Origin of the sequence: Massilia sp. TWP1-3-3, assembly GCF_049897805.1 — a bacterium.
GTDB lineage: Bacteria > Pseudomonadota > Gammaproteobacteria > Burkholderiales > Burkholderiaceae_D > Telluria_A.
The window spans coordinates 57672-114825 of the sequence record NZ_JAFCWX010000017.1 but is presented as its reverse complement, the minus strand read 5'-3'; the positions used below and the strand labels follow the sequence as shown (position 1 = coordinate 114825).

General features: G+C 62.9%; 49 protein-coding genes and 1 pseudogene (1 of these 50 running past the window's edge). 27 read left to right on the top strand and 23 right to left on the bottom strand.

Going from position 1 to position 57154, the window contains the following annotated elements; all coding sequences use genetic code 11:
- Nucleotides 1-108: 108 nt before the first annotated feature.
- Both ACP7D4_RS17410 and ACP7D4_RS17405 read right to left on the bottom strand, forming a co-directional pair.
- The gene (locus tag ACP7D4_RS17410; protein ID WP_426107050.1) at nucleotides 109-1119 is read right to left on the bottom strand and encodes a LacI family DNA-binding transcriptional regulator; all 1011 of its coding nucleotides are present in this window, start codon (nucleotides 1117-1119) and stop codon (nucleotides 109-111) included.
- Nucleotides 1120-1153: 34 nt separating this feature from the next.
- Nucleotides 1154-2707, bottom strand: coding sequence for a tryptophan halogenase family protein (locus tag ACP7D4_RS17405; RefSeq protein WP_426210363.1), 1554 nt, complete (start codon nucleotides 2705-2707; stop codon nucleotides 1154-1156).
- 157 nt (nucleotides 2708-2864) lie between these two features.
- On the opposite strand from ACP7D4_RS17405, the gene ACP7D4_RS17400 reads away from it, so the two are divergent.
- From ACP7D4_RS17400 to ACP7D4_RS17375, 6 genes are all read left to right on the top strand, one after another.
- The gene (locus ACP7D4_RS17400) at nucleotides 2865-5258 is read left to right on the top strand and encodes a TonB-dependent receptor (protein ID WP_426210361.1); all 2394 of its coding nucleotides are present in this window, start codon (nucleotides 2865-2867) and stop codon (nucleotides 5256-5258) included.
- A gap of 112 nt (nucleotides 5259-5370) precedes the next feature.
- Complete coding sequence (locus tag ACP7D4_RS17395) at nucleotides 5371-6687, top strand: GH1 family beta-glucosidase (RefSeq protein WP_426107045.1); 1317 nt, start codon at nucleotides 5371-5373, stop codon at nucleotides 6685-6687.
- 11 nt (nucleotides 6688-6698) lie between these two features.
- Nucleotides 6699-7742, top strand: a complete 1044-nt coding sequence (locus ACP7D4_RS17390; RefSeq protein WP_426107065.1) for a glucokinase — start codon at nucleotides 6699-6701, stop codon at nucleotides 7740-7742.
- Between the two features lie 94 nt (nucleotides 7743-7836).
- The gene (locus tag ACP7D4_RS17385; protein ID WP_426210376.1) at nucleotides 7837-9099 is read left to right on the top strand and encodes an MFS transporter; all 1263 of its coding nucleotides are present in this window, start codon (nucleotides 7837-7839) and stop codon (nucleotides 9097-9099) included.
- Entirely contained in the window at nucleotides 9096-11270 is a 2175-nt protein-coding gene (locus ACP7D4_RS17380) for a heme-degrading domain-containing protein (RefSeq protein ID WP_426107044.1), read from the top strand. Before ACP7D4_RS17385 ends, ACP7D4_RS17380 begins: the two co-directional genes overlap by 4 nt.
- Nucleotides 11267-12250: a Gfo/Idh/MocA family protein gene (locus tag ACP7D4_RS17375; RefSeq protein ID WP_426107042.1), complete on the top strand. Its 984-nt coding sequence runs from the start codon at nucleotides 11267-11269 to the stop codon at nucleotides 12248-12250. The genes ACP7D4_RS17380 and ACP7D4_RS17375 overlap by 4 nt, the downstream gene beginning before the upstream one ends.
- Nucleotides 12251-12325: 75 nt before the next feature.
- Here the strand turns inward: ACP7D4_RS17375 and ACP7D4_RS17370 are convergent, their stop codons facing one another.
- The 16 genes from ACP7D4_RS17370 to flhD all read right to left on the bottom strand — a co-directional run bounded on the left by ACP7D4_RS17370 (nucleotide 12326) and on the right by flhD (nucleotide 26691).
- The gene (locus ACP7D4_RS17370; RefSeq protein WP_426210359.1) at nucleotides 12326-13534 is read right to left on the bottom strand and encodes an EAL and HDOD domain-containing protein; all 1209 of its coding nucleotides are present in this window, start codon (nucleotides 13532-13534) and stop codon (nucleotides 12326-12328) included.
- 99 nt (nucleotides 13535-13633) lie between these two features.
- Nucleotides 13634-14248, bottom strand: coding sequence for a protein phosphatase CheZ (gene cheZ, locus ACP7D4_RS17365; protein WP_426210375.1), 615 nt, complete (start codon nucleotides 14246-14248; stop codon nucleotides 13634-13636).
- Nucleotides 14249-14303: 55 nt separating this feature from the next.
- Nucleotides 14304-14702 (bottom strand): chemotaxis response regulator CheY, encoded by a 399-nt coding sequence (gene cheY / locus ACP7D4_RS17360; RefSeq protein ID WP_426107039.1) that lies wholly within the window; start codon nucleotides 14700-14702, stop codon nucleotides 14304-14306.
- Nucleotides 14703-14826: 124 nt separating this feature from the next.
- On the bottom strand, nucleotides 14827-15894 hold the full coding sequence (locus ACP7D4_RS17355) for a protein-glutamate methylesterase/protein-glutamine glutaminase (RefSeq protein WP_426107037.1): 1068 nt from the start codon (nucleotides 15892-15894) through the stop codon (nucleotides 14827-14829).
- A gap of 13 nt (nucleotides 15895-15907) precedes the next feature.
- Nucleotides 15908-16519 (bottom strand): chemoreceptor glutamine deamidase CheD, encoded by a 612-nt coding sequence (cheD, locus tag ACP7D4_RS17350; RefSeq protein ID WP_426107036.1) that lies wholly within the window; start codon nucleotides 16517-16519, stop codon nucleotides 15908-15910.
- 33 nt (nucleotides 16520-16552) lie between these two features.
- A complete protein-coding gene (locus tag ACP7D4_RS17345; RefSeq protein ID WP_426210357.1) occupies nucleotides 16553-17395 on the bottom strand; it encodes a CheR family methyltransferase in 843 nt (280 codons plus the stop codon).
- Nucleotides 17392-19131, bottom strand: a complete 1740-nt coding sequence (locus ACP7D4_RS17340; RefSeq protein ID WP_426210356.1) for a methyl-accepting chemotaxis protein — start codon at nucleotides 19129-19131, stop codon at nucleotides 17392-17394. Before ACP7D4_RS17340 ends, ACP7D4_RS17345 begins: the two co-directional genes overlap by 4 nt.
- 33 nt (nucleotides 19132-19164) lie before the next feature.
- Nucleotides 19165-19665, bottom strand: a complete 501-nt coding sequence (locus ACP7D4_RS17335) for a chemotaxis protein CheW (protein ID WP_426107032.1) — start codon at nucleotides 19663-19665, stop codon at nucleotides 19165-19167.
- Between the two features lie 45 nt (nucleotides 19666-19710).
- Entirely contained in the window at nucleotides 19711-21873 is a 2163-nt protein-coding gene (gene cheA, locus ACP7D4_RS17330) for a chemotaxis protein CheA (RefSeq protein WP_426210354.1), read from the bottom strand.
- 63 nt (nucleotides 21874-21936) lie between these two features.
- Entirely contained in the window at nucleotides 21937-22302 is a 366-nt protein-coding gene (locus ACP7D4_RS17325; protein ID WP_426107030.1) for a response regulator, read from the bottom strand.
- A gap of 79 nt (nucleotides 22303-22381) precedes the next feature.
- Nucleotides 22382-22930 (bottom strand): chemotaxis protein, encoded by a 549-nt coding sequence (locus ACP7D4_RS17320; RefSeq protein ID WP_426107029.1) that lies wholly within the window; start codon nucleotides 22928-22930, stop codon nucleotides 22382-22384.
- 28 nt (nucleotides 22931-22958) lie between these two features.
- Nucleotides 22959-23921, bottom strand: coding sequence for a flagellar motor protein MotB (gene motB / locus ACP7D4_RS17315; protein ID WP_426107028.1), 963 nt, complete (start codon nucleotides 23919-23921; stop codon nucleotides 22959-22961).
- Between the two features lie 53 nt (nucleotides 23922-23974).
- Nucleotides 23975-24835 carry a flagellar motor stator protein MotA gene (gene motA, locus ACP7D4_RS17310; protein WP_426107027.1) on the bottom strand — a complete coding sequence of 287 codons (861 nt, stop codon included), beginning with the start codon at nucleotides 24833-24835 and terminating at the stop codon, nucleotides 23975-23977.
- A gap of 142 nt (nucleotides 24836-24977) precedes the next feature.
- The gene (locus ACP7D4_RS17305; RefSeq protein WP_426107026.1) at nucleotides 24978-25748 is read right to left on the bottom strand and encodes an SAM-dependent methyltransferase; all 771 of its coding nucleotides are present in this window, start codon (nucleotides 25746-25748) and stop codon (nucleotides 24978-24980) included.
- Nucleotides 25749-25791: 43 nt separating this feature from the next.
- Nucleotides 25792-26349, bottom strand: a complete 558-nt coding sequence (gene flhC / locus ACP7D4_RS17300) for a flagellar transcriptional regulator FlhC (RefSeq protein WP_426107025.1) — start codon at nucleotides 26347-26349, stop codon at nucleotides 25792-25794.
- Between the two features lie 24 nt (nucleotides 26350-26373).
- Complete coding sequence (gene flhD / locus ACP7D4_RS17295) at nucleotides 26374-26691, bottom strand: flagellar transcriptional regulator FlhD (protein WP_426107024.1); 318 nt, start codon at nucleotides 26689-26691, stop codon at nucleotides 26374-26376.
- 546 nt (nucleotides 26692-27237) lie between these two features.
- On the opposite strand from flhD, the gene kynU reads away from it, so the two are divergent.
- The 4 genes from kynU (at nucleotide 27238) to ACP7D4_RS17275 (ending at nucleotide 31243) form a co-directional block, all read left to right on the top strand.
- On the top strand, nucleotides 27238-28482 hold the full coding sequence (gene kynU, locus ACP7D4_RS17290) for a kynureninase (RefSeq protein WP_426107023.1): 1245 nt from the start codon (nucleotides 27238-27240) through the stop codon (nucleotides 28480-28482).
- Nucleotides 28483-28491: 9 nt separating this feature from the next.
- A complete protein-coding gene (gene kynA, locus ACP7D4_RS17285) occupies nucleotides 28492-29343 on the top strand; it encodes a tryptophan 2,3-dioxygenase (RefSeq protein ID WP_426210352.1) in 852 nt (283 codons plus the stop codon).
- A gap of 125 nt (nucleotides 29344-29468) precedes the next feature.
- Complete coding sequence (locus ACP7D4_RS17280) at nucleotides 29469-30644, top strand: sterol desaturase family protein (RefSeq protein ID WP_426107021.1); 1176 nt, start codon at nucleotides 29469-29471, stop codon at nucleotides 30642-30644.
- A 53-nt stretch (nucleotides 30645-30697) separates the two neighbouring features.
- A complete protein-coding gene (locus ACP7D4_RS17275) occupies nucleotides 30698-31243 on the top strand; it encodes an RBBP9/YdeN family alpha/beta hydrolase (protein ID WP_426210350.1) in 546 nt (181 codons plus the stop codon).
- Between the two features lie 246 nt (nucleotides 31244-31489).
- Here ACP7D4_RS17275 and htpG read toward each other — a convergent pair whose 3' ends face one another.
- Nucleotides 31490-33412 carry a molecular chaperone HtpG gene (gene htpG / locus ACP7D4_RS17270; protein ID WP_426210348.1) on the bottom strand — a complete coding sequence of 641 codons (1923 nt, stop codon included), beginning with the start codon at nucleotides 33410-33412 and terminating at the stop codon, nucleotides 31490-31492.
- A 398-nt stretch (nucleotides 33413-33810) separates the two neighbouring features.
- Between htpG and ACP7D4_RS17265 the strand changes: the two genes are divergently transcribed.
- Complete coding sequence (locus ACP7D4_RS17265; RefSeq protein ID WP_426107017.1) at nucleotides 33811-35103, top strand: NRAMP family divalent metal transporter; 1293 nt, start codon at nucleotides 33811-33813, stop codon at nucleotides 35101-35103.
- Between the two features lie 39 nt (nucleotides 35104-35142).
- Entirely contained in the window at nucleotides 35143-35778 is a 636-nt protein-coding gene (locus ACP7D4_RS17260) for a 2-hydroxychromene-2-carboxylate isomerase (protein ID WP_426210346.1), read from the top strand.
- A 62-nt stretch (nucleotides 35779-35840) separates the two neighbouring features.
- Here ACP7D4_RS17260 and ACP7D4_RS17255 read toward each other — a convergent pair whose 3' ends face one another.
- Nucleotides 35841-37295, bottom strand: a complete 1455-nt coding sequence (locus tag ACP7D4_RS17255) for a PLP-dependent aminotransferase family protein (RefSeq protein WP_426210344.1) — start codon at nucleotides 37293-37295, stop codon at nucleotides 35841-35843.
- A gap of 101 nt (nucleotides 37296-37396) precedes the next feature.
- Here ACP7D4_RS17255 and ACP7D4_RS17250 point away from each other — a divergent pair, with 101 nt between their 5' ends.
- From ACP7D4_RS17250 to ACP7D4_RS17220, 7 genes and pseudogenes are all read left to right on the top strand, one after another.
- A complete protein-coding gene (locus ACP7D4_RS17250; protein WP_426210342.1) occupies nucleotides 37397-38365 on the top strand; it encodes a threonine dehydratase in 969 nt (322 codons plus the stop codon).
- Nucleotides 38365-39288 (top strand): DMT family transporter, encoded by a 924-nt coding sequence (locus ACP7D4_RS17245; protein ID WP_426107013.1) that lies wholly within the window; start codon nucleotides 38365-38367, stop codon nucleotides 39286-39288. The genes ACP7D4_RS17250 and ACP7D4_RS17245 overlap by 1 nt, the downstream gene beginning before the upstream one ends.
- 91 nt (nucleotides 39289-39379) lie before the next feature.
- Complete coding sequence (locus tag ACP7D4_RS17240) at nucleotides 39380-39841, top strand: RidA family protein (RefSeq protein WP_426210341.1); 462 nt, start codon at nucleotides 39380-39382, stop codon at nucleotides 39839-39841.
- A 121-nt stretch (nucleotides 39842-39962) separates the two neighbouring features.
- A complete protein-coding gene (locus ACP7D4_RS17235; RefSeq protein ID WP_426210339.1) occupies nucleotides 39963-41156 on the top strand; it encodes a PLP-dependent aminotransferase family protein in 1194 nt (397 codons plus the stop codon).
- Nucleotides 41157-41336: 180 nt separating this feature from the next.
- Nucleotides 41337-41516 (top strand): hypothetical protein, encoded by a 180-nt coding sequence (locus ACP7D4_RS17230; protein WP_426210337.1) that lies wholly within the window; start codon nucleotides 41337-41339, stop codon nucleotides 41514-41516.
- A gap of 12 nt (nucleotides 41517-41528) precedes the next feature.
- A pseudogene (locus tag ACP7D4_RS17225) lies at nucleotides 41529-41810 on the top strand (TonB-dependent receptor); the annotation flags it as partial.
- A gap of 63 nt (nucleotides 41811-41873) precedes the next feature.
- Nucleotides 41874-43439, top strand: coding sequence for a TonB-dependent receptor plug domain-containing protein (locus ACP7D4_RS17220; RefSeq protein ID WP_426210374.1), 1566 nt, complete (start codon nucleotides 41874-41876; stop codon nucleotides 43437-43439).
- 318 nt (nucleotides 43440-43757) lie between these two features.
- On the opposite strand, the gene ACP7D4_RS17215 is transcribed toward ACP7D4_RS17220, so the two are convergent.
- From ACP7D4_RS17215 to ACP7D4_RS17205, 3 genes are read right to left on the bottom strand one after another with little or no spacing between them, the layout of a single operon-like run.
- Complete coding sequence (locus ACP7D4_RS17215; RefSeq protein WP_426107007.1) at nucleotides 43758-45320, bottom strand: FGGY-family carbohydrate kinase; 1563 nt, start codon at nucleotides 45318-45320, stop codon at nucleotides 43758-43760.
- Nucleotides 45317-46897, bottom strand: a complete 1581-nt coding sequence (locus tag ACP7D4_RS17210) for a glycerol-3-phosphate dehydrogenase/oxidase (protein ID WP_426210335.1) — start codon at nucleotides 46895-46897, stop codon at nucleotides 45317-45319. Before ACP7D4_RS17210 ends, ACP7D4_RS17215 begins: the two co-directional genes overlap by 4 nt.
- Nucleotides 46894-48489, bottom strand: a complete 1596-nt coding sequence (locus ACP7D4_RS17205; protein WP_426107005.1) for an FAD-binding oxidoreductase — start codon at nucleotides 48487-48489, stop codon at nucleotides 46894-46896. Before ACP7D4_RS17205 ends, ACP7D4_RS17210 begins: the two co-directional genes overlap by 4 nt.
- A gap of 104 nt (nucleotides 48490-48593) precedes the next feature.
- Here ACP7D4_RS17205 and ACP7D4_RS17200 point away from each other — a divergent pair, with 104 nt between their 5' ends.
- From ACP7D4_RS17200 to prmB, 8 genes are all read left to right on the top strand, one after another.
- Entirely contained in the window at nucleotides 48594-49622 is a 1029-nt protein-coding gene (locus tag ACP7D4_RS17200; RefSeq protein WP_426210333.1) for an AraC family transcriptional regulator, read from the top strand.
- A gap of 31 nt (nucleotides 49623-49653) precedes the next feature.
- A complete protein-coding gene (gene dapC, locus ACP7D4_RS17195) occupies nucleotides 49654-50874 on the top strand; it encodes a succinyldiaminopimelate transaminase (RefSeq protein WP_426210332.1) in 1221 nt (406 codons plus the stop codon).
- Between the two features lie 19 nt (nucleotides 50875-50893).
- Nucleotides 50894-51721, top strand: coding sequence for a 2,3,4,5-tetrahydropyridine-2,6-dicarboxylate N-succinyltransferase (gene dapD, locus ACP7D4_RS17190; protein WP_426107001.1), 828 nt, complete (start codon nucleotides 50894-50896; stop codon nucleotides 51719-51721).
- Between the two features lie 28 nt (nucleotides 51722-51749).
- Nucleotides 51750-52895: a PilT/PilU family type 4a pilus ATPase gene (locus ACP7D4_RS17185; protein ID WP_426106999.1), complete on the top strand. Its 1146-nt coding sequence runs from the start codon at nucleotides 51750-51752 to the stop codon at nucleotides 52893-52895.
- A gap of 116 nt (nucleotides 52896-53011) precedes the next feature.
- On the top strand, nucleotides 53012-55057 hold the full coding sequence (locus ACP7D4_RS17180) for a hypothetical protein (RefSeq protein ID WP_426210330.1): 2046 nt from the start codon (nucleotides 53012-53014) through the stop codon (nucleotides 55055-55057).
- 223 nt (nucleotides 55058-55280) lie between these two features.
- Complete coding sequence (locus ACP7D4_RS17175) at nucleotides 55281-55631, top strand: ArsC family reductase (RefSeq protein ID WP_426210328.1); 351 nt, start codon at nucleotides 55281-55283, stop codon at nucleotides 55629-55631.
- Nucleotides 55628-56770, top strand: coding sequence for a succinyl-diaminopimelate desuccinylase (gene dapE, locus ACP7D4_RS17170; protein WP_426210326.1), 1143 nt, complete (start codon nucleotides 55628-55630; stop codon nucleotides 56768-56770). The genes ACP7D4_RS17175 and dapE overlap by 4 nt, the downstream gene beginning before the upstream one ends.
- A 23-nt stretch (nucleotides 56771-56793) precedes the next feature.
- On the top strand, nucleotides 56794-57154 hold the 5' portion of the coding sequence (gene prmB, locus ACP7D4_RS17165; RefSeq protein WP_426210324.1) for a 50S ribosomal protein L3 N(5)-glutamine methyltransferase. Its footprint extends 542 nt past the window's final position; 361 of the gene's 903 nt are visible here — the first part of the coding sequence; its start codon is at nucleotides 56794-56796; the stop codon falls past the right edge of the window.

The window sequence follows — 57154 nt, the reverse complement described above, 5'->3', positions numbered from 1 at the left end:
CCCCTAACCAGGGTCAGACCACTTTTGCAAATCATCAACTACAACCAAGGGTCAGACCACTTTTGCAAACCAGAAAAAGTGGTCTGACCCTGGTGTACAGGAAATAAGTCAGGTGATGCGGCGCACCGATTCGCGCACCACCAGGCTGAGCGTGGGAACGTCGATCGTCCCGCCCGGCTGGCCGATCATCGGCAGCAGCATGTTGGCAATGCAGGTGCCCACGTCGTACAGCGGCTGGCGCACGGTCGTCAGCGGCGGGGTCGTGTACATCGAGCTGTGCAGGTCGTCAAAGCCGATGATCGAAATGTCGTCCGGCACCCGGATGCTGCGCCGGTACAGCGCCAGCCGCGCGCCATAGGCCGTCAAGTCGTTGCTGGCAAAAATGGCGGTAAAGCGTTGGTTTGACGCGAGCAACTGGTCCACCGCCAGCAAGCCGCCCGACTCCTGGAAGTCGCCCGCCACCACCAGGTGCGGGTCGAGCGCGATCTTGTGCCGGGCCAGGGTGTCGCGGTAGCCGGCCAGGCGCGCGCGCGCGTCTTCCTGGTCGTTGGGCCCGGCAATAAAGGCGATGCGCCGGTGCCCCTGCTCGACCAGCAATTCCACCGCTTCGCAGGCCGCGCCGTAATTGTCCAGGCAAAAGCCGATCGCCCGTTCGCCTTCGAGCTTGCGTCCGAACGCGACGATCGGCACCCGCTTGGAAAACTTCAGGATCTGCGCGTCCGTCATGTTCCCCGTCAGGATCACCACGCCATCGACGCGCCGCCCGATCAACAGCTCGACCCGCTCGGCCTCTTCATCGGCATGCCAGTGCCCGCTCATGATCAGCAGCACATAGCCGGCCGCCTTCATCACATCTTCGATGCCGGTCATGGTCTTGTTGAAGTAGCCGCTCTCGAGCGACTGCGTCAGCACGCCGATGGTCCGGCTGCTGCCCATCTTCAAGCCTTGCGCGAGCCGGTTCGGCTTGTAGTTCATCTCGTCGATGATGCGCTCGATGATCTTGCGCTTGTCGTCGGCGACCTTGGCGGTGCCGTTCAAAAAACGCGAGACCGTCGCCGGCGAGACGCCGGCTGCATCGGCGACTTCCTGCAAGGTGGTGGTGCTGCTCTCGTTCTTCATGGAGGTCCGGCGTTTTGAGGTGGCGCTCACTATATCACCGCCCTGCCGCGCGGGCGCAGAAATGCGCGACCAGCGAGCGGTGCGACGGCAAGTCCGCCTCGGCCCGCGCGGCCATCTGCGCAATCGCCGCAAATTCCGCGCGCGCCTCGTCATGGCGCGCCGGATCGGTGGCGCCGGCGTGCAGCGCGGTCTCGAACTCCATCCCGTACAAAATATACTGCCAGCTGGTGCTCGGATACATCTCCAGGTCGCTGACAAAATCGAGCCGGTGCGGCGCGCGCGCGCTCCACATCTCCAGCTTGTCGCGCAGCGATTGCGGTATCGAGCACGGATCCGCATTCTCGCGCCAGAACGCCGAATCGGTGCGCTGCGTGAGGCAGTAATGCAGCTTGATGAAGTCGACCACGCGCTCATAGCGGGCGCGCATCATCTGGTTGAACGTGGCCGCCACCGGTTCGGTCTGGCCATTGAAGGGAAACAGAAAGCCGATCAGGTAGGCGGCCGTTTCGATCAGGCCGATGCCGGACGCCTCAAGCGGCTCCAGGAACCCGCCCGAGAGCCCCACCGCCACGCAGTTTTTCACCCATTGCAGCTCGCGGTAGCCGACGTTGAGCGTGATGGCGCGCGCAGCGACGCCATCGCTCGCCGGCCCGATGTACGCGCGCAGCACCTGCTCGGCGCGTTCGGCGCTGCTGTGCCGGCTCGAATACGCGTACCCGATGCCGCGCCGCTGCTGCAGGCCGATGTCCCAGGTCCACCCGGCTTCATGCGCGGTCGAAATGGTGTACGAGGCGATCGGTGTCTCGGGATCCGGATACGGCACCTGCATGGCCAGCGCACGGTCCACGAACAGCACGTCGTCGACCTTGCGAAAGGGCGAACCGAGCGCCTCGCCGATCAGCGTCGCCCGAAAGCCGGTGCAGTCGATGTACAGGTCGGCGCGCATGGCGCCATGTTCGCGCGTGTGCACGCTCTCAATCGCGCCTTGAGCGTCCAGCGCCACGCGCTCCACTGTCCCCAGCACATGGCGCACGCCAAGCGCGCGCCCATGTTCGGCCAGCAGGGCGGCAAAACGCGCGGCGTCAAAATGGTAAGCGTAATTCATCGGTCCCATGAAGTCGGCGTCGCCAAAGCGCTTGGGCCCGCGCGCAGCGTCGGCAATCCGTTTTTGCATCGTCACCGCTTCGGCGAATGGCACGCCTTCGCCGGCCAGCTTGCGCAGCCAGTAAGGCAGCAGTTCCGGGCCGCCCGGGCGCTGGCTGGGATGGCTGAACGGATGAAAATAGTGGTCGGCGCCACTCGCCCCTTTGGGCCTGACCCAGTTGTCGAAGCGGATGCCCTGCTTGAACGTGGCGTGGCACTCGCGGACAAAGAGCGCTTCGGATATGCCAATGGCGGCCAGCGTGCCTCGGATCGAGGGAAAGGTGCCTTCGCCCACGCCGATGATACCGATCTCGGGCGACTCGACCAGCGTAATGCCCACTCCCTCTGCAGCGCCATCCGCGCCCAGCGTCTTGGCCAGGAAGCAGGCAGTGAGCCAGCCCGCAGTGCCGCCGCCGACGATCAGGACGCTATGAAAAGTTTTCATGAAAATCGCCTTTTTTGATTATTTTTACAACGCATGAATATTTTGTTTGACTTTCTGTCTGAATGAAATATACCATGAAAACGTTTTCACAGGCCGTGAAATCGATTTCAAGCAAAAACAATAAAGCAAGCTCTTAACCATCCTCTCTGGAGACAGCATGAAAACTTCCGCACCACAGGCCTTCCGACGTCCGGGCGCCCCGATCCAACTGGCTATCCTGACGCTGTTGGCCGGCATCAGCGCCGCCCAGGCCCAGACCACCCCGAAGGACAAACCTGTGGCTTCCAACGACGTCATTCCCGAAGTCGTCGTCACCGCCACCAAGCGCGCCACCAGTTTGCAGCGCACCCCGATCGCCATCACCTCGCTCAACGCCGCCACGCTGCAGGACAACCACGTGCAGACCATGCTCGACGTGACGGCCCTGGTGCCGGGCTTCGAGGCGACCGCCCAGGGCGACCATGGCGTGACCACCATGACCTTGCGCGGCATCGGCAACGACAGCGCCAAGACCCAGTACGCCGATCCTGAAGTGGCCTCTTTCGTCGACAACGTCTACTCGCCGCGCGCCGAAGGCGCCACCGCGCTGATGTTCGACATCGAAGCGATCGAAGTGCTGCGCGGCCCGCAAGGCACGCTGTGGGGCCGCAACTCCACCGTCGGCGCGGTCAACATCCAGACCGTGAAGCCCGAATTGAACAGCCGTTCCGGTTCGGTCGAAGGTGGCGTCGGCGACTACAACCGCTACGGCGTGCGCGCCGCGTTCAACATGCCGCTCGGCGAAACGGCCGCCCTGCGCATCGGCGCGGTGCACGAACAGCACGACGGCTATGTCGACTACCAGCGCTTTGTTGCGCCCTCGCTGGCCAGCCAGCAGGCCGCATTCGCCGCTGCCGGCGGCGCTCCTGCCGCCTTCCGTCCGATCAACGGCAACCAGTTCGCCGTCGGGAACCAAAAATACAGCGCGCAAAACCAGACCGCCTTTCGCGCCAGCCTGCTGTGGCACCTGACGCCACAACTGAAGTGGAACGTATCGTACGAAAAGTTTGCGGACCGCGGCACGCCCAACGCCAACCTGATGCAGCAGCCGCGCGCCGGCGAAAAATTCTGGTCGATGCTGTCCGACAGCGCACCGTGGACCAACCGCGACAGCCAAAACATCCGCAGTCGCCTCGAGTACAAAATCAACGATGACATGGCGCTGCATTACATCGCCGGCTTCTCCAAGTACGAGGGCTCGATGCGCTTCGACCAGGACGGCGGCTCGCGCGTGCCGACCAGCGTGCGTTCCGGCGCCACCTGGCAGGAACACACCACCACCGACTCGCACTACCGCAGCCACAGCCACGAACTCGAACTGCAGTCGCTTGGCAGCAAGGACATCGACTGGCAGCTCGGCGCTTATTATGCGGCCGAAAAGAACGACATCCGCTTCGATATCCCGATCTTCAACGGCACCCAGGAAGGCACAGTCGGCTGGCAGGGTTCTTTCATCCAGCCCAAGGAAACGGTGGCCTCGAGCGCCGTGTTCGGCCAGGCCACCTGGAATCCAAGCGGCGCACTGCATCTGACCGGCGGCCTGCGCTACACCAAGGACCGCCGTGAAAACGCGGGCGGGCGCGCTTACACCTGGCGCTATGACGCCACCGTGCCGCAGCTGCCCCTCAATCCATCGATGGATCCGCGCGTGCCGGGCCAGGGCTTTGCCGCCGACGTACCAGGCAACGATGGCGTCTTTCATGGTAGTAAAGTGACCGGTCTGTTGCGCGTCAATTACGACGTCAATGCCAGCAATATGCTCTACGCCAGCGCCGCCACGGGCTACAAATCGGGTGGCGTGCAAGATCGCGGCTTGACGTATGCGCCTGAGTCGCTGATCAATTACGAACTTGGCTCGAAGAGTTCTTTCATGGGCGGCAAGTTAAAGGTCAACAACGCCTTGTTCTACTCCGACTTTACGGACTTCCAGTTCAATTCGCCGGTGAATTTCTCCGACGGCAGCCGCGGCCTGTCGATCACCAACGCCGAAGGCGCCAAAGTCTACGGTTTCGAGTCGGAGATTTCGGCGCGCCTGACGCCGGCGGACCGCATTTCCGTCACGCTGGCCGTACTCAAGGCCAAGCTGGGCGCCCTAGTGGCCGGCTCGAATGACTATGCGCTGCCGCCTTGCACGGTCGACACCCGCATTGCCACTTGCCTGGATGTGAGCGGCCACAACATGCCGCACGCACCGAAGTTTTCGACCACGGTCCAATACCAGCATACCTTCAACCTGGCCGATGGCACGCTGGTGCCGCGCATCACAGCGCACTATGAAACCGAGGCCGAACTGTCGGTCTTTAACCTGGGGCCGGAAGACCGCCAGAAGGCCTACACCACCGCCGATCTGGGCCTGCGCTATCAGTCGAGCAAAGGCTGGTGGGTCGATGCCTTCGTGCGCAATGTCTCTGACGAGAAGGTCAAGACCAGTGCCTTTAACGGCTTTGGACCGTGGCTGTCGCAGTACAAGCCGCCGCGCACGGCCGGTCTGAATGCCGGCTACGATTTTTAAGTAGCCGCAAACATGAAGCTGCAGGGCAGTCGCCTCCCCTGCAGCTCCTCTTCCGATCGTCTGTTCATCACCTTTCATCAAATTCCACCACCGTCGCATCAACGAGCCTCACATGAACCAATCCAACCAATTTCCCGCCGACTTCACGTGGGGCGTCGCCACCAGCGCCTTCCAGATCGAAGGCGCCGCAGCGGCCGACGGCAAGGGTGCGTCGATCTGGGATACCTTCTGCAGCCAGCCTGGCAACATCAAGGACCACAGCGACGGCACCGTCGCGTGCGACCACTACTATCGCTACAAGGAAGACGTCGCGCTGATCGCCTCGCTCGGCGTCGGCCATTACCGCTTTTCCATGTCCTGGTCGCGCGTGCAGCCGCTGGGCAAAGGCGCCTGGAACGAGGCCGGCTTCGACTTTTACGATTCCCTGCTGGCCGAACTGGCCGCGCACGGCGTCAAGGCCCACGTCACGCTATATCACTGGGACCTGCCGCAGGCATTGCAGGACGACGGCGGCTGGCTCAATCGCGACACCGCGCGCCGCTTTGCCGACTATGCCGCCGAGGTGGCGCGCCGCTTCGGCAACCGCATCGAAGCCATCGCCACCCACAATGAGCCGTGGTGCACCGCCAACCTCGGCTACGGCAACGCGCAGTTCGCACCCGGCGTGGCCGATGCCAGGCAGGCGATCCAGGTCTCGCATCACCTGCTGCTCTCGCATGGCCTGGCCATGACGGCCATGCGCGCCGTCGGCAGCGCGGCCAGGCTGGGCATCGTGCTCAATCAGTGGACGGCCGACCCGGCCACCGATTCGCGCGCCGACCATGCCCTGGCCGAACTCGAATACGCGCGCTCCGTGCAATGGTTCATGGACCCGATCTTCAAGGGACACTACCCGGAACTGGCGCTGCGCGCCCATGGCGCCAATGCGCCACAGGTGCACGACAGCGACATGGGCGTCATCTGCCAGCCCATCGATTTTTTGGGCTGCAATTACTACTTTCGCGCCTGGTGCAGCGCCGCCGAGCCGCCGCTGCCGGCGCCCGGCAAGGACGGCTTTACCGACATGGGCTGGGAAATCCACCCGCAGGGCTTGACCGAACTGCTGCTCAAACTGAACGCCGAGTACGCGCTGCCGCCGATCTACATCACGGAAAACGGCATGGCCAACCCGGACCAAGTCGTCGCCAATGAAGTACCGGACCACGCGCGCATCATGTTCGTGCAAGGTCATCTGCAGGCGCTGCGCGCGGCCATGGACCAGGGCGTCGATGTGCGCGGCTATTTCCTCTGGAGCCTGCTGGACAACTTCGAATGGAACTCGGGCTACGCCAAGCGCTTCGGCATCGTCCACGTCGATTACGCCACCCAGCAGCGCACCCTCAAGGACAGCGCCATCTGGTACCGTGATTTTCTCTCCTCCCGCCCATAAGGACACCCATGATGCCCGGCTCCTATCCCGACGGACCACGCCTGCTGGCCGATATCGGCGGCACCAACGCCCGTTTCGCCCTTGAATACGCGCCAGGCCGCGTGGCGGCCATGCAAACGCTGGCCTGCGCCGATTACCCGCGCTTTGAAGACGCCGCGCTCGCCTACCTGGACGGCTACGGGGGCCTGGTGCGCCATGCGGTTGTCGCCATCGCCAACCCGGTCAACGGCGACGCGATCCGGATGACCAATCATGACTGGGCCTTTTCGATCGCCGCCGCCAGGGTCGAGCTGAGGCTCGACACGCTGCTGGTGGTGAACGACTTCACCGCGCTGGCCATGTCGCTGCCCACGCTCACGGCGTCGCAACTGCTGAAAATTGGCGGCGGTGCGGCCCGCGCGGGCGGCGTCATCGGCCTGGTTGGCGCCGGCACCGGTCTGGGCGTGTCCGGCCTGGTGCCGGCGGGCGGGCAGTGGGTGGCGCTCGAGAGCGAAGGCGGGCACGTGGCCTTTTCGCCGTCCGATCCGCGCGAGGTGGCGGTGCTTGAATATCTGTGGCGGCGTTACGATCACGTCTCGGCCGAGCGCATGGTGTCCGGCCCCGGCATTGCCCTGATCCGCGAGGCGCTGGCCGCCAGCCGCGGCGAGGCGGCCGACTTGTCGCTGCCTACCGGCGCCATCGTCGAGCGCGCCCTGGCCGGCAGCGACGCGCTGTGCCGCGAAACACTGGACTGCTTTTGCGGCATGCTCGGCACCGTGGCGGCCAACCTGGCCGTTACGCTGGGCGCGACCGGCGGCGTGTATATTGGGGGGGGCGTGGTGCCGCGCCTGGGCGACTATTTCGCCGCCTCGCCGTTTCGGGCGCGGTTTGAAAGCAAGGGGCGTTTCAGCGCCTTTACCGCCGGTATTCCAACGCTGCTGATCACCGCGCCCTATCCGGCGCTGGCGGGCGCCGCGGCCGCGCTGGCGCAGCATCTGGGTGCCAGCCCTGTCTACGCGGCGCACGCCGCTCCGCCCGCAGCCACCCTATTGGAGAGCGACCATGCAAGCCACTGAGTTGACCACTAAGTTGACCACTAAGTTGACCACTTCGCCAACCGCATCGCCCGCCACCTCCCCGCTGCTGTGGGTACCGACCGGCTACTTTACGATGGCGCTCGGCTATGTGATGCTGACCAGCGTGACCGCCATCATGTTCAAAAACCTGGGCATGGACAACGGCAAGGCGGCGCAGTACTCCAGCATGCTGATCCTGGCCTACACCGTCAAGCCGCTGTTTGCGCCCTTTGTCGAAATGTACCGCACCAAAAAGTTCTTTGTCCTGTGCGCGCAGGTGCTGATCGGCCTCGGTTTCATCGGCGTGGCGCTGGCCATGGCGCTGCCGAACTACATGGCCTATCTGATGGTGGGCTTTTTCGCCCTCTCGTTCGTGGGCGCGACCCAGGATATCGCCAGTGACGGCGTGTATGTCACCTCGCTCGACGCGCGCGCGCAGTCGCTGTACTGCGGCGTGCAAAGCTTGTCGTGGAATATCGGTCCGATCTTTGCCGCCGGCGGCATGGTGTACCTGAGCGGTCGCCTGCACACCGACCTGTTCCACCATGACGCCAACGTGTTCGGCCCCGCGTGGATCGACGCCTGGCGCATCATCTTCTTTCTGGCCGGCGGCCTGACGCTGGCCATGGCTGCCTGGCACGCGCGCGTCATGCCTGACGGCGCGCGCGCACACAATACGCCAGCCAGCGTGGCCGAGGGCGGGCGCATCCTGCTCGACGCCTTTGTCACCCTGTTTGCCAAGCGCGGCATCTGGCGCATGATCGCCTTTGCCTTCCTGTTCCGCCTTAGTATCGGCTTTCTTGAAAAGATCGGTCCTTTTTTCATGGTCGATCCGGTTGCCAAGGGCGGGCTGGGCATGTCGAATGAACTGCTCGGCATCATCTACGGCACCTATGGCCTGGCTGCGGTGCTGCTTGGCTCTTTGCTGGGCGGCCTGTACGTGGCGCGGCGCGGGCTGCAAGCGACGCTCTTCGTGCTGTGCTGCGCCGTCAACGTCCCGAATATCACCTTCCTCCTAATGAGCATTTACCTGCCGACCAACCTGCTGCTGATCGCCCTGGGCGTGGTGGTGGAAAAATTCTTCTTCGGCTTTGGCGCGGTCGGCTTCATGATCTACCTGATGCAGCAGCTCGCGCCCGGCAAATACTCCACCACGCATTATGCCTTCGGCACCGGCATCATGGGTCTGTGCGGCCTGGTCACCGGCGTCATCAGCGGCTACCTGCAAGAGTCGCTCGGCTACGTCAGCTATTTTGTCTTCGTCATGCTGGCAACCATCCCCTCCTTCCTGGCCGCCTGGTTTGCGCCCTTCCACCATGCTCAGGCAATCGCCCCGGCGCAGGAAGTGTCGGCATGAAGGCCCTGATACTGTCGCTGGCATGCGGCGCGGCGAGCGCGCAAACGGGCGCCATCAAGGTCAACCAGGTGGGTTTTCCCACGCAAGCTGCCAAGGAGGTGGTCGCGCCAGCTAGCCAGGCCAGCACCTTTGAACTGGTCGACGCGGCCAGCGGCAAGCGCGTGTTTGGCGGCAAACTGGGCGCGCCACAGCTGTGGAAGCCATCCATGGAACGCGTCGTGCTGGCCGACTTCTCCGCCTTTGGCACGCCGGGGCGCTACCGCGTCAAGCTGCCCGGTACGGCGCCGTCGGACCCGTTTTCGATCGGCGAAGGTGCCTATCGCGCCCTGAACAGCGCTGCGCTGAAAAGCTATTACTTCAACCGCTCCGGCGTCCAGCTGGAGCGGCGCCACGCAGGGGTGTACGCGCGTGCCGAGGGGCACCGCGACGAGCAGGTACTGGTGCATGCATCGGCAGCGAACGCCAGCCGTCCCGAAGGCACCATCATCGCCAGCGGCAAGGGCTGGTACGACGCCGGCGACTACAACAAGTACATTGCCAGTTCGGGCATCGCCACCTACACGCTGTTGGCCGCCTTTGAACACTTCCCCGCCTACTTCGCCGGGCACGACATCGACATTCCAGAATCGGGCAATGCGCTGCCCGACATTCTCGACGAAGCGCTGTGGAACCTGGAATGGATGCTCTCGATGCAGGACCCGGCCGACGGCGGCGTGTACCACAAGCTGACCAACCTGCGCTTTGACGCCATGGTCATGCCCGCGCAAACGATGAAAGAACCGCGCTACGTGGTGGCCAAGAGCACCGCCGCCACGCTCGACTTTGCCGCGACCATGGCCGTGGCCAGCCGCGTATTCAAGCCGTACCAGGGGCAACTGGCGGCCCGCATGCTGGCGGCGGCGCAAGCGGCATGGACCTGGGCGCAGGCGCATCCCGATCACTACTTCACCAATCCGGCGGGCGTTGTCACCGGCGAATACGGCGACACCAACGTGGCCGACGAACGCGCCTGGGCGGCGGCCGAACTGTACATCACCAGTGGCGAGGACAGCTACTACAGCGCCATGCAGGCGCCCTCGGTGCAGGCCACCGTGCCGGCCTGGGACGACGTGCGGTCCCTGGCCTGGATCTCGCTCGCGCACCACCGCGCGCATCTGACCGGCGCCGCCGACCAGGCGCTAATCGCCACCCGCATCGAGTCGCTGGCAGCCACTTTGCGCGCCCAGTGGCAGACGTCGGCCTACCACGTCGCCATGCAGGAAGCGGACTTCGTCTGGGGCAGCAATGCGGTGGTGCTGAACCAGTCGATGATGCTGCTGCAGGCCTACCGGCTAAGCGGCAATGGCGAGAACCTGAAGGCGGCGCAGGCGGGGCTCGACTATGTTTTGGGGCGCAACGCAACCGGCACCTCATTCGTGACCGGCTTTGGCGCAAGGGCGCCGCTGCATCCGCATCACCGGCCGTCGCAGGCGGACCAGGTGGCCGCTCCCGTGCCAGGCATGCTGACGGGCGGGCCGCAGAACGGTCAGCAGGACAAGGCCGAGTGCAGCACCGCCTACCCGAGCGCGCTGGCGGCGCTGTCGTACCTGGATAATGTGTGCAGCTACGCCAGCAACGAGATCGCCATCAACTGGAACGCGCCGCTGGTGTACGTCACCGCGGCGCTCGACCAACTTACCGGAACCACCATGGAACAACCCGATGCAGCACTGGCCGCCATCGCGCGCCAGGAACAAGCCTTGCAGTTCGACGCCTTTGACAACCGCACCGCGCTGGCGATCGGCCTTGAGATCATTGCCATGGCGCGCAAAAAAAAGCAGTCGGTCGCGGTCAACATCACGCGCAACGGCACGCTGCTCTTCTACCACGGCATGGACGGAACCTCGGCCGACCATCAGGACTGGATCCGGCGCAAGAGCAACCTGGTCAACCGCACCGGTCACAGCTCGATGTATGTTCACGCCGACGTCAAAAACAAGGGCGGCGACATCGACGCCATTGCCACGCTCGATCCGCGCGAGTATGCGGCGCACGGCGGCGCATTCCCGCTCACGGTCAAAGGTGCGGGTGCGGTCGGCACCATCACCGTGTCGGGCTTGCCGGGGCCGCAAGACCACGCGCTGGTGGTGGCCGCGCTCAAGTCGTACCTGAAAATCCGGGGCGAACTGTGAGGCCGATCCGCTGGGGCATCCTGGGCACCGGCGGCATTGCGCGCGCGTTCGCCACCGCGCTGCAGGACACGCCGCACGCTGTGCTGGCCGCGGTCGGCTCGCGCAGCATCGACAGCGCGCGCGCCTTTGGCATGGAGTTCGGCGCGCCGCAAAGTTTCGGCTCGTATGAAGCCTTGTGCGCCGCCCCTGACATCGACATCATCTACATCGGCACGCCCCATCCGCTGCACGCGCGCAATGCGCTGATGGCGCTCGAAGGCGGCAAGGCAGTGCTGTGCGAAAAACCGTTTACCATGAACCTGCGCGAAGCCAGGCAGGTTGTAGCGAGCGCGCGCGCACGCAAGCTGTTCCTGATGGAAGCGATGTGGACCCGCTTCATGCCTGCCCTGGCGGAAGTAAAACGCATCATCGATTCAGGCTTGCTGGGCGTGATCAGCCAGGTGCATGCCGACTTTGGCTTTGCTGGCACGTGCGACCCCGAGCACCGGATCAACAAGCGTGAACTGGGCGGCGGCGCGTTGCTCGACCTGGGCATTTATCCACTCTCGATTTCGCACGCGCTGCTCGGGCCTGTCGTATCCGTGCAGGCGCAGGCGGTATTAAGCGACGGCGGCATCGACCTGACAACCGGCTGGTCGATGAAGCACGCCAGCGGCGCAATGTCGATCTGCAGCTGCTCGCTGCGCGCGCGCACGCCGTGCGAGTTGACGGTATCGGGAACGCTGGGCAGCGTGCGCATGGACGCCATGTTCCACCTGGCCGAGCGCATCACGCTCACGCTTGGCGACGGCATCAAACGCGTGATCGAGACGCCCTACCTGGGCAACGGCTACGTCCACGAAGCGATCGAAGCAGGACGCTGCCTGCGCGCGGGACTGACCGAAAGTCCCCACATGCTGCACGACGACACGCTGGCCCTGATGGGCTTGATGGACACGATCCGCACCCAGATCGGCGTCCACTATCCCGCCGACCAATAACAACACCAGACAAACGGACAAATTTCCAGCGGGGTGGAGATTTTGTGACTGGCGCTTTTTTTGGCCGTCAGCTTGTCAGGTGGTGACGTTCTGGGCCCAGGCCAGGGCCGACAGGTGCGCCTTGTTGACGTCGACCGGGTTGATGTTGACGCTCTTGGCCAGCGAAACGACCAGGTTGGAATTGAGTTCGCACGCCTCGGCCAGCGCCAGATACGGCCCGTACATGCCGCCGCGCGTGAGCAGTGCGCTCACTACTTCGTCAGGCAGCTGGATGGTGTCGAGCACTTCCTTCATCGGCAGCCCAAGCAGGCGGTCGAGCAGCGAAAACATCCCGGCCACGAACAGGTTCTCGCCTTCGCCGCGCAGCAGCGCTTTCACGCCCAGCAGCTCGGTCAGGCGACCGCGCACCACGGCCGTTTCCATCAGCACCGGCGAGTAACCGCTGGTGCTGGCCGTGGCCAGTAGCAGCGTCAGCCAGCGGTACATCGGCGCGTAACCCATCATCGCGATGGCCTGGCGCAGCGACTGGATCTCGCGCGTGGCGCCAAAACCGGCCGAGTTAATAAAGCGCAGCATCTTGTACGACAGCGCCGGGTCGCGCTTCAAGACGCTTTCGATCTGCGGGATGTCGGCGTTCTTTTGCACCATCTGCATCAGCTGCAAGATGATGGTCTGGGCCGGGTTCATGCCTTTGACCGGCGCGCCCGGGCGCGGCGTCAGGTGCAGCTTGCCGACAAAGGCGTCCAGGCCGAGCGCGGCGCAGGCATCAAAATCTTCCCAGGTCGCTACCGGACGGCCCACCATGCGCACGCCCGACTGCTTGGCCGCGGCGTGCGTGCGTGCCTGCGCGGCGACGTCGGCGCCGGCGAAGCGTACTTCAATGTAGGAGGCGCTCATGGCCAGGTTGCTGCCCAGGTGGGCCAGGTCGCCGTCGCGAATCGAAATGCCCACGCCGCCCGCGCGCAAGCCCTGTACCGCCGACAGCGTGTCCGGGTCGGCCAGGTCGGACGCCTTCATGGTCAGCACGGTGCGCTCGGGCGGCATGGCGAACAGCGCGTCGGTCGAAAGCATGTTGGGAACCGCGTCGAGAAACAGCACTTTGTCTTTCAGCAGCCAGCCGGTTTCTTCATCGTTGACGTTTTCGGCGACAAAGCCAATCAGCGCTTCGAGGTCGGCGTCGGTCGGCGTGTGGTTCTCCACCTGCTGCCACGACAGTTCGTAGCCGATCACGCGTTGTTTCGGATCGAGCAGCGGTTCGCGAGTGATGAAATTTGTTTCGTGCATTGTAAGAAGTCTTAGTAAAGTCGCTTGATAAAGTCGTTGGGTAAAGTCGCTTGCTGCGTCGCTGCCGGCGTGGCCCGCAAGGCGCCCACGCCGGAAAAATCAGAAGCCCAAACTGTCGAGCAGGTCGTCCACCTGGCCCTGGTTCGATACCACGTCGGCGTTGCCGGTGGCATGGATCTGCGGTCCGTTCATCAAGCCATTGCCAAAGTCGCGTTTGACTTCAGCCGGCGCGAAATCGACCAGCATCTGCACCAGTTGCTGCTCCAGGTTCTGGGCGATCGTGGTCACCTTGGTGATCACCTGTCCGGTCAAGTCCTGGAAATCCTGGGCCATCATGATGTCCATCAGGTAGGCCTTGGTCTGGACCGCGTCGCTGCGCGATTTTTCCATCGCCGCCACGCTGTGCGCCGCCAGAACGCGCCAGCTGGCCTCGCCCGCCTGCGGATCGTCGAGCAGGGCCTTCCACGATGCCGTCAACGCGCCCGCACTGCTCTCGATACTGTCTTGCAGCGGTCCGGCGGCGTCGGTTGCGTTGAGCACCTTTTGCGCGGCCTGCTCCGACAGCCGGGCCACATAGTCGAGCCGGTCGCGCGCGTCGGGAATCTCGCTGGCCGCCTTTTCAATCAGCTTGTCGAGCCCGAGCCCGCGCAAGCTTTCGTGCAGCGCGCGCGTCATGTGCCCGACGCGGCTCAGGAACTCGTCATGGGTATCCATGCCGACCGGCTGGCCCTCCTGCCGCAAGGAGTGGCCGGGTGCGATCAAGCCCACCTCAGGCTCCGATTTTTTCGAGTTTCTCGAAAATTTTGTTGAGCTTTTCGTCCAGCGTCGCCGCCGTGAACGGCTTGACGACGTAACCGTTCGCGCCTGCCTGGGCCGCGGCGATGATGTTCTCTTTTTTCGCTTCGGCCGTAACCATCAGCACCGGCAACTTGGCTAGCGCGGGATCGGCGCGAATGTTCTGCAACATGGTCAAGCCGTCCATATTGGGCATGTTCCAGTCCGAGACGACGAAGTCGAACGTCTCGCTGCGCAGCTTGGCCAGGGCCATGACGCCGTCTTCGGCTTCATCGACGTTGGCATAACCCAATTCTTTCAACAGATTGCGGACAATGCGGCGCATCGTCGAGAAATCGTCAACAACTAAAAAACGCATCTTTGGATCAGCCATGAATTACTCCGTTGATTCTCTTACTGTGGTTATTAACAGACTGCCGCTCGATGGAAGCAGTCTTAAGGATAGCATTTATTGTTGCCCTAAAGCGACCAAACTCCAGCGAAACGCAGGAATACAGTCAAACGCGCAACGCCCGGCTGCCTTGCGTTGCCAGATAGCCAAGCACCATGCCGGGCAAGTCGGTCAGCGCGCCCACTTCGTGAGCCCCGCCAAGCGCAATGGCTTCGCGCGGCATGCCAAACACTACGCACGACGCCTCGTCCTGGGCAAAGTTGTAGGCGCCTGCCGTTTTCATTTCCAGCATGCCGGCCGCGCCATCTTTGCCCATGCCGGTCAGGATCACGCCGACCGCGTTTTTGCCCGCTGCCAGGGCCGCCGAGCGAAACAGCACGTCGACCGAAGGCCGGTGCCGGTTGACCGGCGCGCTCTGTTCAATTTTGGTCACGTAGTTGGCGCCCGAGCGCGCCAGCAGCAGGTGCGAGTGGCCGGGCGCGATAAAGGCGTGGCCGGGCAGGATGCGCTCGTCGCCGAGCGCCTCGCGCACGCTGATTTTGCACAGCGAATCGAGCCGGCGCGCGAACGAGGTGGTGAACCCTTCGGGCATGTGCTGGGCGATCAGGATGCCCGGACAGTCCGACGGCATCTGCATCAAAAATTCGCGGATCGCTTCCGTGCCGCCGGTCGAGGCGCCGATGATGATCAGCTTTTCCGACGACGTGAGCGGGTTGCGCAGCGCCGGCAGGGCCGGCGGCGGCGCGGCGGCGCCAAGCACGCGCGGCTTGATGCGGGCCTTGGCGGCAGCGCGGATCTTGTCCGCTATGAGCTCGGTATATTCGCGCATCCCGCTCTGGATCGAAATCTTGGGCTTGGTGACAAAGTCGACCGCGCCCAGTTCCAAGGCGCGCATCGTGATTTCGGAGCCGCGCTCGGTGAGCGAAGAGACCATCACCACCGGCATCGGGCGCAGCCGCATCAGCTTTTCAAGGAAGTCCAGCCCGTCCATCTTGGGCATTTCGACGTCGAGCGTGAGCACGTCGGGGTTGGTCTGCTTGATCAGTTCGCGCGCCACCAGCGGATCGGGCGCCACGCCCACCACTTCCATATCGCTCTGGCTCGAGATGATCTCGCTCATGACGCTGCGGATCAGCGCAGAATCGTCGACAATCACTACCCGGATTTTCTTCATTGCACTCTTTCAGTCAAAACAGGTCGATCTCGCCGCCCACGGGCTGCACCTTGAGCCGGCTGGCGTAATCGAGCTCGCGCCGCGCCAGTGTGTCGTTATGGGTTTGCATCAGCTTTTTGACCAGCACCTTGCCCGTGCGGGGAAAAAAATACACCTTGCGCGGATAGACGTCGTTCAAGTCTTCGGCCATGACGCGGATTTTCTCGGTCTTCAGGTAGTTCATGACAAAGGCGGCGTTGCGCTCGCCCACATTGATGGCCGTGAAGCCGCGCAGCACGGCGCCGCCGCCGAACACTTTCGCTTCCATGTTTTCGCGCCGCGCACCGGCTTTCAGCAGGTCGTTGATCAGCACTTCCATGGCGTAGGTCCCGTAACGCATCGAGGCCGACACCGGGCTGTTGGCGTCGCTGCCGCCGCCGTCGGGCAGCATGAAGTGGTTCATGCCGCCAAGGCCGGTGACGCGGTCGCGGATGCAGGCGGCCACGCAGGAGCCGAGCACCGTCACGATCAGCATGTCCTTGGGCGTGTAGTAGTACTCGCCCGGTAAAATCTTGGCGGCGTCGCAGCCGAACGTCCGGTCGTAATAGACGTTGGTAGCGAATTGTTCTCTGTTATCGTTGGCCATGGTTGGTTCTCATAGTACTGCGCTGCGCGCTGCTCATTTCGCCGCACGGCGTTCATCGAGTTCATAGACAGTCTTGCCGCGCAGTTTGAGCGACTCGGACACGTACAAAAAATTCTCGGAGTGGCCGGCGAACAGCAAGCCGTTCGGTTTCATCAGCGGCACAAAGCGCGCCAGGATCTTGCGCTGGGTGGCTTTGTCAAAATAAATCATCACGTTGCGGCAAAAGATGACGTCGAACTGGCCCGAGAGCGGCCACTTGTCCGACAGCAGATTGAGCTGCTTGAAGCTGATCAGCTGGCGCAGTTCCGAGCGCACCCGCACCATGCCTTCCTGCTCCCCTTTGCCGCGCTGGAAAAAACGCTTGGCGCGCTCGCCTGCCATCTTGTCGATGCGGTCGATCCCGTACACGCCGTTCGCGCCCGTCGCCAGCACGTTGGTGTCGATGTCGGTGGCGATGATCTGGACAGGCGGCGTGAGCGTATTGAACGCCTCGCAGGCGGTCATCGCGATCGAATATGGTTCCTCCCCGGTGGAGGCGGCCGAGCACCAGATCGTGATGGGCTGCTCGCGCAGCTTGAGCAAGTGTTCGGCCAGCAGTGGAAAGTGGTGCGCCTCGCGAAAGAACGAGGTCAGGTTGGTCGTCAAGGCATTGGTGAACGACTCCCACTCCTCGCCCAGGCGGCCCGCTTCCAGGTCGTCGAGGTAGCGGCCAAACGAGACAATGCCGGTGGCGCGCAGGCGCCGCGCCAGGCGGCTGTACACCATTTCCTGCTTGCTGTCGGCCAGCGAGATGCCAGCGCGCTGGTAAATGAGCGTGCGCACACGCTCGAAATCAGCGCGCGTAAAATTGAATTCTTTGACCGTATCCGACTTCAAAATTCTTCCCAATCCTCAGTGGTGGCAGCGGCGATTTTTTTGGGCTTGGCGGCCGGCGGGGGCACATGCGCCTTCACGGCGGGACGCGCGCGCGGGGCCGCAGTTCCGGTCTCAATCGCAGTCCCAGTCGCAGTCGCAGTCGCACTGACCCTGCGCGGTGCGCGCGCGCCAGCCGGCGCCGTCTGGCTGTCGCCACCGAGCTTGAAGATGCCAACCGCCGCGGCCAGTTGTTGCGCCTGCTCCTGCATGCTCTCGGCCGCCGCTGCCGCTTGTTCGACCAGCGCCGCATTTTGCTGCGTCATTTCGTCCATCTGGGTGATCGCCTGGTTCACTTCTTCGATGCCGTTGCTCTGCTCCTGGGTGGCGGCGGTGATTTCACCCATGATGTCGGCCACCTGCTTGATCGAGGTGACGATCAATTCCATGGTCTGGCCGGCCTGGTCGACCAGTTTGCTGCCGGCGTCGACCTTGTCGACCGAGTCGCCGATCAGCGACTTGATTTCCTTGGCCGCTCCGGCCGAGCGCTGGGCCAGGTTGCGCACTTCAGCGGCCACCACCGCAAAACCGCGCCCTTGTTCGCCCGCGCGCGCCGCTTCGACCGCCGCGTTCAGCGCCAGGATGTTGGTCTGGAAGGCGATGCCGTCGATGACGCCGATGATGTCGACGATCTTGCGCGAGCTGTCCTTGATCGAGCCCATGGTGTCGACCACTTGCGCCACCACCGAGCCGCCCGTCAGCGCGACCGACGACGCCGACACCGCCAATTGGTTGGCCTGGCGCGCATTGTCGGCGTTTTGCTTGACGGTGCTGGTCAGCTCTTCCATCGAACTGGCGGTTTCTTCCAGCGAGCTCGCCTGCGACTCGGTGCGCGCGGACAGATCGGCGTTGCCGGCCGCGATTTGTTGCGAGGCGACGGTGATGGTCTCGGTCCCGGAGCGGACCTCGCCCACGGTGCGCGACAAGCTGTCGATCATGTCATGCAGTGCCTGCAGCAGTTCGCTCGTTTCATCCTGGCCTTCGACCTTCACGCGCGCGGTCAGTTCGCCAGCGGCGACCTTTTTGGCGATCGACACGGCGCCATGCAGGGGCGCCACAATGCTGCGCGTGATGAACAGCGCCAGCAGCGCGCCCAGCGCCAGCGTGGCCGCGCCGATCACGTACAGCATGGTTTTCAATCGGGTGTCGTCGCCAACCGACTTGTCGAGCATGACCTTGGCGGCGGCCTGCTGCATCTCGACTAACTTGTTGAGTAGCGTGAGCGTCTGGCCGTTGAGCGGGTCGATGCGCGCCGCGATCACCTTGGCCGCGCCTTCGCTGTTAAAGGCGAGCACCTGGCCGATGACCTCCTTGAAAGCTGCTTCCAGTTCCTTGTCGGCGGCGGCGATGTCGGCGATGATTTTTTTCTCGCCCTCGTCCAGGTTCGAACCTTGCAGCCGGGCGCGCGCGTCGTCATAGCGCTTGCTCTGCGCCTTGACCTTTTCCTGCTCTTTTTGCATCAAGGGGACATCGGACTGCAGGCCGATGTTGCGCATTGCGATACCCGTCTCGAGCATCGCGCTTTTCATGGTTGCGACCTGCACGCTTTTGGCATTGGCCGCCGCAAGCCCATCCATCAGCGCGGCCTTGTTGCCGGCGTTAAGGACGTTCGTCAGCACCACCATCGCCACCAAAACCAGCAGGATGCTGCCAAATCCAACAGACAGGCGGGTACCAATCTTAAAGTCGCGCAAATTCATGTCGGTCTCCTCGGGGTGCGGCTTTTTTTAGCTTCAGGCGGCGATTTTGTCGATCAGGCCCATTTCGCCCGAGGACATCAGCTTGTCGATGTCGATCAGGATCAGCATACGCTCATCGACCGTTCCCAGTCCCACCAGGTAGTCTGAATTGAACGCCGTTCCCATTTCCGGCGCCGGCTTGATCTGGTCGGGCGTGAGCGTGGTCACGTCCGAGACGCTGTCAACCACCATGCCCATGATGCGCCCGCCGATATTGAGGATGATGACCACGGTGAACTGGTCATACACGGGCGTGCCGAGCTTGAACTTGATGCGCATGTCGACCACGGGGATGATGATGCCGCGCAGGTTGATCACGCCCTTGATAAATTCGGGCGCATTGGCAATCCTGGTGACGGCTTCATAGCCGCGAATTTCCTGCACCTTCAAGATGTCGATGCCGTATTCCTCGGAGCCGAGTGTAAAGGCCAGAAATTCGCTGCCTGCGCCGTCCTTGCCGTCGCTCGGCTTGGACATGGATGAAGAGATGGACATGATGGAATCCTAATGGTGAAAATAATGGTGAAAAGCGCGTGTTCGCTATGAAAAAATGGTGTCGTCGGCCAGCTGGCGCGACGAGCGCATCAGGGCCGACACATCGAGGATCAGCGATACGCCGCCGTCGCCCAGGATGGTGGCGCCGGAAATGCCCGTCACCTTGCGGTAGTTCGATTCGAGATTCTTGACCACGACCTGCTGCTGGCCGACCAGGTCGTCGACGAACAGCCCGGCCTTGCGCCCGTCCGCCTCCAGGATCACGACAATGCCTTCGCACGGATCGGTAAATCGGGGCACGATGTCGAACATCTGGTGCAGCGGGATCAAGGGCAGGTAGTCGCCGCGCACCTTGATCACGCGCCCGCTGCCGGAGATTTCCTTGACGTCTTCCGGGGCCGGCTGCAGCGACTCGACCACGAAGCCAAGCGGCAGGATGTAGACTTCTTCGCCGCAGCGAATCGACATGCCATCCAAAATGGCGAGCGTGAGCGGCAGCGAAATCGAGATCGTGGTGCCGAAACCTTTGGCCGAACGGATATCGACCGCGCCGCCCATGGCGGTGATGTTGCGCTTGACGACATCCATGCCCACGCCGCGTCCCGAGACGTCGGTGACGGCTTCGGCGGTGGAAAAGCCGGGCGCGAAAATGAGCTGCCATACTTCGCTGTCGGTCATGCTCTCGCTTACCGGCAGGCCGCTTTCCAGCGCCTTTTGCAAGATCCGGTCGCGATTCAAGCCGCCGCCGTCGTCCGACACTTCGATGACGATGTTGCCGCCCTGGTGGCCGGCCGACAGGAACAGACGCCCCGCTTCGGTCTTGCCGGCGGCCATGCGCGCTTCCGGCATTTCAATGCCGTGATCGATACTGTTGCGCACCAGGTGGGTGAGCGGATCGACGATGCGCTCGATCAGCCCCTTGTCAAGTTCGGTGGCCGCGCCGTGGGTGATGAAGTCCACCTTCTTGCCCAGCTTGGCGGCCAGGTCGCGCACCATGCGCGGAAAGCGCGAGAACACAAAGTCCATCGGCATCATCCTGATCGACATGACCGCTTCCTGCAGGTCGCGCGTGTTGCGCGTGAGCTGGGAGACGCTGCCGAGCAAGCGCTCGTGGACCATGGGATCGAGGTTTTCGCTGCGCTGCTCGATCATGGCCTGGGTGATTACCAGTTCGCCGATCAAGTTGATCAACTGGTCGACCTTTTCAATCGAGACCCGGATCGAGGACGATTCGGCGGCGGCCTTGTCATCTTTTTTGCCACCTTTTTTCTCAAGCGACTCCGTCACTTCCAGCGCTTCGATGCGCGCGGCCTGCGGCGCGGCCTTGCGCGCCGCCACGGGCGTGTCGGTGATGCCGGCCGCGGCGCGGATCATCTCAATCGGCTGGAAAAAGCCATAGCCGCGCTCTTCGTCGGTCTGGGCCAGGGCCGTCTGCGGCGCCGCTTCGTCGACCGGGTCGAAAAAACCGTAGCCCTGCGCGTTTTCGACCTTGGCGCGCGCCTTGTCTTCAATGGCGCGCTGCTCGCTCGTCAAGGCCGGCGCCTCGAACATTTTCAGGTCATCCGGATCGAGCACGAACGAACAGATCGCCACGATGTCGTCGAGCGACTCGTGGGTGGTCACAACGAGCGCGTAGCGCTCCCCGCCCAGCGGCACCACCGATACGCTGCCCAGCAAACCCAGTTCGGCCGCCAGCGCATCCACGTCGCGCTGCGGCACCACGGGCAGCTCGATGCGAAAGCGCCGCCCGCCCGGGCCGGCCTTGATCTTGGTCTCGGCCCGCGCGAAGGAAGGCGCGCTCGGCGCGGCCAGCGGCGGCGCGTCTTGCGAGAGCTCTTGCAGCATCATGCGCACGTTGGCCACCGCATCCTGGTCCACCGGCGTATGCAGGCGGTGGCCGTCGAGCTGCATCTTGAGGATATCCTTGGCCGCCAAAAAGGCGTCCACGTGTTCGGACGTGAGCGCCATTTCGCCTTTGCGAATGCGGTCGAGCAGCGACTCGAGGATGTGGGTCACCTCGGTCATGTCGTTCAGACCGAACGTGGACGAGCCGCCCTTGACCGAATGGGCCGTGCGGAAAATGGCGTTCAAGTCTTCGGCGTCCGGCGCGGCAATGTCGACAGCCAGTAGCAGGCGCTCCATTTCAGCCAGCAGTTCTTCGGCCTCGTCAAAAAAGACCTGGAAAAACTGGCTTATGTCGATCGTCATGGTGAAGCTCCATCCGTTTCGCGGTACATCATTGCGGTACTCCCAACGCGGGCCTGTGGCCGGTCAGCCGATCACTTTCTTGACCACTTCGATCAAGCGCTGCGGGTCGAACGGCTTGACCAGCCAGCCGTTGGCGCCCGCCGCCCTGCCCTTTTGCTTCATCTCGTCGGAAGACTCGGTGGTGAGCATCAGGATCGGCGTCTTTTCGTACGTCGGCAGGCCGCGCAGCAGTTTGATCAGGGTCAGGCCGTCCATGCGCGGCATGTTCTGGTCGGTCAGCACCAGGTCCACGCTTTGCAGCTTTGCCTTTTCCAGGCCATCCTGGCCGTCGACCGCTTCCACCACCAGGTAGCCGGCCGCCTTCAGGCTGAAGGCCACCATCTGGCGCAATGAACTGGAATCGTCGACTGCGAGTATTGTTTTAGCCATCTTTGCTCCTGCTGTGTAAATCCGGGCACATGCCCTTGTTGTCGTTGAGAGTAGACCGAAGCTGCCAGGTGCCGAGGCGCTAGAACAGTTCGATGTCGCCACTTTCCAAGTGCTGCTGATTGACTGCTTTTCTTAACACGCTGCGCAGCTCGAGCGACTGGATCGCCAGGGCCATGCTCACTTTGCCAAGCAGTTCGACGATTTCTTCGCTGCCGCTCTCGGGCGCCACCACCGCGCCATGCGCGCCCAGCGTACCGAGAAAATCGCGCAGGCCGCCCACGCGCTTGATGGTGCGCTCGATCAGCTGGCTCGTCATGTCCTGGAACTGCATGCTGGTGATTGCCATGTTGACGTGCTCGCCAACCTCGCCCGACATGCCGCCAAGGCGCGCGCTTTCGTCGGCGCTTGGCGTGCCGCCCGCCAGCAGCAGGTCAATCGTGTCCTGGCGCGAACCGACCGCGTTGTGGATCGCCATGAAGCTGCCGGTCAGCTTGTCGATCGCTTCCTCGAGCAGCAGGCCGGTCTGGATCAGGTCCGTCTCGACTTCGGTCAAGTGCCGTCTGCCGTGGTCGGAAACGCCGGTAAGCAGGCGCTTGACATGCGAACCCAAGATCTTTTTTCTTGCCATTCAACTTCTCCAGTGTCCAGACCGCGCATTAATGCGCGGGTGTCTTTGCTGCCGTAATCGGCGGCGCCAGCGTGGCTGCCGCTTCAGGCTTGGAAACCACCTCCGGCTCGGGCACCTCGATCGACGAGGCGCCGTCGCGCATCACCGCTTCTTCGGTCCTCTTGTTCATGACGATGATGCTGATGCGCCGGTTGATCGCATTAAAAGGGTCTTTCGCGTCCAGGTGGGCGGCCGAGGCCAGGCCCACCACGCGCAAGATCTTGGCGTCGCTCATGCCGCCCAACACCAGTTCGCGGCGCGAGGCGTTGGCGCGGTCAGACGACAGTTCCCAGTTGCTGTAGCCGGTGTCGCTCATGTAGGGCGTTGAATCGGTGTGGCCCGACAGGCCGATCCGGTTCGGCACTTCATTGAGCACCATGCCGATCACATGCAAGATCTCGGCCGTGTAAGGCTGCACGCGCGCGCTGGCCAGCGCGAACATCGGACGATTTTGCTCGTCGACGATCTGGATCCGCAAGCCTTCGCTGGTGATGTCGAGCAGCAGCTGCTTCTGGTACTTTTTCAGCAGCGGGTTCGCTTCGATGGTGGCCTCAATCTTGGCCTTGAGCGACTTGAGGCGCTTCGATTCTTCGGCCACCAGCACCGCCTTGGCCGCTTTCAGGTCATAGGTTTTTTTCTCAGGCGCCGTCTCGCCTTTTTTTACCTGGCCGTTCTGGCGCGTCAAGTCCGTGCCGCCGCCCTTGATCACCGACGAACTGTCGCCGCTGCCCGAGCCGCCCGCCATGGCCACCTTGAGCGGGGTGCCGAAGTATTCGGAAATGCCGTTCAGGTCGCCCTTGCTGGTCGAGCCCAGCAGCCACATCAGCAGGAAGAAGGCCATCATGGCGGTCACGAAGTCCGCGTACGCAATTTTCCACGCGCCGCCATGGTGGCCGCCGGCGGTTTTCTTGATGCGTTTGACGATTATCGGTCGCAAGCCGTCATCGGCCATAGGTGCTCCGGCAGGTAAGCATCGTGCGTTTAAAAAGCGGGTGCATCATGCGTTTACTTGGTCTTCGACTTCTTGATGTGCTCTTCCAGTTCCGAAAACGTCGGGCGCTCGGTCGAGTACAGCACCTTGCGGCCAAATTCCACCGCCAGCGCGGGCGCGTAGCCATTCAGGCTGGCCAGCAGCGTCACTTTCACGCACTGGAACATCTTGGTCGATTCTTCCAGCTTCTGTTCGAGCAGGCTGGCCAGCGGGCCCACAAAACCGTAGGCCAGCAAAATACCCAGGAAGGTGCCCACCAGCGCCTTGGCGATCAGGATGCCCAGTTCGGCCGGCGGAATGCCCACCGACTCCATCGTGTGCACCACGCCCATCACGGCCGCCACAATGCCGAATGCCGGCAGGCCGTCACCGAGCTTGGCGATCACGTGGCCCGGTACCGCGCCTTCGTGGTGGTGGGTCTCGATTTCGTTGTCCATCAGGTTTTCAATCTGGAACGCGTCCATGTTCCCGGACACCATCAGGCGCAGATAATCGGTCATGAATTCGACGATGTGATGGTCCGACAGCACGCCCGGATACTTGGAAAACAGCGGGCTTTCTTCGGGCTTGTCGATATCGCCTTCGATCGACATCAAGCCTTCCTTGCGCACCTTGGACAGGACGTCGAACAGCAGCGACATCATCTCCATGTACAAATCCTTGGTATGGCGCGAACCCTTGAACAGCGAGGGGATCGCCTTCATGGTCGCCTTGATCGATTTGCCGTTATTGCCGACAAAAAAAGCGCCCAGCGCGGCGCCGCCGATCATCACCAGTTCGAGCGGCTGGAACAGCGACGCCAGGTGACCGCCGCTGGCGGCAAAGCCGCCAAACACCGAGGCGCACACGATGATGTATCCGATAATGACTAACAAAGCGTGCTGGCTCCCATGGTCGAAAAAGCATGCGTAACGTCAAGGCAAGAACATCACACGCATGCTGCATATTTAATTTACATACGGAACTACAATAGCCTGCAAATGCTTGCCGAGCAAGGGAAAACGCCCTGTTTGTCGCCTAAAAGTGCCAGACATAAAGCGACGGTCCGCGCCCTGTGGGCACAATGTCAAGATCGGGTGCTCTTTCCGTTATCAAGAATTCATAGCTCAGCAAAATCGCGCCGGAACGCATCTCGCGCGCAGCCTTTTTGTAGAGCGCGCTCATGGCCGCCGGCGACAGGTAAGCGAAGACAGCGTCGTAGTGGGCAAAGTTGAGTTGTTCATAATCGCCGCGCAAAAAACGCGCGCCGCTGTTGGCCATTTTTGCGCGCAGGCGGCTCACCAGCCACGGTAATGGCGCAAGTTCAATGCCCTCGCATTGCGCATGCGGGCGGCGCTTCGCAAGCTCGAGCACCAGGCCGCCCAGGCCACTGCCGATGTCGATCACGCGCAGCGGACGCTCAAGCGGCAGCAGGCGCGCGACCTCGTCCCACACGCGCCGGCCGGACGGGTAATACGGGACCTGGGTGCGAAAGGTGGACCAGTACAGGGCGAGCAAAAACAGGAAGCCGGCCAGGAACACGCGTGGCGAAATGGCCAGCAACTGCCCTTGCAGCAGCGCGAGGGGAAACAGCAGTTCGATGGCGAGCCACCAGGGGGCGAGTTTGCGCCACCAGGTGAGCAGGCTGGCGAACACACCCTGGATCAGGGCGACGGCGGCGTAACCGGGGGCCAGGCCGGCGCGCGCAAAAAAGTAGACGCAGACCAGCGTGAGGGGAAATGCGGCGCATTGCAGCACCAGCGCCTGCACGGCGGGGGCGCGCCAGACGCGGCCCAGAGCAAGGCTCACACCCGGCCCTCGAAATGGCGGTGTGACGCGGCCGAACCGCCAATCACGAATTATCAAGCGCCGCCGCAGCGGCAGCGTCCCTGGATTTTTTGGTCTTGCCCGCGCGCGAAGGCATGTGGCACAGCCCGCACAGATAATCCTGGTTCAAGTCCATGCAATTGACCACGAACTTGCCATGGCATTTTTTGCATGGCGCCATGGCCAGCATTTTGCTGTGAAAAAAACGCACCAGCGTCCAGGCGCGCGTGAGCGAGAGCAAGGGCTCTTCGCCCGGCTCCGGCGGCATTTGTTCGAGGTACAGTTTGTAGGCCTTCATCACCGCTTCAATCCCCGTCGCACCGGCATGGTCGACCAGGAACTTGTGAATGTTGATGAACAGCGAAGAATGAATATTTGGCTGCCAGGTCAGGAACCAGTCGGTTGAAAACGGCAGCATGCCCTTGGGCGGCGAGACGCCCTTGAGTTCCTTGTACAGCTTGAGCAAGCGCTCGCGCGACAGCGATACTTCCGTTTCAAGCAGCTGGAGCCGGGCGCCAAGCTGGATCAGTTCGATTGCAAGCTGGATTTCGTGCGCCTCGGTGACAACGCTTTTCTTGCTCATGTCTGCGACTCCAGCAATCCTTGCTTACGCAATCTCTTCGACTGCCTGGCCCGCCATCAGGATGGCGGCGTGCGACTGGGCCAGTACACGGTCTTTGTTGTAATTGGTCAGCATGGAAAGAATAGCACTATCGTCAAAGCGGAAGCGCGCGAGCATCATGTTGCCGCCGGCCAGTTTCAGGATCTGGGCGTTGCTCATACTCTCGATCAGGTCGGCAATGTCGGCGGCGATGCCGAGGCGAAAAATCGCGGTCACCTTATCAGCACGAATCATCTGCTGAGCGAGCATCAGGTAGCTCAGGTTTGCATCACGAATTTCAGCCATCATGTCGTTCGCTGTCATGTCCATCTCCTAATATTGCGTTAACTCGTTGCGTTAGTTCGGCGCCGGTACGTATTGCCGATGAGATACATTCTGACTGTGCGGAAACTATTCAGGAATAGGTCAGCGGCTGTATTTTGCGTCGGAGAATGACGAGGTAGACCCGTAAGAGTTTGTCTTACAAACCCTGCCGGATCATTGTCGCGCCCCTATGGTAACAGGGGGCAATGAGAGGTGATTTACTGTAGAACTTGCTACAACTTGGCGACACTATTTCTGTCGTCTTGTACCGGTAACGTCAAACTTTTTGAAAACTTTAGGCTTTTTTTGAATTTTTTTCCGCAACCCATTTCTGCCTGCCTGACTCCGTAACGGCGTCACTTTCCGGAACTTGAGGATTTTTTCGAAAATACTTTAAATAATTTTCAAGAAAGCCATGCCACGCCAAAACCAGCGCAATATTAGCATAAAAACCACCGAAGTCTTTATCGGCCGCTTCTCAATTCTTGTTAAACTGCTGTCCTCACCTCAAATGATTGAGGCTTAAAGTACTTTCAAGGTGCCCGAATGATCCGTAACGACTGCCTGGCCCTCGACGCCGGGGACGCCCTCGCGCCGCTGCGCGAACTGTTCGCCCTGCCCGAGGGCGTCATCTACCTCGATGGCAACTCGCTGGGCGCCCGGCCCAAAGCCGCTCTCGCCCGCGCGCAGGACGTCATCGCGCGCGAATGGGGCATGGACTTGATCGGCAGCTGGAACACGGCCGGCTGGTTCGACCTGCCCAAACGCCTGGGCGACCGCCTGGCGCCGCTGATTGGCGCGCGCGCCGGCGAAGTGGTAGTCAACGACACCACCTCGCTCAACCTGTTCAAGGCGCTGGCCGCCGCGCTCCGGATGCAGGCCGGCGGCCCCCACGCCGCGCGGCGCGTATTGGTCACCGAGCGCAGCAACTTCCCGACCGATATCTATATGGCGCAGGGCCTGACCAGCTGGCTCGATCGCGGCTACGAGGTCCGGCTGGTCGATTCGGTGGACGAACTATCGGCCGCCATCGACGCCGATACCGCCGTCGTGATGCTCACCCACGTCAACTACCGCACCGGCTACCAGCACGACATGGCCGCCTTGTCGGCGCATGCCCACGCCATGGGCGCGCTGATCGTGTGGGACCTGGCCCATTCCGCCGGCGCGGTGCCGCTCGACTTGCACGCGGACGGCGCTGACCTGGCGGTGGGCTGCACCTACAAGTACTTGAATGGCGGCCCCGGCGCGCCAGCCTTTATCTGGGTGCCGCAGCATCACCAGGCAGCCTTTGCCCAGCCGCTCTCGGGTTGGTGGGGTCACGCCAGTCCGTTTGCGATGTCGCCCCAGTTCGAGCCGGTTGACGGCATCGGGCGCGCGCTGTGCGGCACCCAGCCGATCGTCTCGCTGAGCATGGTCGAATGCGGCCTCGACGTGTTCGAGCGGACCGGCATGCAGGCCATTCGCGCCAAGTCGCTGGCGCTGACCGATCTGTTCATCGCGCTGGTGGAACAGCGCTGCGCCGCCCACCCTTTGGTCCTGGAGTCCCCGCGCGAGCATGCGCGCCGCGGCAGCCAGGTCAGCTTCGCCCACCCGCATGGCTACGCGGTGATGCAGGCACTGATCGCGCGCGGCGTGATTGGCGACTACCGCGAGCCGGCCATCATGCGCTTCGGCTTCACGCCACTGTATACCAGCTTCGCCGATGTCTGGGATGCAGTCGACATCCTCAGCCAGATCCTCGACGCTCAAGATTACGATGTCGCCGCCCGCCGCGGCGCGGTTACCTAAGGAACCGATATGTCCAATGAAGAAGGCAAATGCCCCGCCGGCGCCAGCTGGCACGGCGCCAAGATGGATTTCAGCGAAGCGATGAGCTATGGCGACTACCTGGGGCTCGAACAGATCCTCAATGCCCAGCATCCGCGCTCGCCCAATCACAATGAAATGCTGTTCATCATCCAGCACCAGACCAGCGAGTTGTGGCTCAAGCTGATGCTGCACGAAATGCAGGCCGTGCGCACCAACTTGCGCGCGAACGAACTGGCGCCGGCGTTCAAGATGCTCGCGCGCGTGGCGCGCATCATGGACCAGCTGGTGCATGCATGGGATGTGCTGGCGACGATGACGCCGCCCGAATACACGGCCATTCGCCCGTTCCTGGGCGCTTCGTCGGGCTTTCAGTCGTACCAGTACCGCGAACTCGAATTCATCTTGGGGAACAAGAATGCGTCGCTGCTGTCCGTGCACGACACGGCGCCCGACGCACATGCGATCCTCGCGCGCGAACTGCATGCGCCGTCGGTGTACGACGAAGCGGTGCTGCTGCTCGCGCGCAGCGGCTTTCACATCGCGCCCGAGCGGCTCAATGCCGACTGGACGCTGCCCACCGCGCATGACGACAGCGTCAAGGCGGCGTGGCTGGACGTGTACCAGGACCCTTCCCGGCACTGGGCGCTCTATGAGCTGGCCGAAAAACTGGTCGACCTGGAGACGGCATTCCGGTTCTGGCGCTTCCGACACGTGACGACGGTCGAGCGCATTATCGGCTTTAAAACGGGAACCGGTGGTACCGCGGGGGTGAGCTATTTGCGCAAAATGCTCGATGTGGTGCTGTTTCCCGAACTGTTCTCGCTGCGCACGGCGCTTTAATAGGATCTTTTAGTATCTCCTTCACAACACGGCGGCCATGAAATATTAATCAAAAGAAAATTTGAACGGCTAGATAGGGGTAAAATCTTGTTTTGTTTCCCATCCTGTCCGTGCAAAGAGTCCCCATGAAACGTTTCGTAGAACCGGCCAAGGCCGTCATTGTCACTGTCGGGGGTGCGGTCAATGACGCGTCCGACCTGCTCAAGCAGGACGGCGAACTCAAACGGGGGATGGGGCTGGTCAGCGGCGTGGTCGCCCTCAGCCTGGGCATGTTGTGCCTGATGGGCGTACTGGCGTTTCACTTCCCGCAGTACCTGACCACGCCCGAGCTGCGGCGCAACTACAATCCGGACATCATTCGCCACATCATGTTCGCCGCCCTCGTCATCGCCGGTTCGATCAGCCTGCTCAACGTCCTGTTCCGGCGCCACCGCGGCCTGAACGCGATTGCCCTCCTATTCGTGGTTGCCTGCCTGGCGCTGGGCGGCTCGCACGTGCCGGTGGCGGACTTTCCGGACAATACCCCGTACATCGGCCTGGACTGGTTCATTCTCGACCTGCTCGGCTCCACCGTGATTTTCGCGGCCATTGAAAAGATGTTCCCTCTGTACAAAGGCCAGATGCTGTTTCGCAAGGAATGGCAGACCGACCTGGTCCACTTTGCGGTGAACCACTTCATTGTGGGCCTGGCGCTGCTGACGGTGAATTTTGCGATCCACCGGCTGTTTGGCTGGCTTGCCAACGATAGCGTGCGCGCGGCGGTGCAGTCGCTGCACTTTGTGCCGCAGCTGCTGCTGGCCATTCTCGCGGCCGACTTGGTGCAGTACTGGACGCACCGCTCGTATCACGAGATTCCTTTTTTGTGGCGCTTCCACGCGGTGCACCATTCGGCCAAGACCATGGACTGGCTGGCCGGCTCGCGCCAGCATTTGCTCGAACTGATCGTCACGCGCGTGGGCGTGCTGGGAATTTTGTATGTGCTGGGCTTTGAAAAGCATGTAATGGACATGTATATCGTGGTGGTCGGCTTCCAGGCCGTGTTCAACCACGCCAACGTGCATTTGCCGTGGGGGCCAGTCAAGTACGTCATCGTCACGCCCGATTTTCACCACTGGCACCACTCGTCGGACGATGTCGCGATCGACCGCAATTACGCCGCCCACTTCGCCTTTATCGATCACCTGTTCGGCACCGCGATCAAGGGCCAGACCGGCTTTCCCGAAAAGTACGGCGTGCAGGGCGACTACATGCCCGATGGTTTCCTCAGGCAGTTGATGTTTCCGTTCCGCAAGCAAAAGTAGGCTGGCGAACTTTGGCTTTAGAATGAAGCCAATTACACCAGCCGGGAGACGCAATGGATTGCAACGTGTTGACGCTGGCGGGCCTGTGGAATTCGGGACCGCATCATTGGCAGACGCTGTGGGAACACAAGCATCCGCAGTGGGTGCGCGTGGCGCACCGCGACTGGAATAGTCCCGATTGCCATGAGTGGGTGGCCGAACTGGACGCAGCGATTGCCGCCTGTGACGGGCCGCCGCTGCTGGTGGCGCACAGCCTGGGGACGATGCTGGTGGCACAGTGGGCGCGGTCCGGTTCCGAACTGAAGATCGCGGGGGCGTTCCTGGTGGCGCCCAGCGATGTTGAGGCGCCGTCGTATCCGGTCGAGGCGAACCGCTTTGCGCCGGTGCCGATGGACAGGCTGCCGTTTCCCAGCGTGGTGCTGGCCAGTAGCGATGATCCGTTTCTCCAGATTGAACGGGCGCACTCGTTTGCCCAGGCGTGGGGGAGCAGGTTTGTCGAGATTGGGCCGGCGGGGCATGTGAATGGCGATGCGGGGTATGGGGAGTGGGCGCAGGGCGAAAAGCTGCTGGAAGAGTTTTGTAGGGACTTGGGGAAATAGTCGATCCAGGACCAGTTAGCACTTCTGGCATCGCGAAATCGCATTTGGCCACTCGAAAGCCTTGACAACGGATCGGGCGGTAGGTCGGATTGCGCTTACGCTTATCCGACCTACGCACTACGCTCGTGACGAGCGTTGCCCCTACTGCGAAAGCTACGTGCGCGAGGACGATGAGGGTTTCCGCAAAATGTAGGCGAAAAAAAGCCGTTCAGCTTTCACTGAACGGCTTTTTGCTTGACGCAGTGCTTACTTGGTTGTCGACGCCAGCAGCATCTCATTCAAGCGCTTCACGAACGTGGCCGGATCGCTCAGCGAACCGCCCTCGGCCAGCAGCGCCTGGTCGAACAGGATATGCGCCCAGTCGGCAAACTGCGTGCTCTCGGCGCCTTCATACTTCAGGCGCGTCACCAGCGGGTGATTTGGATTGATCTCCAAAATCGGCTTGGACTCCGGTGCATTCTGACCCGCAGCCTTGAGCATGCGCAGCAGGTTCCCCGACAGCTCGTTTTCGTCCGCCACCAGGCACGCCGGCGAATCGGTCAGGCGGAACGTCACGCGCACGTCCTTGGCCTTCTCGCCCAGCGCCGCCTTCATGCGCTCGACCAGGTCCTTGTACGCGCCTTCGGTTTCCTCGTGCTCCTTTTTCTCGGCTTCGTCTTCCAGGCCGCCCAGATCCAGGCCGCCCTTGGCCACCGACACCAGCTCCTTGCCTTCGAACTCGGTCAGGAACGACAGCATCCATTCGTCCACGCGGTCCGTCATCAACAGCACTTCGACGCCCTTCTTGCGGAAGATCTCGAGGTGCGGGCTGTTCTTGGCCGCCGTATAACTGTCGCCGGCCGCGTAATACACCTTCTCCTGGCCTTCTTTCATGCGCGCGATGTAGTCGGTCAGCGATGTATTCTGCTCGTCGCTTTCGTTGGCCGTGGAAGCAAAACGCAGCAGCTTGGCGATGCGGTCCTTGTTGCCGGCGTCCTCGCCAATGCCTTCTTTGAGGACCTGGCCGAATTCCTTCCAGAACGTGCTGTATTTGTCCTTCTTTTCCTGCTCGTCGGCGTTGGCCAATTCTTCGAGCATGCCCAGCACGCGCTTGGTGGAACCCTCGCGGATCACCTTGACGTCGCGCGACTCCTGCAAGATTTCGCGCGAAACGTTCAGCGGCAGGTCGTTCGAGTCGATCACGCCCTTGATGAAGCGCAGGTAGGCCGGCATCAGTTGCTCGGCGTCGTCCATGATGAAGACGCGCTTGACGTACAGTTTGATGCCGCCGCGCTTGTTGCGGTCCCATAGGTCGAACGGCGCGTGCGCAGGCACGTACAGCAGCTGCGTGTATTCGCTGCGCCCTTCAACGCGGTTGTGCGTGAGCGTCAGCGGGGCCTGGAAGTCGTGCGAGACGTGCTTGTAGAATTCGTCGTACTGCTCGGGCGTGATGTCAGCCTTGTTGCGGGCCCACAGCGCGCTGGCCTGGTTCACCGTTTCGAATTCATCCTTCAGGACCGATTCGTTTTTCTCGGCGTCCCACTCGTCCTTTTGCATCAGGATCGGCAGCGAGATATGGTCGGAATACTTGCGGATGACCGATTTGAGCTTCCAGCCGGAGAGCAGTTCCTCTTCGCCCGCACGCAGGTGCAAAATCACGTCGGTGCCGCGGCCGACCTTCTCGATCGCTTCGACGCTGTAGTCGCCCTCGCCGGCCGACTCCCAGCGCACGCCTTCGGCCGCTTCTACGCCGGCGCGGCGCGTTTCGACCGTGATCTTGTCGGCCACGATAAAGCCGGAATAAAAGCCCACGCCGAACTGGCCGATCAGCGCTGCGTCAGCCTGCTGGTCGCCCGACAGTTTGCCGAAAAACTCCTTGGTGCCGGACTTGGCGATCGTGCCCAGGTGCGAAATGACGTCGTCCCGGCTCATGCCGATGCCATTGTCGGAAATGGTGACGGTTTTGGCTTCCTTGTCGAAGGTGACCTTGATTTTCAGTTCATGGTCGTTTCCGTACAGGGCGTCATTGTTGATCGCCTCGAAGCGCAGCTTGTCGGCCGCGTCGGACGCGTTCGAAATGAGCTCGCGCAGGAAAATCTCCTTGTTCGAGTACAGGGAGTGAATCATCAGTTGCAGCAACTGCTTTACTTCAGCTTGAAATCCAAGGGTTTCTTTTTCGGCGACAGCCATTTTTAGTCCTCGTTTGAGACGGGTTGAACGGATTAACCGGATATGCGGCGCCTTTCGGCGATTTCAAGAGTCAATTTGCAAAGTACGGTTGACGTTTTCAGCATTTCCCGGTACCTTGCACTCGTTTTCCATTTTCGGAGCCCAACATGGGTACTTGTTCGAGTGATAGTTGCAGCCAGAGCCTGTCTGGCCCCGCCTCGGCAAGATAACGCAGTTTACTGTCGTCGTCTTGCTTCCGGCAGATGATGGCAAGTGGAACCGAACCTCGGTTCGTCTACTTCCCCACGTTTTTTACACCGCGCCGCAAGGCGGCCGCTATGCCCGCTTGCTCCATGTGCGTCCAGGCGCCGGCAGGCGCGCCCGCACGATGCCGCGCGCGTCCCTGTTGGAGAATGACGATGAACGATGTGATCACCCCCACCACAACGGCAAGCGCAGCTGGCGCATCCTGGCTTGACAAACTCGGCCCTGGCCTGATCACCGGCGCCGCCGACGACGACCCGAGCGGCATTGCCACCTATTCGCAGGCGGGCGCGCAGTTCGGCCTCACGATGCTGTGGACCGTCCTGTTCACCTATCCCTTGATGGTAGGCATTCAGCTAGTCAGTGCCCAGATCGGCCGCGTCAGCGGAAAAGGCTTGGCCGGCAACATTCGCGAGCATTTTTCGCCGGCGCTGGTGTATGCCGTCGTGTCGCTGCTGCTCGTGGCCAACACCGTCAACATCGCCGCCGACGTATCAGCGATGGGCGAGGCGGCCACCCTCATCGTGGGCGGCTCGTCGCGCTGGTACGCGGCGCTGTTTGGCACCATTTCCCTGCTGCTGCAGGTGTTCATTCCATATCACAGCTATGTGCGCATCCTGAAGTGGCTCACGCTCGCGCTGCTCGCTTATGTTGCTACGGTTTTCACCGTCAACGTGCCCTGGTTTGCCGTGGCAGGCGCCACGTTCATGCCGCACATTGAATGGACGCCTGCCTACATCACGACGATGGTCGCCGTCTTCGGCACGACCATCAGCCCCTATCTGTTTTTCTGGCAAGCATCGCAGGAAGTCGAGGAGCAGCAAGCCTGCCCGCTCAGCGCCCCCTTGCGCGAGGCGCCACACCAGGCACAGGCGCACTTTCACCGGATCAAGGTCGACACGGTCATCGGCATGGGGTTTTCCAACCTGGTCGCCTTTTGCATCATCCTCACTGCCGCGGTCACCTTGCATATGCACGGCATCGACACGATCGACACCTCGGCCCAGGCAGCGGCGGCGCTGCGCCCGCTCGCTGGCGAGTTTGCGTTTGCCATGTTCAGCGCCGGCATTATTGGCACCGGACTGCTGGCGGTGCCGGTACTGGCCGGCTCGGCCGCGTATGCCATGGCGGGCGCCTTTGGCTGGCGCAAAGGACTAGGGAAAAAGGCATCCCAAGCCAAGCGCTTCTACGGCATCATTGCCGTGTCGACCTTGGTGGGTATCGCACTCGGTTTTACGGGGCTCGATCCGATCAAGGCGCTGTACTGGAGCGCCGTCATCAATGGCGTCATCTCGGTGCCGATCATGGCCGTGATGATGCTCATGGCCGGCCGCAGCGCGATCATGGGGCAATTCGTGGTCAGAGGACGGCTCAGAGGGTTGGGCTGGAGCGCCACCGCGATCATGGCGCTCGCTGTCCTGTCAATGTTCGTCATGATGGCGCTCTGAGCGAGGCGGTACAGGATTAAATCAGGTACCATCGGCGACATGGACGCCCATCGCACGCTTGAATTCTGGTTCGACTTCGGCAGCAACTACAGCTACCTTGCCATGCTGCGCGTGGAGGCGCTCGCCGCGCAGCGCGATGTTCGCGTGGTGCTCAAGCCCTTCTTGCTCGGCCCGATCTTCAAGTCGTTTGGATGGGAAAGCTCACCATTTGTTCTGCAGGCCAAAAAGGGCGCGTACACGTGGCGCGACATGGAACGCCAGTGCGCAAAATACGGCCTGCCCTGGAACAAGCCGAGCGTGTTCCCACGCCGCGCGCTGCTGCCGATGCGCGTGGCGATCGCCGCTGAGGGCCAACCGTGGCTCGGCCAATTTTGCAGGCGGATCATGCATGCCAACTTTGTCGACGACCGCGAGATTGATGACGCGGCGACGGTGACCGAGGTGCTGGCAGCGCTGCAGCTCGCGCCCGATACATGGATTACCCTGGCGCAGGAGGATGCGACCAAGGCTGCGTTGCGGGCGCAATCGACCAAAGCGGCGGCGCGCGGCATCTTTGGCGCGCCGACTTTTTTTGTTGGCGATGAAATGTTTTGGGGTAATGACCGGCTGGAGGATGCGCTGGAATATGCGCGGGGCCGGCAGCGTTTTGCGCCGATAGCACCGGCTCCAGATTAACGGCCGCAAGTCCCATAGGCACATCGCCAGCCCTGTGCCCCGCTGCTACCGCGAACAGTAAATCATTTCGCCAGTTCACGCTCCAGAAACGCCCACGCATCCGGCTCCTGCATAGTCGCCACATTTAGGCGCATCCGGTGACTAGGCAACTGGCTCGGCGAAAACAAACTCCCCGGCGCGAGCAACAGGCCCTCCCCCATCGCTCGCTCGGCCAGCACATTGGTATTCCTGCCGGCATCGACCCACACGAACATCCCCGCCGGCGGCGCCACATCGACCTTCAGGCCCACGCGCTCCATCTGGCGCACCGTCTTGGCGCGTACCGCGTCGAGCTTGCCCCGCACCCGGTCCACGTGCTTGCGGTACAGCCCTTCCGACAAAATCTTGTACACCACGCGCTCGCCGATGTCGCTGGTGGTGAGCGTGGCGAGCATCTTGCGGTCGCACAGCCGCTGCGCCCATTCGGGCGAGGTGGCGATGAAGCCAACGCGCAAATTGGCCGCCAAGGACTTGGAAAAGCCGCCCAGGTAAATTACGCGCTGCAGCTGGTCAAGCGCGGCCAGCCTGGTGGCCGGCTGCACGGCGGACCCCGGATGCAGGTCGCAATAGATATCATCCTCGACGATGGTAAAGCCGTGCTCCTCGGCCAGGCGCAGCACCTGGAATGCCTTGGCCGCCGACAGCGAGGTCGAGGTCGGGTTATGCAGCACCGAGTTGATCACGTACAGCTTGGGCTTGTGAATGGCAGCCAGCCGCGCCAGCTGCGCAATGTCAGGCCCATCGGCCAGGCGCGCGATGCCAATCACTTTCGCGCCCAGCGCGGCAAAAGACCCGAACATCAAAAACCAGGCCGGGTCGTCGACAAAGATGGTGTCCCCGGGGCGCGTGAATTCGCGCGCCACCAGGTCCAGCGCCTGCGTCACGCCGACGGTAGTGACGATCTGCTCGGGAGCAGCCTCAATCTCGAACTCGGCCAGTTTCAGCTGCAGTTGCTGGCGCAGCGGCAGAAAGCCTTGCGGCGCGCCGTAATTGAGCAAGGCGTTCGCGCTCTGGCGCGTGATCGAGCGCAGCGCATTGGCGATCAGCGGACCATCAAGCCATTCAACCGGCAGCACGCCCGAACCGGGCACCTTTTGCAGCGGCGCCTGCCGGAACATATTTCGGATCAACCAGACGACATCGAGCGGCTTGGCCTCGTGTTCGCGGGGATCGGCCGCCGCAGCGGCAGGGCCGGAGCGTTCGCCCGTATTGAGCGGCGAGCGCTCACGGACAAAAAAACCGGCGCCGCGGCGCGATTCCACATAACCCTTGGCCACCAGCTTGTCGTAACTGGCCACCACGGTAAATGCCGACACCCCGTGCGCGGCGGCGAACGCGCGGATCGAGGGCATGCGCGCGCCGCTGCGCAGCAGCTTGTCGTCGATGCGGGCGGCAACGGCGCGCACAATCTGGTCGATCAGCGACTCGCCGCCATCGCGCGCAAGGGGCGCTAGCAAAGGAAAAATTGTATTGGTCATGGCACCGTTACAGTATATGAAATTATATGGAAAAGTGTATTGGTACTGTACTTGTTTTTTCGTCTAGGATACACCTATCGCCCACCTGACGAAAGCCGAATATGTATCAGCCCTCCCTTGCCGAACTTGACGTTGCCGCCGCCATCGTTTATCGCGCCATGCCGGCCACGCCCCAGTACTCGTGGCCGCAACTGAACCAGGCGCTGGGGGCAGAAGCGTGGGTCAAGCACGAAAATCACACGCCGCTGGGCGCTTTTAAAACGCGCGGCGGCCTGGTCTACATGGAGCGGCTCAGGGACCGCCTGCCCGAGCTGCGCGGCGTACTGGCCGCCACCCGCGGCAACCACGGCCAGTCGGTCGCTTTTGCGGCGCAGCGCCACGGCTTGCAGGCAAAGATTTTTGTCCCGTTCGGCAACAGCGTCGAGAAAAACGCCGCCATGCGCGCGCTCGGCGCGCAGTTGACGGAAGTGGGCGACGACTTCCAGGCGTGCCGCGAACACGCTGCGCGCGTAGCCGAAACCGAAGGCCTGCACATGGTGCCATCCTGGCATGCGGACCTGGTGGCTGGCGTTGCCAGCGGCTATCTGGAATTGTTCCGGGCCCAGAGCGACCTCGATGTGCTGCTGGTTCCCATCGGCCAAGGTTCGGGCATCTGCGCAGCAATCGCCGCGCGCAATGCGCTCGGCGTCAAGACGCGCATCGTCGGCGTCGTCTCCAGCCATGCGCCCACCTACCAGTTGTCGTTTCGCGCCGGGCGCGCCGTTCCCGCGCCCGTGACGACCAAGGTGGCCGACGGCCTGGCCTGCCGCCAGCCAGACGAAGGCTCGCTTGCCGCCATCTTCGAGTACGTCGACGACGTCCTGGCCGTGACGGACGATGAAGTCGCGCACGCCATGCGCCTGTACTACCGCGCCACCCACAACCTGGCCGAAGGCGCGGGCGCCGCAGCGCTGGCAGCGGCCCTGCAGCACAAGGATAGCGCGCTCATCAAAGGGCGCAAGGTGGGCTTGCCGCTCACGGGCGGCAATGTTGACGCTGACTTGTTCCGCCATATATTGCAGGGGCCGTGATGCGCGCGGCTCCTGGCAGCTTATCTGGCGCCGTCACCGGCGGCCTGTCCGATGAAACGGCCGGCATGCTGCTTGGCCTGGTTGGCGTGGCCATGTTCGGCCTGACCTTTCCTGCGACCCGGCTCGCCGTGGCCGAACTGCCGCCGGAATTCGTGGCGCTGGGCCGCGCCGTCGCCGCGGCCGTGCTGGCGCTCATCTGGCTGCTATGCAAGCGCCTGCCCTTCCCGCCGCGCTGCGCGCTGCTGCCGCTGGCCGGCGTGGCGGGCGGCTGCATCATCGGCTTTCCGTGGCTGACCTCGATCGCCCTGCAAACCCTGCCGGCGTCGCACGGCGCGGTACTGGTCGGCATCCTGCCGCTGGCAACGGCCGCTTTCTCGGCCCTGCGCGGCAATGAGCGACCGTCGCCCGGGTTCTGGGCAATGGCGCTGGCGGGTTCCGCGCTCGTCATCGGCTTTGCCCTGCACCAGAGCGGCGGCACGTTCCACCGGGCCGACCTGTTGATGTTCGCAGCCGTGATCCTGGCTGCCATCGGTTACACCGAAGGCGCGCGCCTGTCGCAGAGCATGGGCGGAGCGCAAGTGATCAGTTGGGCGCTGGTGTTGTCAGCGCCCTTGATCGCCCCGCTGCTGGTGGCGCTGTGCTGGCCGCATGCCGCCATCATCGCGCAGGCCGGGCCCAAGGCGTGGCTGGGATTTGCCTACGTGGCCGCGTTTTCAATGTATATCGGCTTCTTTTTCTGGTATGGCGGCATGGCGCGCGGCGGCATTGCGCGCGTCGGCCAGGTGCAACTGGTGCAGCCTTTCATCACGCTGGCCGGCGCCTGGCTGATTTTGGACGAACCGCTGGCGCCGTCCAATTTCCTGTTCGCCGCCGCCGTCATCACGGTGGTGGCCGCCGGCAGGAAAATGCAGGTAAAACGCTGATTAAACGATAGTTGATGTCGCAATTGCGATGGGAATGCCCCGCAGAGCGACGTACAATACCGTCTTGCCTACCCACCAAGATGAGAAACCCATGTCTGCCTACGAAAAGCTCAAAGCACTCAACATCACCCTGAAAGCGCCTGCGGCACCAGTGGCCGCCTACGTGATGCATGTACAAACCGGCAACCTGGTGTTTTTGTCGGGGCACCTGGCGCGCACCGCCGACGGCGCCGTCATCGTTGGCCAGCTGGGCAAGGACGTCAGCGTCGAGCAAGGCCAGCAGGCAACGCGCCAGATCGCCATCGACTTGATCGGCACCTTGCAGGAAGCCTGCGGCGGCGACCTGAACCGGGTCACCCGCATCGTCAAGCTGACCAGCCTGGTCAATTCGACGCCGGCGTTTACCGACCATCACCTGGTCACCAATGGCGCCTCGGCGCTGTTTGGCGAGGTTTTTGGCGAGGCCGGCAAGCATGCGCGCGCCGCCTTCGGCGTGGCGCAAATTCCCCTGGGCGCCTGCGCCGAGATCGACATGGTTGTAGAAATAGCGTAGTTTTTTCTCCGAATCCGGACGGCCTTACCCAGGCCAGTCCCTTCCCGTGCGCTTACAAAGCGTGCTCTATAATGGCCTGATATGTGTATGCGACGCGGCCCCTTTCTTCTGTGAGACCAGCATGAAAATTGAAAATCCAAATCCGATCGACTGGCGTTTTTCGGAGCGCGCAAGCCAGCTGCAAAGCTCGTTCATCCGCGAAATCCTGAAGATCACCCAGCGCCCCGAGATCATCTCGTTTGCCGGCGGCCTGCCGTCGCCTGCCACCTTCCCGATCGAGCAGATGAAGGCCGCCTTCGACAAGGTCTTGACCGAAAACGGCAAAGTGGCCCTGCAATACGGCCCGACCGACGGTTATCCGCTGCTGCGCGAATGGATTGCCAATTCCCTGTCCACGGACAGCTGCAAGATCATGCCGGAACAGGTATTGATGACGTCCGGCTCGCAGCAGGCGCTCGACCTGCTGGGCAAGGTGCTGATCGACGAAGGCAGCCGCGTGCTGGTTGAAACGCCGAGCTACCTGGGCGCGCTGCAAGCGTTTTCGGTCTACCGTCCCGAATTCAAATCGGTGGCCACCGACGACCACGGCCTGGTGCCGTCGTCGATCGACCCGGTCGCCGACGGCGCGCGCATGCTGTACGCGCTGCCGAACTTCCAGAACCCGACCGGGCGCAGCCTGTCGATCGAGCGCCGCGTGGAGCTGGTCGAAACGTGCGCCCGCCTGGGCATTCCGCTGATCGAAGACGATCCGTACGGCGCGCTAAGCTACAAGGGCGAGCCTTTCCCCAAGATGCTGAACATGAATCCGGACGGCGTCATCTACATGGGTTCGTTCTCGAAGGTGCTCACGCCGGGCATCCGCCTGGGTTACGTGGTCGCGCCGCTGCCGCTGGTACGCCGTCTGGAGCTGGCCAAGCAGGCCGCCGACCTGCACACCGCGCAGCTGACCCAGATGGTGGTGTATGAAGTGATCAAGGATGGCTTCCTCGACCAGCACATTCCAAAAATTCGCACGCTGTACGCGAACCAGTGCCAGGCCATGCTCGACGCGCTGACCGAGTGCTTCCCATCCAGCGTCACCTGGACCAAGCCGGAAGGCGGCATGTTCATCTGGGTAACGCTGCCAAAGCACATCGACGCCATGAAGCTGCTGGACCAGGCGATCGCGGCCAAGGTGGCCTTCGTGCCGGGCGCGCCTTTCTACGCCAACGAACCGGAAACGAACACGCTGCGCCTGTCGTTCGTGACGGTGCCGCCGGAGCGGATCCGTGAAGGCGTGGCCGTGCTGGGCAAGCTGATCGCCGCGCAACTGTAAGGGAGGGCCGACATCGTCCTCGCACGCGAGGGCGATGTCGGTCGAGATGGATTGAGGTGCATCGAGGTGCAATTATGCAACTGAAATAATTGTCACTTTCCGGCAAGTTATAGTACTGTTGTATTGATAAAGCGCAACACACTTCAAGTGTTGCCAAAAACAATACCAACAGGAGCCGATGTGAGATTGAACCGCGCGTTGCAGCCATGCCTTGCCATGCTGCTGATCCTGCAAGCCTTCAGCGCCAGCGCGCAAGCCACCGACGAAGAAGAGCTCGCCCTCGTCTACGGCGACACCAGCAACGTCACCATCGCCACCGGCAGTGAGCAATCGCTGCGGCGCGCGCCGGCCGTGGCCTAGGTCGTCACCGCGCAAGACATCGCCGCCATGGGCGCGACCGACCTGGACCATATCCTGGAGACGATCGCCGGCATCCATATCAGCCGCTCGCCCAACCAATATTCCCCCCTGTATATGGTGCGCGGCATCTACAGCGCCTACCTGTCGCAAGTATTGGTGCTGCAAAATGGCATTCCCGTCACGTCCGCCTACCTGAACAACAAGGGCAACGTCTGGGGCGGCTATCCGGTGGAACACATCGCGCGCATTGAAGTGCTGCGCGGGCCCGGCTCGGCGCTGTACGGCTCGGACGCCTTTGCCGGCGTCATCAATATCATCACCAAGGGCCCGGCCGACACCCGCGGCACCGAAGTGGGCATGCGCGTGGGCAGCTTTGCCACGCGCGACGCCTGGGTCCAGCACGGCGGCAAGCTCGGCCCTGCGAGCGTGGCCGTGTACCTGCGCGCCGGGCGCACCCACGGTTTTCGCAGCATCATCGACGCCGACGCCCAGAGCCGCAACGATGCCATCTTCGGCACCCGCGCTTCGCTGGCCGGTGGGCCGGTCAATGTCGGCAACGACGCCATCGACGGCAACCTTGACATCAGCGTCGACAAGTGGCGTTTTCGGGCCGGCTACAAGGGCCGCGACAATGTCGGCACCGGCGCCGGCATCGCCAACGTGCTGGACCCGGTGGGCAAGTCGAAAAGCGAACGCGTCACGGGCGAGCTGTCCTGGACTGACGCGAACCTGGGCGAAGGATGGAGCGCAGGCGCCATGCTCGCCGGCATGACTTACAAGCAGACCACGCCGGTCGACTACCAGCTTTTCCCGCCCGGCCTGCGCTTTCCCACCGGATTGTTTCCGAACGGCATGCTGGGCGGCCCGGATTTTTCCGAAAGGCAGTTGCGCGCCTCGGCCTTTGCCGCGTACGCCGGCTGGCGCGGGCATAACGTGCGCGGTGGCATCGGCCATGACGACCTGAACCTGTACGACACGCATGAAACGCGCAATTTCAACTACACGGCGGGCGGGGTGCCGGTCCCGCTGTCGCAAACAATCGACTTTTCCAGCACCAATCCCTTTCTGTTTCCCCAGCGCCGGCAGGTCGATTACGCTTACGTGCAGGATGAATGGACGTTCGCGCCCGACTGGACCGTTACCGCCGGCGTGCGCCATGATCACTACTCCGACTTTGGCGGCACCACCAATCCGCGCGGGGCGCTGGTGTGGGACGCGTCGTACAACCTGACCGCCAAGCTGATGTACGGGCGCGCTTTCAGGGCGCCGGCCTTCATTGAAAGCTACGGCGTGGCCAACCCTGTCATTCGCGGCAATCCGAACCTGAAGCCGGAAACGAACCACACGCTCGAAGCGGCGATTTCCTGGCAGGTGCGCGCCGACACCCAGCTGAACCTGACCATTTACCGCTACGCGATGAGCAATATCATCCGCACGGTGCCCAACGCGACGCCCAACACGGGCGCCACGTACCGCAACACGGGCGACCAGGACGGCAACGGCATGGAACTCGAATCGCAGATCAAGGTCGGCAAGGACCTGCGCGTGACGGGCAATTACAGCTGGCAGCGCTCGATTGACAAGGCCACCGGCCAAAATGCGGGCTATGCGCCGCGCCATCATGCATACGGGCGCGCCGACTGGCAGTTTGCGCGCGCATACCTGGTCAGCGCGCAGCTCAATGTGGTGCGAGGACGAGCGCGTGCGCCGGGGGATGTGCGCAAGCCGGTGGCCGACTATGCCACGCTTGACTTGACCTTGCACAGCGAGCGTGGACGGGGGAAATGGGATGTTACGGCGGCGCTTCGCAATGCCCTGAACGCCGACGTACGTGAGCCGAGTCCGGCCCCGGGACTGCAATTGCCGCACGATCTGCCGATGGCGCCGCGGGCTTTGTCGTTGCAGGGGTCGTATTGGATGTAGGGCGAAGGTTGGCATGACCGCCAGGACCGGCAGCTATAGCACAGCAACCACATCGTCCTCGCGCACGCGGCTGTTGCAGAAGGGACGACGGTGCCGCAGCACTACATCGTCCTCACACGCGGGGACCCATAGAACCGACGAGTCATGTTTACCTTGAATCGAACCGATTACTATAACGCGTTGATTCGTAATCAAACTGTTGGCGCCCGTACTATGGGTCCCCGCTTTCGCGAGAACGATGTTGATGCGTTACTGGTTAGATCAACAGCGCTGCCTTTGACGACGGGCGGCAGTGGACGGTTTTACAGCCCCCTCCCCCTACACCTGCTTCGGATACCCCGTAATCTGCGCAATCTGCGCATACATCGGCTGCAGCCGCGCGTACATCTTGCGGTACACGCGATGATACAGCTGGTCGTACATCCGCTGGTTTTCCGGGATCGGATGGAACACCTTCCCCACCCTGGTCATCGCCTTGATCGCACTGGCAAAGTCCGGATACAAGCCTAGTCCCACCGCCGCATCGATCGCCGCGCCCAGTCCCGACGTCTCGTACAAATGCGGCCTGGCCGTCGGCAACCCAAAAATATCGGCGGTCAGCTGCATCGCCGCGTCGCTCTGCGATCCGCCGCCCGACACGCGCAGCTCGGTGATTTTCACCCCGCTGCGCTTTTCAATGCGCTCCTTGCCTTCGCGTAGCGCATACGCCAGCCCTTCCAGGATCGCGCGGTACACGTGCGCGCGCGTGTGCACGTCGCCAAAGCCGATGATCGCCCCCTTCGCCTCCGGTCCCGGCACCCTGATTCCCGGCGTCCAGTATGGCTGCAGCATCAGCCCCATCGACCCGGCCGGCACCGCATTGACCAGTTCATCGAACAGTGCTTCGGGCGCGATATCTTGTTCCAGCGCGCGCGCCCGTTCCAGGTGCCCGAACTGCTCCTTGAACCAGTTGACCATCCAGTAGCCGCGAAAAATCTGCACCTCGGTGCTGTACGCGTGCGCAATGGCGGCCGGATACGGCGGAATGAAGGGCGTCACTTCCACGTAGCGCGTGGTGGTGGTGTTGATGGTGGCCGTGGTGCCGTAGCTCAGGCACCCGATGTGCGGCTCCTGGCAGCCGGCGCCAATCACTTCGCAAGCCTTGTCGGCCGCTGCCGCCAGCAGCGGCGTGCCCTCCAGAATGCCGCACGCCGCAGCGGCCGCCGCGTCGATCTTGCCAATCACCGTGCCCGGCGTCACCAGCTCGGGCAGCATCTGCGGCGTGATGGCCAGCGCCTGCCACTTCCAGTCGCGCTTTGCGGCCCAGCGCTGCTTCTTGTAGTCGAACGGCAGATAGGCCACTTGCGAGCCGATCGAATCGGCAAAGCGCCCGCACAACTTGTAATTGAGGTAGCCCGACAGCAGCAGGAACTTGTCGGTGCGCGCCCAGATGTCCGGCTGGTGCGCCTTGATCCAGTTGATCTCGGCCTCGCCGCGAAAAAAATCCACCGTGGCCTTGACGCGCGCCAGCCGGAACGCTGCATCCCACCATGCGCCGATCGGCGGCACACTGTCGGTGCGGCGCTGGTCAAGCCAGGTGATGGCCGGGCGCAGCGGCTTGCCGTCTTTGTCCAGGTTGACCATGGTGCCGCGCTGCGCCGTCACGGCCACGCCCTGCACGCTGGTCTTGTCTGCGCCGTCCTGTGCCCAGAGGCCCTGGCAGGCTTCGCACACGGCCTGCCAGTAGCCGTCGACGTCATGCTCGGCCCAGCCGGGCTGCTGCGAAAAATACGGTTCAAGGTGCACCTGCGACTTGGCCACAATATTGCCGTTCAGGTCGAACAACAGCGCGCGCACGCTCTGCGTGCCGTTGTCGATGGCGAGGATGGTTTTAACGGTCATGTCGGCAAGCTGTAGTTAGCGTTCCATAATGCCAGATACGCGGCCTGGCTTGTCTCCCATTGCGCGTCGGTCCACGCCAGCTCCGGCTGGCAGATTGCGCGAATGCGCGCCAGATGCTCCACGCCGCCGCCGCGCAGCTGCAGGCCAAGGCGGGTGCGGCGCAGCAGCAGGTCTTCAAGCCGCAGCACCGCTTCGCAGCGCGCCGCCCAGCGCAACTCGGCCCACAGGGTCTGGGTGCCGGGGATCAATTCCAGTTCGCCGGGCGCTGCCGCCGCCAGCAGCGCAGGGGCGGTGGCCCCGTAGCGTCCTTCAATGCGCTGGCGCTGCGCGCCGCGCAGGCGCATGCCAAGCCGGACGCGATCTGCAAAAATCGGCAGCGGCTTGAGCTGGTCGTGCCAGCCTGGCAGCAGCGGCTTTGCATGCTTTAATGCGTCGAGGGCGATCACGCGAAACGTGGTCAGCTTGCCGCCGGTGACGGTCAGCAGGCCCGCGTCGACCCAAACAGCATGGTCGCGCCCTTCCTTGGACGGATCGGCCTGGCCGCTGTCGATCACAGGGCGTACGCCGGCGTAGGTGGCGAGAATATCGGCCTCGCTCAAGCCCTGCTGCGGAAACTGCGTCTCCAGCGCCAGCATCAGGTAGTCGACTTCGGCGCGCGTGATCGCCGCTTCCGTATTGAGCGACGCGGCGTGATCGACATCGGTGGTGCCCACCAGCGTTACGCCTTCCCACGGAAACGCGAATACCGGGCGCGCGTCGGCCGGATGCATCAGGCTGACCGCCTGCGCCAGCGGCAAGCGCCAGGCCGGCAGCACCAGGTGGCTGCCGCGCAGCGGGCGTATCTTTGGTGTGGCGCCGGTTTGCCCGCGCAGACCATCGGCCCAGGCGCCGGTGGCGTTGATCACCAGGCGCGCGCTGACATCGCACTCGCCGCCGCCCACGGCGTCATGCAGGCGGGCACCGGTGACTTTGCCTGCACTGCGCAGCAGCGACTGCGCGGCCAGGTAATTGACGGCCACGCCGCCGTGGCTTTGCGCCTCCTGCAGCACGCGCAGCACCAAACGCGCGTCGTCGGTCTTGGCGTCGGTGTAGCACATGCCGCCCGCAAGGTCGATGCGGCCCACGTTCGGCACCATCATCAAAAATTCGGTGCTGTCGACATAATGGCGCTCGCGCTTGCCCGACAGCAGGTCATAAATGGCCAGGCCCAGCAAGAACATCTTGCGGCCCGGTTTGCCGCCCACATAGTCACCAAAAGCGAAGCTCTGGCTTTCCACCAGCCCGCCCGCTTCGCGCAGCAAGGCGTCGCGCTCGCGCACCGATTCGCGCGTCAGGCCCAGGCGCCCTTCCTTCAGGTAGCGCAGGCCGCCGTGCACCAGTTTCGACGAGCGGCTCGACGTGCCCCAGGCAAAGTCGCGCTGCTCGACCAGCAGCGCCTTCAGGCCGCGGCGCGACGCTTCGAGCAGGATGCCGGCGCCAGTGATGCCACCGCCGATGATCAGCAAATCCCACTCGCGTTCGGCCAGCGCCAGCGCCGACAGGGAGCTGCGCCAGCCGGCCTGCCACGGCGCGTTCATGCTGCCACCAGTTTGCCGGGATTCATCCGGCACTCCGGGTCAAAGTGGCGAAACAGCGCCTGCATGGCGCCGATGCCGAGCGCGCCTTTTTCGGCAATCAGATAGGGCGCATGGTCGGTACCGACGCCGTGCTGGTGGCTGATGGTGCCGCCATTAACAACGATCGCTTCGGACACGGCGCTCTTGAGCGCGCGCCAGCGCGCCAGGTCGCCCTCGTACGTGCCGGAGAGGCGATACACAAAGGTGCTGTAGACGCTGGCACCCTGCGCGTATACGTGGGACAGGTGCGTGTAGGCGTGCACCCGTTCCCCGCGCGTGGCCAGTGCTTCGGTCGCCGCCTCTTCGATGGCGTGCATCATGGGCGTGACGCCCGGCCAGTCGACGGCGGTTTCCACGGTGTCGATCGCGTAGCCGTGCTGCCATGCCGTATTGCGCAGGTAGACATTGCGAAAGCGGTTCTGCTTCCACTTCTCGCCCATCTTGCGCCCCACGTGCACGCCGCCCTGCTTGCGCGCCAGCGCCAGCGCGCCCTTGAGTGCCGCCTTGGCCGCAGCCTTGCCGCCGCTGGCGCCGATCATCAGCATGCACTTGCCTTCGCCGCAGCCGCGCCAACCCAGGTAAGTTTCGAGCGCGCCGATCAGGCGCTTGTGCCCGGCCAAGGTCAGCATGGTCGTCGTCTCCGCGCCGTTCGACAGGCGCAGCATCGACAGTGGCAGTCTGGCTTGCGCGATCGTGCGCGTGGCCAGGGCCGCCGCTTCCCAGCTGGGGAAGAACACCGCATGAAAAGCTTCATGCTCGGGCAACCTGGTGATGCGCACCGCCGCTTCGGTCAGGATGCCCAGGCGCCCTTCGGAGCCGAGCACCATCTCGCGCAGGTCGGTGCCGGCGGCGGACGCGGGAAAGGTCGGCAGGTCCAGCCGCCCGGCCGGCGACTCGACGCGCCCGCCCGCAAACAGCTGCTCGATGCGGCCATAACGCAGCGACTGCTGGCCGGACGAACGCGTGACAACCCAGCCGCCCAGCGTCGAATACTCGAACGACTGCGGAAAGTGGCCGAGCGTAAAACCATGCGCGCGCAGCTGCGCTTCGAGGTCCGGACCGAACACGCCCGCCTCGAACGTGGCCAGCTGCGCTTCGATGTCGAGATTGAGCATGGCGCGCATGCGCGTCATGCTGATGGTCAGGACCGGCATGGCGCCGCCCGGTACCGTGATATGTCCGGCCACGCTGGTGGCGCCGCCGCAGGCAATCACCATGGCGCCGTTGGCGGCGGCAAAGTCGAGCAGCTCGCGCACCTGGTCGCCGCTCTCCGGAAAAGCCACGCCGTCGGGCGCGGTGTCGATGCGCCCATGGCGCATGCGCAGCCAGTCCGGCAGGCTTTGCCCAAGTGCGTGCGCCACGCGCACCGGCGGCGAAATGTCGACCAGCGGGTGCCACGGCAAGCGCGTCGGCGCCAGCTGGTCGCAGGCCTGGCGCAGCGTGGCATCGGTCATCTTGCCACCCGGTCCCAGCCGCTCATGTAAAAATGCCAGCGCGTCCCCGCCCAGCGCAAAATCAATGGCGTCGTCGCCCCATCCGTTCCACCGTTTCATCGAATTTTCCCGTTATACTTGTCTAAGCCAGTTTCCATGGCTGGCAGAGTAACGCCAGGCCGCCATTTTGTATTGCGCTTTTATGACAACACTCTTGTTCAAACATGCCAGCGGTTCGCACTGACACGCGCCGCGTCACGGGTTCCTATCTCCAGCCGCTGCTGGAGGCGGCGCAGGCGCGTGGCGTGAGCGCGCGCCAGCTCGCGCTCGCGGCCAACATGCCGGCCGACGCGCTCGGCCCTCTGCCCGACTCGCTGGCCGCCGACGATTACGTGCGCCTGCTGGCGGTGGGCGCGCAACTGGCGGACGATCCCCATTTTGGCCTGCATGTGGGCGAGCGCGTCAAACTGGGCACCTACAGTGTGTATGGGCTGATCCTGTTGTCGTGCAAGGACTTCGGCCAGGTTTTTCAGCAAACCATGCGCTACGAACAGCTGGCGCATGACCTGGGCGGATCCAAGCTGGCGCTGGACGGCGCGCAGGCGCAGTACCAATGGATCAGCAACTACCCGTCGGCCAGCCGTCATCTGGTCGAGAGCGTATTTGCCGGCATTCGCGTGTTCAGCACCTGGCTGGCGGGCATGGCGCTGCCCTCGTCCAAGATGCAGTTCACCCACGCGATGGAGGGCAGCGCGGCCGAGTACGAGCGTATTTTCGGCGCGCTGCCGCTGTTTGACGAACCGGTCAACGCGGCCCACTTCGACGCCCAGTTGCTGGCCTGGCCGGTGCCCAATGCCGACGTCGGCCTGTACCCGGTGCTGCAGCAGCACGCTGAAACGCTGCTCAAGGAGCGCGCCCGCAGCGACCAGGGCATTGCCGCGCAGGTGCATGCGGCCATCATCAAGAACCTGGCGCACGACCGGGTGCGCCTGTCGTCGATCGCCGACGAACTCAATCTGTCGCCGCGCACGCTGCAGCGCAAGCTCAATGAAGCGGGCGCCAGCTTCCAGCAAGTGCTCGATCAGGCCCGCTTTGCGCTGGCCACGGACTACCTGCGCCAGGACACGCTCTCGCTGGTGGACATCGCGTTTTTGCTGGGCTACCAGGAGCAAAGCGCGTTCACGCACGCCTTCAAGGAGTGGGCCGGCGTGAATCCCGGCGCCTGGCGCGAAGGCGCCCAATGTCGCCTATAATAATGAGGACTCGATCAGCCCTGGTATCGCCGTGAACCCACATCTCGACAAGCTGCACCCCTACCCTTTCGAAAAGCTGCGCCAACTGTTTGCCGGCCTCACCCCGAATCCCCATTACGCCCCCATCAGCCTTGGCATCGGCGAGCCGAAGCATCCCACGCCACCTTTCATCCAGAAAGCGCTGGCCCATGGCGTGCAGGGACTGGCCAATTACCCTACAACGATCGGCAGCGACGCGCTGCGCGGCGCGATTGCCAACTGGCTGCAGCACCGCTATGGCATTCCCGAACTGAATGCGGCGACCCAGGTCTTGCCGGTCAATGGCTCGCGCGAAGCACTGTTCGGCATCGCCCATTGCGTTGTCGACAGCGCCAAACAAGCACCGCTGGTGATGTGCCCGAATCCGTTTTATCAAATCTATGAAGGCGCCGCCTATCTGGCCGGCGCCGAACCGTATTTCGTCAATTCCGAACCGGGTCGCAATTTTGCGTGCGACTACAGCAGCGTGCTGGCTGACGTCTGGCCGCGCGTGCAACTGCTGTACCTGTGCTCGCCGGGCAACCCGACCGGCGCCACGCTTGCGCTCGAAGACTGGGAGCGCCTGTTCGCGCTGGCCGACGAGCACGGCTTCGTGATCGCCGCCGACGAATGCTATTCCGAGATCTACCATGGCAGCTTTGCGCCGCTGGGCGCGCTGGAAGCGGCGCACCAGTTGGGCCGCAGCGGGGGCGAGTCGCCGTACGCGAACTTGATCGTGTTCTCCAGCCTGTCGAAACGCTCGAACGTGCCGGGCATGCGCTCGGGCTTTGTCGCGGGCGACCCGGCGATCATCAAAAAATTCCTGCTGTACCGCACCTATTGCGGCGGCGCCATGTCGCCGCCGGTGCAGGCGGCCTCGATCGCGGCCTGGGGCGACGAAGCCCACGTCCAGGAAAACCGCGCGAAATACCGCGAGAAATTCACCTTAGTCACGCCCATGCTCAAGCAAGTCATGGACGTTGAATTGCCCGACGCCGGCTTTTACCTGTGGGCGGACGTGCGCAGGACGGGCTTGACCGACACGGAATTCGCCCGCCGCCTGTACCTTGATTATAATGTCACTGTGTTGCCTGGGAGCTACCTTGCACGTGAAGCGCACGGGGTCAATCCCGGGCAGAACCGCATTCGCATGGCGCTGGTCGCCGAAGTCGATGAAGGCGTGGAAGCGGCGCAGCGTATCGTCCAGTTTTGCACAGCCTTGAAAAAAACCTGAAACACCACCAAGAGCCAACATGACCCAACAACTCCAGAACATCATCGATACCGCCTGGGAACAGCGCGCCGAGATCACCCCATCGAACGGCGCCGCTGAATTGCGCGACGCGGTTTCCCACGTGATTGCCGGACTTGACGACGGCACCTTGCGCGTGGCGCAAAAGACCGGCGCCGACTGGGTGGTCAACCAGTGGATCAAGAAAGCCGTGCTGCTCTCGTTCCGGTTGGAAAACAACAGCGTCATGACGTCCGACGGCACGATGCAGTTTTACGACAAGGTCCCTACCAAGTTTGCCAGCTATACAGCCGAAGATTTCGCGCGCGGGGGTTTCCGCGTGGTGCCGCCGGCCGTTGCCCGCCGCGGCAGCTTCATCGCCAAGAACGTGGTCTTGATGCCGTCCTACGTCAACATCGGCGCCTACGTCGATGAAGGTGCCATGGTCGACACCTGGGCCACCGTCGGTTCGTGCGCGCAGATCGGCAAGAACGTCCACCTGTCCGGCGGCGTCGGCATTGGCGGCGTGCTCGAACCGATGCAGGCGAACCCGACCATTATTGAAGACAACTGTTTCATTGGCGCCCGCTCCGAAATCGTGGAAGGTGTTATTGTCGAAGAGAATTCAGTCATTTCCATGGGCGTGTACATCGGCCAATCGACCAAGATCTACGACCGCGCTACCGGTGAAGTCACTTACGGTCGCGTCCCGAGCGGTTCGGTCGTGGTGTCGGGCAACCTGCCGTCCGAAGATGGCAAGTACAGCTTGTATTGCGCAGTGATCGTCAAGCGTGTCGATGCCAAAACGCGCGCCAAGACGGGCATCAACGAGTTGCTGCGCGGCATCTAACTACAGAGTATCCACGGAGGAGATCATCATGGCAATGGACCGCTTGTTTCATCTGATGAAAGAGAAACACGCGTCGGATATGTTCTTCGCTGTTAATTCGCCAGTGCAGATCAAGATTAACGGGAATTTGATTCCCATTAATCAGCAAAAGCTGGACCCGGAAAATATCGAAGCGCTGCTGGGGGAGATTGCCTCGAAAGAGCAGATGGCCGAGCTGATGCGCGACAACGAGCTGAACATGGGTATTTCGGTGCCCAATCTCGGCCGGTTCCGCTTGTCGGCTTTTCGCCAGCGCGGCACCATTTCGGCGGTGTTCCGTTTTGTCCCGGCCGTGATTCCCCAGCTCGACGACCTTGGCTTGCCGCCGATTCTGTCCGAACTGATCATGGAAAAACGCGGTTTGCTGTTGTTGGTCGGCGCCACCGGTTCGGGCAAGTCGACCACGATCGCCTCCATGCTCGACCATCGCAATGAATTGCGCGCAGGGCATATCCTGACGCTGGAAGACCCGATCGAGTACCTGTTCAAAAATAAGAAATCGATCGTCAACCAGCGCGAGATCGGCAGCGACACCGCCAGTTTTTACGTCGCGCTGCGCAATTCCATGCGCCAGGCGCCGGACTGCATTTTGATTGGCGAGATTCGCGACAAGGAAACCATGGCGGCCGCGCTGGCGTATGCGCAATCGGGCCACCTGGTGCTGGCCACGCTGCACGCCAACAACAGCTACAACGCGCTGAACCGGATCATCAGTTTTTATCCGATCGAAAACCGCGCCGCGCTGCTGCAGGATTTGTCGTCGGCGGTCAAGGCGATTGTCTCGCAGCGCCTGGTGCGCTCGGCGGCCGGCGGCACGCGCCAGGCGGCGGTCGAGATCATGGTCAACACGCGCTACGTGTCGGACTTGATTGAAAAAGGCGAAATTGGCCAGATCAAGGAAGCGATGGAAAAAAGTCTGTCGCCAGGGTCGCAATCGTTCGAGTCGGCCTTGTTCCAGCTGGTCAAGAGCGGCTTGGTGACCCAGGAAGAAGCGCTGGCCAATGCCGATTCAGCCACCAATTTGCTGTGGCTGCTTAATAACGGGCCCGACTCCGCGAACAATGCGCAGGATGTAGCAAACGACAAAAAGGATGAAGAAGGCGCGAACTTCACCGAGTTCACGCTGAACTCCTGATCCGGCCATTTAGAGCACCGTGACATCGTCCTCGCGCACGCGGGGATCCATAGAACGTTTGGGCCGAGTCCCGTTCAATGGATCGCCGTGAGCTTTTCAGCAAGAGGAAAACAAGGTTGGTCGACATTTTCACATTCCCCGATTTGCAAGCGACCGCCCTGCCTTCGGGCGGGTGCATCGCCGACAGCGTCGCCGCCCACCTTGAGCCCGCCACGCGCTTTGGCCGCAGCGATGTCCGTCAGGACGCCCCCGACCAGCTGGTGGCCGTCAATTTGACGCTCACGCAAGTCCAGGAAGTGCATTTCGACGTCGTGTGGCACGCCGGAGCACGCCAGCTGCCGAGCGACATCACCCAACTGGCCAACGGCACGCGCCTGAAAGTTGAACTGAACACGCAGCTTGGCATGGCGCGCGACGGCTGCGACGACGCGCTGCGCGCCTGGGTCGCGCACGATCCGCGCGCCTACCGCCGCGTGCTGCCGCCCGAGGCCGCGTTTCGCCATTCGCCCGGCCGCTACGGCATTGAATTCACCTGCCAGCACTGCTATGGCAAGTGCCAGGTCCAGTGCGACGGCTGCGCCGGCGCCGGGCGCGTCAGCTGCCCTGCCTGTCATGGCGCCGGCAACGTGCATTGCCATCAATGCGCCGGCACCACGCGCCTGACATGCAGCGCCTGCATCGGCAGCGGCCACACCACCGGGCAAGTGAGCGAGCAGCGCTGGGACGCGGACGCGAATGCCTACGTCACCGTCCAGGTTCCGGTCAAGCGGCCCTGCCTTGCCTGCGGCGGCGCTGGATCGATCCATTGCATCGCCTGCACCTTCGGCCAGGCGCAGTGCGGCGCCTGCGCGGGCCTGCGCAGCGTCGCCTGCAAAGGCTGCGGCGGCGCCGGATGCTTCGATTGCGCCGAGTGCGCGGCGACCGGCGTGCAGCACGAATGGGCCAGCGTCACGGCCAGCGTGAGCACCCAGGAAGAGCTGACCTTCGGCGCGGTCGACGCCACGCTTGAAGCGCTGATCCGCGAGCGCATCGGGGCCGCCGAGCTGCCCGCCTATGGCAGCTACCTCGAAGCCCATCACGTCGTCGACCGCGCGGCGCTGGGCAGCCGCTACGAACTGCGCATTGACGCCCTGTACGCCAGGCTGCATGCTGCGGCCCGCCATTTTTCCGTGTATGGACTGGGGCCGCAGGCGCGCGTGCTCGACTTCGTCAATATCGTTGGCCACCTGCTCGAGAACGACCTCGTCACGCTTGAACGGGCGCTGGCGCCGGTGTCGTTCTGGTCGCGCCCGAAGGACACGGCGCTGCTGCCCGCCTTGAAGCAGTTTGTCGCCTCCGAGCTGAACCTGTTGATCGCCGAACAGTTAGGCGCGCAGCCGGCGGCGGGCGCAATGCAAGCCCATTTCAAAGGCATGGTGGACGCGGCGTACGTGCAGCGCGCCAGCGCCGCACTGCGCCAGGGATTTGGCCGCCTGTACGGCGCCGGCCTGCCGCGCCCTGCCTTGTGGGTGGCCGGCGCGGCCGCCGTGGCCTCGGTCATGGTGTACGCGTTCGGGCCGTCGACTTACGGGCCATTCATTTGCACGCTGTGGGCTGCGCTGGCTGGGGCGGCGCTCTGGATCGGCGTTGAAATGCTCTCGCTTGGGCGCATCATGCGCAGTTTCCCCCAGCAGATCGGGGCGCGCTTGCATTCGCAGATCAAGGCCGGCGGCGGCGTGACGAAGTGGCGCATTGCGGTTGCGGCGGGCGTGCTCGCCAGTGCCTTGCTGGCGGCGACGCTCGCGTCCAAGATACCGTTCATCGCGCGCCACCATCAGGCAAGCGCACTGGCCCAGCTTGCAGCACAAGCGCCAAGCGCGCCGGCTGCGAGCGGCGTTGAGCAGGACCGTTCGACGGCCGAGAAGGAAGGCCTGTACGAGATCCGGCAAGCAGCCCGCAAGTTCCTCATCGCTCACAACAAGAAGAACAAGACCACATTCAAGGCACTCGAGCCCAATTTGAACGAGCAGTACCCCAAATGCAGTACGGCCTTGAGCGTGGCATGGGTGCCGAAGAGTTACGGCCTGGCGCAGCCGGCGCTGTTCGTGCGCTGCAAAAAGAGCGTCAGCAAACACGAGCGGAAGTGGGAATCCATCGTGCCGGTCGCCCGCCGCGGCGGCTGAGCCCGCCATCTCCCCCGGGGTCAGTTCCCCCTTTGCGACACGAGCTCATGTAGTAACGGCAGAGCTCGTGTCGTAATAGGGTAACTGACCCCGTTGGTCTTTCGGGCTACCCGCAGCGCATGTGGTATCCTGTCGCCCTTCCCCCGCATTGTAAAAACAGTGTAAGACTGGTCCATGCTTCGCGCATCCGGGCCACTTGTCGTCCACGCGTGAACAACTATCGATGAAAATGACTCTCTACGGCATTCCCAACTGCGACACGGTCAAGAAAGCGCGCACCTGGATGGCCGAGCATGGCCACGCGTTCGACTTCCATGACTTTAAAAAGCAGGGCCTGGAGCGCGCCACCGCAGCCGCCTGGCTTGAACAGCTAGACTGGGAAGTGCTCGTCAACCGCAAAGGCACGACCTGGCGCAAGCTGACCGACGAGCGCCGCGCCGCCGTCGCCAGCAAGGCCGCCGCGCTCGAACTGGTGCTTGAACAACCATCGGTCGTCAAGCGCCCGGTGCTCGATCGCGGCGGCAAATTTTCGGTCGGGTTCTCGGACAGCCATTACCAGGAGCTGTTCAAATGACGCCGTCGCCCACCCTCGCGCTGGCCGAAGAATTGATCGCGCTTTCCTCGGTCACGCCCGAAGACAAAGGCTGCCAGCAGCGCCTGATCGAACTGCTCTCCCCGCTCGGCTTCGTGTGCGAAACCATCACGTCAAAAGGCGTCACCAACCTGTGGGCACGCCGCGGCACAAGCTCGCCCGTGTTCGTCTTTGCGGGCCATACCGACGTGGTCCCGACTGGCCCGGTCGAGCAGTGGGAATCCAAACCCTTCGTGCCCACCCACCGCGACGGCAAGCTGTACGGCCGGGGCGCGGCCGACATGAAGACCTCGATCGCGGCGATGGTTGTCGCTTGCCAGGAATTTACCGCAGCGCACCCCGACCACAAAGGCTCGATCGCCTTTCTCATTACCAGCGACGAGGAAGGCCCGGCCACCGACGGCACCGTGATCGTCTGCGAAAAGCTGGTCGAACGTGGCGAAACCATCGATTACTGCCTGGTGGGCGAGCCCACCTCGGCGCACATCCTGGGCGACATGATCAAGAACGGGCGCCGCGGTTCGCTGTCGGGCCACCTGGTCATCAAGGGCATCCAGGGCCACATCGCTTACCCGCAACTGGCCAAAAATCCGATTCACCTGGCCGCGCCCGCGCTGGCCGAGCTGGCAGCCGAACAGTGGGACAACGGCAACGACTACTACCTGCCCACGTCGTGGCAGATGTCGAACATCCACGCCGGCACGGGCGCCAACAATGTGATTCCCGGCGAAGTGGCAATCGACTTCAACTTCCGCTTTTCCACCGCCAGCACGGCCGACGGCCTGGAAGCGCGCGTGCACGCCATCCTCGACAAGCACAACCTGGCGTACGAACTGGCCTGGACGCTGTCGGGCCTGCCGTTCCTGACGCCGCGCGGCACCCTGTCCGACGCCTTGTCCAGCGCGATTGTCGCCGAGACGGGCGTGCACACCGAATTATCGACCACGGGCGGCACCTCCGACGGGCGCTTCATCGCGCGCATCTGCCCCCAGGTGATAGAATTCGGCCCTCCGAACGCCAGCATCCACAAGATCGACGAGCACATTGAAGTGCGCTTCATCGATCCGCTCAAGAACATCTATCGCCGCACGTTGGAAAACCTGCTGGCGCCAGCAGTTTAATCGACTATGCACCGAGACCTGTCATGACCACGACCCCGTTTGCCACCTTGTTTACCACCCCGCGCGACCTGCTGCGCTACGCCGTGAGCCGCTTTCACGCGGCCAAGCTGTTCTTCGGCCATGGCAGCGCCGAAGCCTTTGACGAAGCGGCCTACCTGATCCTGCACACGCTCAAGCTCCCGCTCGACAAGCTCGACCCTTTCCTCGACGCCCGCCTGCTGCCCGAAGAAGTGCTGCAGGTACTGGCCGTGATCGAGCGGCGCACCGTTGAACGCGTGCCGGCCGCTTACATCACCAATGAAGCGTGGCTGGGCACCTACGCCTTTTATGTCGACGAGCGGGTGCTGGTGCCGCGTTCATTCATCGCCGAACTGATTCCACAGC

What these genes read in the sequence shown, in the direction of transcription:
- ACP7D4_RS17410 (WP_426107050.1), bottom strand. Translation starts at nt 1,119, where the DNA reads ATGAAGAACGAGAGCAGCACCACCACCTTGCAGGAAGTCGCCGATGCA.
- ACP7D4_RS17405 (WP_426210363.1), bottom strand. Translation starts at nt 2,707, where the DNA reads ATGAAAACTTTTCATAGCGTCCTGATCGTCGGCGGCGGCACTGCGGGC.
- ACP7D4_RS17400 (WP_426210361.1), top strand. Translation starts at nt 2,865, where the DNA reads ATGAAAACTTCCGCACCACAGGCCTTCCGACGTCCGGGCGCCCCGATC.
- ACP7D4_RS17395 (WP_426107045.1), top strand. Translation starts at nt 5,371, where the DNA reads ATGAACCAATCCAACCAATTTCCCGCCGACTTCACGTGGGGCGTCGCC.
- ACP7D4_RS17390 (WP_426107065.1), top strand. Translation starts at nt 6,699, where the DNA reads ATGCCCGGCTCCTATCCCGACGGACCACGCCTGCTGGCCGATATCGGC.
- ACP7D4_RS17385 (WP_426210376.1), top strand. Translation starts at nt 7,837, where the DNA reads ATGGCGCTCGGCTATGTGATGCTGACCAGCGTGACCGCCATCATGTTC.
- ACP7D4_RS17380 (WP_426107044.1), top strand. Translation starts at nt 9,096, where the DNA reads ATGAAGGCCCTGATACTGTCGCTGGCATGCGGCGCGGCGAGCGCGCAA.
- ACP7D4_RS17370 (WP_426210359.1), bottom strand. Translation starts at nt 13,534, where the DNA reads ATGCACGAAACAAATTTCATCACTCGCGAACCGCTGCTCGATCCGAAA.
- cheZ (WP_426210375.1), bottom strand. Translation starts at nt 14,248, where the DNA reads ATGGATACCCATGACGAGTTCCTGAGCCGCGTCGGGCACATGACGCGC.
- cheY (WP_426107039.1), bottom strand. Translation starts at nt 14,702, where the DNA reads ATGGCTGATCCAAAGATGCGTTTTTTAGTTGTTGACGATTTCTCGACG.
- ACP7D4_RS17355 (WP_426107037.1), bottom strand. Translation starts at nt 15,894, where the DNA reads ATGAAGAAAATCCGGGTAGTGATTGTCGACGATTCTGCGCTGATCCGC.
- cheD (WP_426107036.1), bottom strand. Translation starts at nt 16,519, where the DNA reads ATGGCCAACGATAACAGAGAACAATTCGCTACCAACGTCTATTACGAC.
- ACP7D4_RS17340 (WP_426210356.1), bottom strand. Translation starts at nt 19,131, where the DNA reads ATGAATTTGCGCGACTTTAAGATTGGTACCCGCCTGTCTGTTGGATTT.
- ACP7D4_RS17335 (WP_426107032.1), bottom strand. Translation starts at nt 19,665, where the DNA reads ATGTCCATCTCTTCATCCATGTCCAAGCCGAGCGACGGCAAGGACGGC.
- cheA (WP_426210354.1), bottom strand. Translation starts at nt 21,873, where the DNA reads ATGACGATCGACATAAGCCAGTTTTTCCAGGTCTTTTTTGACGAGGCC.
- ACP7D4_RS17325 (WP_426107030.1), bottom strand. Translation starts at nt 22,302, where the DNA reads ATGGCTAAAACAATACTCGCAGTCGACGATTCCAGTTCATTGCGCCAG.
- ACP7D4_RS17320 (WP_426107029.1), bottom strand. Translation starts at nt 22,930, where the DNA reads ATGGCAAGAAAAAAGATCTTGGGTTCGCATGTCAAGCGCCTGCTTACC.
- motB (WP_426107028.1), bottom strand. Translation starts at nt 23,921, where the DNA reads ATGGCCGATGACGGCTTGCGACCGATAATCGTCAAACGCATCAAGAAA.
- flhC (WP_426107025.1), bottom strand. Translation starts at nt 26,349, where the DNA reads ATGAGCAAGAAAAGCGTTGTCACCGAGGCGCACGAAATCCAGCTTGCA.
- flhD (WP_426107024.1), bottom strand. Translation starts at nt 26,691, where the DNA reads ATGACAGCGAACGACATGATGGCTGAAATTCGTGATGCAAACCTGAGC.
- kynU (WP_426107023.1), top strand. Translation starts at nt 27,238, where the DNA reads ATGATCCGTAACGACTGCCTGGCCCTCGACGCCGGGGACGCCCTCGCG.
- kynA (WP_426210352.1), top strand. Translation starts at nt 28,492, where the DNA reads ATGTCCAATGAAGAAGGCAAATGCCCCGCCGGCGCCAGCTGGCACGGC.
- ACP7D4_RS17280 (WP_426107021.1), top strand. Translation starts at nt 29,469, where the DNA reads ATGAAACGTTTCGTAGAACCGGCCAAGGCCGTCATTGTCACTGTCGGG.
- ACP7D4_RS17275 (WP_426210350.1), top strand. Translation starts at nt 30,698, where the DNA reads ATGGATTGCAACGTGTTGACGCTGGCGGGCCTGTGGAATTCGGGACCG.
- htpG (WP_426210348.1), bottom strand. Translation starts at nt 33,412, where the DNA reads ATGGCTGTCGCCGAAAAAGAAACCCTTGGATTTCAAGCTGAAGTAAAG.
- ACP7D4_RS17265 (WP_426107017.1), top strand. Translation starts at nt 33,811, where the DNA reads ATGAACGATGTGATCACCCCCACCACAACGGCAAGCGCAGCTGGCGCA.
- ACP7D4_RS17260 (WP_426210346.1), top strand. Translation starts at nt 35,143, where the DNA reads ATGGACGCCCATCGCACGCTTGAATTCTGGTTCGACTTCGGCAGCAAC.
- ACP7D4_RS17255 (WP_426210344.1), bottom strand. Translation starts at nt 37,295, where the DNA reads ATGACCAATACAATTTTTCCTTTGCTAGCGCCCCTTGCGCGCGATGGC.
- ACP7D4_RS17250 (WP_426210342.1), top strand. Translation starts at nt 37,397, where the DNA reads ATGTATCAGCCCTCCCTTGCCGAACTTGACGTTGCCGCCGCCATCGTT.
- ACP7D4_RS17245 (WP_426107013.1), top strand. Translation starts at nt 38,365, where the DNA reads ATGCGCGCGGCTCCTGGCAGCTTATCTGGCGCCGTCACCGGCGGCCTG.
- ACP7D4_RS17240 (WP_426210341.1), top strand. Translation starts at nt 39,380, where the DNA reads ATGTCTGCCTACGAAAAGCTCAAAGCACTCAACATCACCCTGAAAGCG.
- ACP7D4_RS17235 (WP_426210339.1), top strand. Translation starts at nt 39,963, where the DNA reads ATGAAAATTGAAAATCCAAATCCGATCGACTGGCGTTTTTCGGAGCGC.
- ACP7D4_RS17220 (WP_426210374.1), top strand. Translation starts at nt 41,874, where the DNA reads ATGCGCGTGGGCAGCTTTGCCACGCGCGACGCCTGGGTCCAGCACGGC.
- ACP7D4_RS17215 (WP_426107007.1), bottom strand. Translation starts at nt 45,320, where the DNA reads ATGACCGTTAAAACCATCCTCGCCATCGACAACGGCACGCAGAGCGTG.
- ACP7D4_RS17210 (WP_426210335.1), bottom strand. Translation starts at nt 46,897, where the DNA reads ATGAACGCGCCGTGGCAGGCCGGCTGGCGCAGCTCCCTGTCGGCGCTG.
- ACP7D4_RS17205 (WP_426107005.1), bottom strand. Translation starts at nt 48,489, where the DNA reads ATGAAACGGTGGAACGGATGGGGCGACGACGCCATTGATTTTGCGCTG.
- ACP7D4_RS17200 (WP_426210333.1), top strand. Translation starts at nt 48,594, where the DNA reads ATGCCAGCGGTTCGCACTGACACGCGCCGCGTCACGGGTTCCTATCTC.
- dapD (WP_426107001.1), top strand. Translation starts at nt 50,894, where the DNA reads ATGACCCAACAACTCCAGAACATCATCGATACCGCCTGGGAACAGCGC.
- ACP7D4_RS17185 (WP_426106999.1), top strand. Translation starts at nt 51,750, where the DNA reads ATGGCAATGGACCGCTTGTTTCATCTGATGAAAGAGAAACACGCGTCG.
- ACP7D4_RS17175 (WP_426210328.1), top strand. Translation starts at nt 55,281, where the DNA reads ATGAAAATGACTCTCTACGGCATTCCCAACTGCGACACGGTCAAGAAA.
- dapE (WP_426210326.1), top strand. Translation starts at nt 55,628, where the DNA reads ATGACGCCGTCGCCCACCCTCGCGCTGGCCGAAGAATTGATCGCGCTT.